Source organism: Nocardioides sp. GY 10113 (genome assembly GCF_004919105.1).
Taxonomy (GTDB): Bacteria; Actinomycetota; Actinomycetes; order Propionibacteriales; family Nocardioidaceae; genus Nocardioides.
Map to the genome: position 1 here is coordinate 336795 of NZ_STGK01000002.1, position 56085 is coordinate 392879.

53 protein-coding genes (1 of these 53 cut by a window edge) are annotated in these 56085 nt (G+C 73.5%); 22 read left to right on the top strand and 31 right to left on the bottom strand.

From position 1 onward, the window contains the following. From E8D34_RS03935 to egtD, 3 genes are all read left to right on the top strand, one after another. Positions 1-1527, top strand: partial view of an MXAN_6640 family putative metalloprotease gene (locus E8D34_RS03935; protein ID WP_136593268.1) — the 3' portion only. 33 nt of this gene lie to the left of the window's left edge; the window shows 1527 of its 1560 coding nt (coding positions 34-1560); its start codon lies off the left edge, out of view; the stop codon is at positions 1525-1527. Between the two features lie 98 nt (positions 1528-1625). Next, the gene (gene egtB, locus E8D34_RS03940) at positions 1626-2921 is read left to right on the top strand and encodes an ergothioneine biosynthesis protein EgtB (protein ID WP_136593269.1); all 1296 of its coding nucleotides are present in this window, start codon (positions 1626-1628) and stop codon (positions 2919-2921) included. Then, complete coding sequence (gene egtD / locus E8D34_RS03945) at positions 2918-3913, top strand: L-histidine N(alpha)-methyltransferase (protein ID WP_136593270.1); 996 nt, start codon at positions 2918-2920, stop codon at positions 3911-3913. Before egtB ends, egtD begins: the two co-directional genes overlap by 4 nt. On the opposite strand, the gene E8D34_RS03950 is transcribed toward egtD, so the two are convergent. Next, the gene (locus E8D34_RS03950) at positions 3891-4787 is read right to left on the bottom strand and encodes an alpha/beta hydrolase (protein WP_206056539.1); all 897 of its coding nucleotides are present in this window, start codon (positions 4785-4787) and stop codon (positions 3891-3893) included. The two genes, egtD and E8D34_RS03950, sit on opposite strands and share 23 nt — an antisense overlap. 161 nt (positions 4788-4948) lie before the next feature. Here E8D34_RS03950 and E8D34_RS03955 point away from each other — a divergent pair, with 161 nt between their 5' ends. Beyond that, entirely contained in the window at positions 4949-5581 is a 633-nt protein-coding gene (locus tag E8D34_RS03955) for a LysE family translocator (protein ID WP_136593271.1), read from the top strand. 33 nt (positions 5582-5614) lie between these two features. Here the strand turns inward: E8D34_RS03955 and E8D34_RS03960 are convergent, their stop codons facing one another. The 5 genes from E8D34_RS03960 to E8D34_RS03980 all read right to left on the bottom strand — a co-directional run bounded on the left by E8D34_RS03960 (position 5615) and on the right by E8D34_RS03980 (position 12619). Continuing rightward, a complete protein-coding gene (locus E8D34_RS03960) occupies positions 5615-6376 on the bottom strand; it encodes an NAD(P)H-binding protein (RefSeq protein WP_206056540.1) in 762 nt (253 codons plus the stop codon). A gap of 43 nt (positions 6377-6419) precedes the next feature. Then, positions 6420-8441, bottom strand: coding sequence for a DEAD/DEAH box helicase (locus E8D34_RS03965; protein ID WP_240771078.1), 2022 nt, complete (start codon positions 8439-8441; stop codon positions 6420-6422). A gap of 377 nt (positions 8442-8818) precedes the next feature. Further along, complete coding sequence (locus E8D34_RS03970) at positions 8819-9394, bottom strand: DUF4334 domain-containing protein (protein WP_136593274.1); 576 nt, start codon at positions 9392-9394, stop codon at positions 8819-8821. 19 nt (positions 9395-9413) lie between these two features. Next, positions 9414-11132 (bottom strand): GMC family oxidoreductase, encoded by a 1719-nt coding sequence (locus E8D34_RS03975; RefSeq protein ID WP_136593275.1) that lies wholly within the window; start codon positions 11130-11132, stop codon positions 9414-9416. Beyond that, on the bottom strand, positions 11129-12619 hold the full coding sequence (locus E8D34_RS03980) for an NAD(P)/FAD-dependent oxidoreductase (RefSeq protein ID WP_136593276.1): 1491 nt from the start codon (positions 12617-12619) through the stop codon (positions 11129-11131). The genes E8D34_RS03975 and E8D34_RS03980 overlap by 4 nt, the downstream gene beginning before the upstream one ends. Before the next feature lie 157 nt (positions 12620-12776). Between E8D34_RS03980 and E8D34_RS03985 the strand changes: the two genes are divergently transcribed. Genes E8D34_RS03985 through E8D34_RS03995 form a run of 3 tightly spaced genes read left to right on the top strand, consistent with a single transcriptional unit; the run spans position 12777 to position 14206 of the window. Further along, positions 12777-13442, top strand: a complete 666-nt coding sequence (locus tag E8D34_RS03985; RefSeq protein ID WP_206056541.1) for a TetR/AcrR family transcriptional regulator — start codon at positions 12777-12779, stop codon at positions 13440-13442. Between the two features lie 52 nt (positions 13443-13494). Beyond that, complete coding sequence (locus E8D34_RS03990; RefSeq protein ID WP_206056542.1) at positions 13495-13854, top strand: DUF202 domain-containing protein; 360 nt, start codon at positions 13495-13497, stop codon at positions 13852-13854. A 1-nt stretch (position 13855) separates the two neighbouring features. Next, positions 13856-14206, top strand: a complete 351-nt coding sequence (locus E8D34_RS03995; protein ID WP_136593279.1) for a DUF202 domain-containing protein — start codon at positions 13856-13858, stop codon at positions 14204-14206. A 21-nt stretch (positions 14207-14227) separates the two neighbouring features. Here E8D34_RS03995 and E8D34_RS04000 read toward each other — a convergent pair whose 3' ends face one another. Beyond that, the gene (locus tag E8D34_RS04000) at positions 14228-14488 is read right to left on the bottom strand and encodes a metal-sensitive transcriptional regulator (RefSeq protein ID WP_136593280.1); all 261 of its coding nucleotides are present in this window, start codon (positions 14486-14488) and stop codon (positions 14228-14230) included. A gap of 160 nt (positions 14489-14648) precedes the next feature. Between E8D34_RS04000 and E8D34_RS04005 the strand changes: the two genes are divergently transcribed. Together E8D34_RS04005 and E8D34_RS04010 are read left to right on the top strand one after the other, a co-directional pair. Beyond that, positions 14649-15062 (top strand): carboxymuconolactone decarboxylase family protein, encoded by a 414-nt coding sequence (locus tag E8D34_RS04005; protein WP_136593281.1) that lies wholly within the window; start codon positions 14649-14651, stop codon positions 15060-15062. Between the two features lie 59 nt (positions 15063-15121). Then, complete coding sequence (locus E8D34_RS04010) at positions 15122-15316, top strand: hypothetical protein (protein ID WP_136593282.1); 195 nt, start codon at positions 15122-15124, stop codon at positions 15314-15316. Positions 15317-15340: 24 nt separating this feature from the next. Here E8D34_RS04010 and E8D34_RS04015 read toward each other — a convergent pair whose 3' ends face one another. Further along, on the bottom strand, positions 15341-16270 hold the full coding sequence (locus E8D34_RS04015) for a LysR family transcriptional regulator (protein ID WP_136593283.1): 930 nt from the start codon (positions 16268-16270) through the stop codon (positions 15341-15343). A gap of 75 nt (positions 16271-16345) precedes the next feature. Here E8D34_RS04015 and E8D34_RS04020 point away from each other — a divergent pair, with 75 nt between their 5' ends. From E8D34_RS04020 to E8D34_RS04030, 3 genes are all read left to right on the top strand, one after another. Beyond that, on the top strand, positions 16346-17701 hold the full coding sequence (locus tag E8D34_RS04020; RefSeq protein WP_136593284.1) for an FAD-dependent oxidoreductase: 1356 nt from the start codon (positions 16346-16348) through the stop codon (positions 17699-17701). 63 nt (positions 17702-17764) lie between these two features. Further along, positions 17765-18388 (top strand): SatD family protein, encoded by a 624-nt coding sequence (locus tag E8D34_RS04025; RefSeq protein ID WP_206056543.1) that lies wholly within the window; start codon positions 17765-17767, stop codon positions 18386-18388. A gap of 46 nt (positions 18389-18434) precedes the next feature. Next, complete coding sequence (locus E8D34_RS04030) at positions 18435-19397, top strand: 2-hydroxyacid dehydrogenase (RefSeq protein ID WP_136593285.1); 963 nt, start codon at positions 18435-18437, stop codon at positions 19395-19397. 47 nt (positions 19398-19444) lie between these two features. On the opposite strand, the gene E8D34_RS04035 is transcribed toward E8D34_RS04030, so the two are convergent. Then, positions 19445-20488, bottom strand: coding sequence for a carbohydrate kinase (locus tag E8D34_RS04035; protein ID WP_240771079.1), 1044 nt, complete (start codon positions 20486-20488; stop codon positions 19445-19447). On the opposite strand from E8D34_RS04035, the gene E8D34_RS04040 reads away from it, so the two are divergent. Next, positions 20483-21703, top strand: a complete 1221-nt coding sequence (locus E8D34_RS04040) for an AGE family epimerase/isomerase (RefSeq protein ID WP_240771080.1) — start codon at positions 20483-20485, stop codon at positions 21701-21703. The two genes, E8D34_RS04035 and E8D34_RS04040, sit on opposite strands and share 6 nt — an antisense overlap. 27 nt (positions 21704-21730) lie before the next feature. Here the strand turns inward: E8D34_RS04040 and E8D34_RS04045 are convergent, their stop codons facing one another. Next, complete coding sequence (locus E8D34_RS04045; protein ID WP_136593286.1) at positions 21731-22255, bottom strand: RDD family protein; 525 nt, start codon at positions 22253-22255, stop codon at positions 21731-21733. Continuing rightward, positions 22252-22716 (bottom strand): hypothetical protein, encoded by a 465-nt coding sequence (locus E8D34_RS04050; RefSeq protein ID WP_136593287.1) that lies wholly within the window; start codon positions 22714-22716, stop codon positions 22252-22254. The genes E8D34_RS04045 and E8D34_RS04050 overlap by 4 nt, the downstream gene beginning before the upstream one ends. 70 nt (positions 22717-22786) lie before the next feature. Between E8D34_RS04050 and cls the strand changes: the two genes are divergently transcribed. From cls to E8D34_RS04065, 3 genes are all read left to right on the top strand, one after another. After that, positions 22787-24268: a cardiolipin synthase gene (gene cls / locus E8D34_RS04055; RefSeq protein WP_136593288.1), complete on the top strand. Its 1482-nt coding sequence runs from the start codon at positions 22787-22789 to the stop codon at positions 24266-24268. Positions 24269-24361: 93 nt separating this feature from the next. Then, entirely contained in the window at positions 24362-25348 is a 987-nt protein-coding gene (locus E8D34_RS04060) for a glycoside hydrolase family 68 protein (protein ID WP_206056544.1), read from the top strand. Between the two features lie 94 nt (positions 25349-25442). Further along, on the top strand, positions 25443-27071 hold the full coding sequence (locus E8D34_RS04065; protein ID WP_136593398.1) for a glycoside hydrolase family 13 protein: 1629 nt from the start codon (positions 25443-25445) through the stop codon (positions 27069-27071). A gap of 46 nt (positions 27072-27117) precedes the next feature. Here E8D34_RS04065 and E8D34_RS04070 read toward each other — a convergent pair whose 3' ends face one another. The 14 genes from E8D34_RS04070 to E8D34_RS04135 form a co-directional block, all read right to left on the bottom strand. Continuing rightward, positions 27118-27933 (bottom strand): A24 family peptidase, encoded by an 816-nt coding sequence (locus tag E8D34_RS04070; protein WP_206056545.1) that lies wholly within the window; start codon positions 27931-27933, stop codon positions 27118-27120. Between the two features lie 34 nt (positions 27934-27967). Beyond that, positions 27968-30184, bottom strand: coding sequence for a hypothetical protein (locus E8D34_RS04075; protein WP_136593290.1), 2217 nt, complete (start codon positions 30182-30184; stop codon positions 27968-27970). Further along, the gene (locus tag E8D34_RS04080) at positions 30181-30852 is read right to left on the bottom strand and encodes a prepilin-type N-terminal cleavage/methylation domain-containing protein (protein ID WP_136593291.1); all 672 of its coding nucleotides are present in this window, start codon (positions 30850-30852) and stop codon (positions 30181-30183) included. Before E8D34_RS04080 ends, E8D34_RS04075 begins: the two co-directional genes overlap by 4 nt. Further along, a complete protein-coding gene (locus E8D34_RS04085; protein WP_136593292.1) occupies positions 30843-31352 on the bottom strand; it encodes a type II secretion system protein in 510 nt (169 codons plus the stop codon). The genes E8D34_RS04080 and E8D34_RS04085 overlap by 10 nt, the downstream gene beginning before the upstream one ends. Further along, complete coding sequence (locus tag E8D34_RS04090; protein WP_136593293.1) at positions 31352-32557, bottom strand: type II secretion system F family protein; 1206 nt, start codon at positions 32555-32557, stop codon at positions 31352-31354. The genes E8D34_RS04085 and E8D34_RS04090 overlap by 1 nt, the downstream gene beginning before the upstream one ends. A 1-nt stretch (position 32558) precedes the next feature. Next, a complete protein-coding gene (locus E8D34_RS04095) occupies positions 32559-34364 on the bottom strand; it encodes an ATPase, T2SS/T4P/T4SS family (protein WP_240771081.1) in 1806 nt (601 codons plus the stop codon). Between the two features lie 10 nt (positions 34365-34374). Next, positions 34375-35472, bottom strand: coding sequence for a type IV pilus twitching motility protein PilT (locus E8D34_RS04100; protein ID WP_136593294.1), 1098 nt, complete (start codon positions 35470-35472; stop codon positions 34375-34377). An 82-nt stretch (positions 35473-35554) separates the two neighbouring features. Then, positions 35555-35914: a prepilin-type N-terminal cleavage/methylation domain-containing protein gene (locus E8D34_RS21490; protein ID WP_136593295.1), complete on the bottom strand. Its 360-nt coding sequence runs from the start codon at positions 35912-35914 to the stop codon at positions 35555-35557. 217 nt (positions 35915-36131) lie between these two features. Continuing rightward, on the bottom strand, positions 36132-37259 hold the full coding sequence (locus E8D34_RS04110; protein ID WP_136593296.1) for an AI-2E family transporter: 1128 nt from the start codon (positions 37257-37259) through the stop codon (positions 36132-36134). Continuing rightward, positions 37256-37870, bottom strand: a complete 615-nt coding sequence (locus E8D34_RS04115; protein ID WP_136593297.1) for a potassium channel family protein — start codon at positions 37868-37870, stop codon at positions 37256-37258. Before E8D34_RS04115 ends, E8D34_RS04110 begins: the two co-directional genes overlap by 4 nt. Further along, the gene (locus E8D34_RS04120) at positions 37867-40020 is read right to left on the bottom strand and encodes a phage holin family protein (RefSeq protein WP_136593298.1); all 2154 of its coding nucleotides are present in this window, start codon (positions 40018-40020) and stop codon (positions 37867-37869) included. Before E8D34_RS04120 ends, E8D34_RS04115 begins: the two co-directional genes overlap by 4 nt. Before the next feature lie 90 nt (positions 40021-40110). Further along, the gene (locus E8D34_RS04125) at positions 40111-41124 is read right to left on the bottom strand and encodes a DUF389 domain-containing protein (RefSeq protein ID WP_136593299.1); all 1014 of its coding nucleotides are present in this window, start codon (positions 41122-41124) and stop codon (positions 40111-40113) included. Between the two features lie 122 nt (positions 41125-41246). Then, positions 41247-41630 (bottom strand): SHOCT domain-containing protein, encoded by a 384-nt coding sequence (locus E8D34_RS04130; protein WP_136593300.1) that lies wholly within the window; start codon positions 41628-41630, stop codon positions 41247-41249. A 49-nt stretch (positions 41631-41679) separates the two neighbouring features. Continuing rightward, positions 41680-42354, bottom strand: a complete 675-nt coding sequence (locus E8D34_RS04135) for a TetR family transcriptional regulator (RefSeq protein ID WP_240771082.1) — start codon at positions 42352-42354, stop codon at positions 41680-41682. An 89-nt stretch (positions 42355-42443) separates the two neighbouring features. Here E8D34_RS04135 and E8D34_RS04140 point away from each other — a divergent pair, with 89 nt between their 5' ends. Next, positions 42444-43451: an oxygenase MpaB family protein gene (locus E8D34_RS04140; RefSeq protein WP_206056546.1), complete on the top strand. Its 1008-nt coding sequence runs from the start codon at positions 42444-42446 to the stop codon at positions 43449-43451. Here E8D34_RS04140 and E8D34_RS04145 read toward each other — a convergent pair. Continuing rightward, positions 43388-45610, bottom strand: a complete 2223-nt coding sequence (locus tag E8D34_RS04145; protein ID WP_136593301.1) for a molybdopterin-dependent oxidoreductase — start codon at positions 45608-45610, stop codon at positions 43388-43390. The two genes, E8D34_RS04140 and E8D34_RS04145, sit on opposite strands and share 64 nt — an antisense overlap. Before the next feature lie 79 nt (positions 45611-45689). Between E8D34_RS04145 and E8D34_RS04150 the strand changes: the two genes are divergently transcribed. Together E8D34_RS04150 and E8D34_RS04155 are read left to right on the top strand one after the other, a co-directional pair. Continuing rightward, on the top strand, positions 45690-46361 hold the full coding sequence (locus E8D34_RS04150) for a nitroreductase (protein ID WP_240771083.1): 672 nt from the start codon (positions 45690-45692) through the stop codon (positions 46359-46361). After that, positions 46358-47110 (top strand): enoyl-CoA hydratase-related protein, encoded by a 753-nt coding sequence (locus E8D34_RS04155; protein WP_136593302.1) that lies wholly within the window; start codon positions 46358-46360, stop codon positions 47108-47110. Before E8D34_RS04150 ends, E8D34_RS04155 begins: the two co-directional genes overlap by 4 nt. A 180-nt stretch (positions 47111-47290) precedes the next feature. Here E8D34_RS04155 and E8D34_RS04160 read toward each other — a convergent pair whose 3' ends face one another. Together E8D34_RS04160 and E8D34_RS04165 are read right to left on the bottom strand one after the other, a co-directional pair. Next, a complete protein-coding gene (locus tag E8D34_RS04160) occupies positions 47291-47611 on the bottom strand; it encodes an AzlD domain-containing protein (RefSeq protein ID WP_136593303.1) in 321 nt (106 codons plus the stop codon). Beyond that, positions 47604-48359, bottom strand: a complete 756-nt coding sequence (locus E8D34_RS04165) for an AzlC family ABC transporter permease (RefSeq protein WP_136593304.1) — start codon at positions 48357-48359, stop codon at positions 47604-47606. Before E8D34_RS04165 ends, E8D34_RS04160 begins: the two co-directional genes overlap by 8 nt. A gap of 80 nt (positions 48360-48439) precedes the next feature. Between E8D34_RS04165 and E8D34_RS04170 the strand changes: the two genes are divergently transcribed. After that, positions 48440-48880 (top strand): Lrp/AsnC family transcriptional regulator, encoded by a 441-nt coding sequence (locus tag E8D34_RS04170; RefSeq protein WP_136593305.1) that lies wholly within the window; start codon positions 48440-48442, stop codon positions 48878-48880. Between the two features lie 69 nt (positions 48881-48949). After that, the gene (locus E8D34_RS04175; protein ID WP_136593306.1) at positions 48950-50443 is read left to right on the top strand and encodes a wax ester/triacylglycerol synthase family O-acyltransferase; all 1494 of its coding nucleotides are present in this window, start codon (positions 48950-48952) and stop codon (positions 50441-50443) included. Between the two features lie 51 nt (positions 50444-50494). Here E8D34_RS04175 and E8D34_RS04180 read toward each other — a convergent pair whose 3' ends face one another. Further along, positions 50495-52066, bottom strand: a complete 1572-nt coding sequence (locus E8D34_RS04180) for a cation:proton antiporter family protein (RefSeq protein WP_136593307.1) — start codon at positions 52064-52066, stop codon at positions 50495-50497. A gap of 133 nt (positions 52067-52199) precedes the next feature. Between E8D34_RS04180 and E8D34_RS04185 the strand changes: the two genes are divergently transcribed. Then, positions 52200-53297 (top strand): NAD(P)H-binding protein, encoded by a 1098-nt coding sequence (locus E8D34_RS04185; protein WP_136593308.1) that lies wholly within the window; start codon positions 52200-52202, stop codon positions 53295-53297. A 21-nt stretch (positions 53298-53318) separates the two neighbouring features. On the opposite strand, the gene E8D34_RS04190 is transcribed toward E8D34_RS04185, so the two are convergent. Both E8D34_RS04190 and E8D34_RS04195 read right to left on the bottom strand, forming a co-directional pair. Further along, on the bottom strand, positions 53319-55475 hold the full coding sequence (locus E8D34_RS04190; RefSeq protein ID WP_136593309.1) for a DUF4185 domain-containing protein: 2157 nt from the start codon (positions 55473-55475) through the stop codon (positions 53319-53321). Next, the gene (locus E8D34_RS04195; RefSeq protein ID WP_136593310.1) at positions 55465-56028 is read right to left on the bottom strand and encodes a sugar O-acetyltransferase; all 564 of its coding nucleotides are present in this window, start codon (positions 56026-56028) and stop codon (positions 55465-55467) included. The genes E8D34_RS04190 and E8D34_RS04195 overlap by 11 nt, the downstream gene beginning before the upstream one ends. Positions 56029-56085: the final 57 nt, after the last annotated feature.

A 56085-nucleotide genomic window follows, 5' to 3' on the forward strand; every position in this document is an offset into this window, starting at 1 on the left:
CTGTGCCTGACGGCGGTCGTCGTCGCGCCGGCAGCGGCGGGACCGCTGGCCGCACCCGCCCGCGCCGCGAGCGACGGCGCCAGGACCGGCGCCAGCACCGGCGCCACCCCCACGGCCGCCACCGCGACCGAGGAGGTCGACGAGGCCGGCGCCACGCTCGGCCACGACCGCGAGTTCACCCTGATGCTGCGCGACCTCTTCGTCGCCCGCCGCGACCTGGGCTTCTTCGCCCGGCTCCACGCCGACCTGCTGCTGGCCCGCCCCACGCAGGGCAACGCCGACCCGGACGGCCAGGGCTACCGCCGTCCGTCCACCCGCCGGTGCACCGACGTCGTCTGCGTCCACTATGTGACCCAGGGGTCCGACGCGCCGCCGAGCGAGCGCTGGGCCCGACGGACGCTGCGCGTGGTGGACCGGGTCTGGGACCTCGAGGTCGACACCCTGGGCTTCCGGGCACCGCCGACGGACCGCAGGCGCGGCGGCGACGGGCGCTTCGACGTCTACCTCGCCGACATCGGCAGCCGCGGGCTCTTCGGCTACTGCACGCCCGAGCGCCGGGTGAGGGGCGAGCGCGAGGCCGCGTCGGGCTACTGCGTGCTCGACAACGACTTCGCCCGTAGCCAGTACGGCACCCGACCGATGGTGTCGCTCCGGGTCACCGCGGCCCACGAGTTCTTCCACGCGATCCAGTTCGGCTACGACTTCCGCGAGGACCCGTGGCTGCTGGAGACCACCGCGTCGTGGGTCGAGGAGGTCTTCGCCGACGACGCGAACGACAACCGCCGCTACCTCCCCTACGGCGACGTCCGGCGCCCCCACGTGCCCCTGGACACCTACTCCAACACCGGCTGGGCGCAGTACGGCAGCTGGCCGTTCTGGGAGTTCGCCACCGCGCGGTACGGCGCGAACCTGGTGCGCGCCGTGTGGCGGCAGGCCGATGCCACCCGCGGAGCCCCGGGGCTCTCCTCGATCGAGGCGCTGCGCGCCGTGCTCGAGCGGCGCGTGGACGGCGACAACGGGCTGCGCACCGTGCTCACGTCGTACGCGCTGGCCAACCTGGACCCGGCCCGGGCCTACCCCGAGGGCGACCAGTGGCCGGCCGCACGGATCACCAAGCGGGTGCTGGTGGACCGCGCGGGCGAGCAGGGCACCCGCACCCTGACGGTCGACCACCTGGCCGCGCGGCACCTCGCGCTGCGTCCGCCGGGCGGAGACCAGCGGGCCGCGCGCCGACGTGCCCAGCCCCAGCGCCTCGAGCTGACCGTCCGGGCGCCCCGGCGCTCGGCGGTGGCCGTGACCGTACGGCGGGTCGACGGCACCCAGCGGCGCCGGGTGCTCGAGGGACGCTCCGCCCAGGTCGTGGTGGGCTTCGACCCGGGACGGGTGACGGCGGTGGTGGTCACCGCGGTGAACGCCTCGGCGCGCTACCGCTGCGACCGGGACACCCTGTGGGCCTGCGGCGGGCGCCCGCTGGACGAGGGAGCCACCTTCGAGATCGGGTTCCGGGCGCTGCCCGCGGACGGCTGAGGGGCCGGCGACCGCGGCCTCGGGGAGGCCGGTCCGCGCGGACTGTCGGCACGCCGTTCTACGTTGGTGCCAACGACCCCCGATCCCGAGGTGCACCGATGCCCGTCGAGTCGCAGCTGAACGAGCCCACCCGCCTGCTGGACCGCTACGACGCGGTCCGCGCCCACACCGAGACGCTGGCCAGGCCGCTCTCGCCCGAGGACCAGACCGTGCAGTCGATGCCGGACGTCTCCCCCACGAAGTGGCACCGGGCCCACGTCACGTGGTTCTTCGAGACCTTCGTGCTCGCCGAGCACGAGCGCGACTTCGCGCCCTACCAGGACCAGTACTGGTTCCTCTTCAACAGCTACTACGAGGCCGTCGGCCCGCGCTACGCCCGACCCGAGCGGGGCGTGATCAGCCGGCCGGGGGCGCACGACGTCGGCCTCTACCGGGGCAACGTCGACGACCGGATGCGGGAGCTGATCGCGGGCCTCGACGAGGGCACGCTGACCAAGCTCGCCGGCACCATCGAGCTCGGCTTCCACCACGAGCAGCAGCACCAGGAGCTGCTGCTGATGGACATCAAGCACGTGCTCTCCCGCAACCCGCTGCAGCCGGTGTACGCCGGGCGGCCCACCGCCGTCTCCGAGCCGGACCGGCTCGGCTGGGTCGGGTTCGACGGCGGCCTGGTGGAGATCGGCAGCGAGGGCGGCGGGTTCTGCTTCGACAACGAGCTGCCGGTGCACCAGCAGTGGCTGGCGCCGTACCGGTTGGCGGACCGGCTGGTCACCAACGGCGAGTGGCTGGAGTTCATGGCCGACGGCGGCTACCGGCGCCACGAGCTGTGGCTCTCCGACGGCTGGGCGAAGGTCACCACCGAGGGCTGGGCGGCGCCGTTCTACTGGACCGAGGTGGACGGGGTCTGGTTCGAGCACACGCTGCACGGCACGTTCCCGGTCGACCCGGGGCTGCCGGTCAGCCACGTGAGCCACTACGAGGCCGACGCCTACGCCACCTGGGCGGGCAAGCGGCTGCCGACCGAGGCGGAGTGGGAGCACGCGGCGCGCACCGTCGACGGACCGGAGACCCCGTCGGGGGCGGCGGCCAACCTCGCCAACGAGACCAGCTTCCACCCCGAGGCGGCGCCGGCCGCCTCCGGCGGACTGCGGCAGATGTTCGGCGACTGCTGGGAGTGGACCGGGTCGGCCTACCTGCCCTACCCGGGGTTCCGGCCCGCCGCCGGCGCGATCGGCGAGTACAACGGGAAGTTCATGTCCGGCCAGATGGTGCTCCGCGGCGGGTGCGCGCTGACCCCGGCCGGTCACGCCCGGGCGTCGTACCGGAACTTCTTCCCGCCCGGTGCCCGGTGGGCGCTGAGCGGGGTGCGACTGGCGGACGGGCCGGGAGCATGAACGCGCCGCACGTCTCGGTGCTGCTCGAGCCCGACTGGGCCGCCGCCGCGCTGGTCGCGGACGTGCGCCGCGGACTCGGCTCGGTGCCGCGGTCGCTGCCCCCGAAGTGGCTCTACGACGACGCCGGTTCGCTCCTGTTCGACCGGATCACCCGCCTCCCGGAGTACTACCCGACCGAGGCCGAACGATCGATCCTGGCGACCTTCGCGCCCTCGATCGCGCACTCGTGCGACGCGACCACGGTGGTCGAGCTCGGCAGCGGGACCAGTGACAAGACCCGCCTGCTGCTCGAGGCGTTCGAGGGGGCCGGGCACCTGGAGCGGTTCGTGCCCGTCGATGTCTCCGAGGGCGTGATGCGGGAGGCCGCGGCGCAGATCGCCCGGCGGCACCCGGCGATCGAGGTGGAGGCGGTGGTCGGCGACTTCACGCTGCACCTCGGCCACCTGACGCGCTACGAGCACAAGCTGGTGGCCTTCCTCGGCGGCACGATCGGCAACCTGTACGTCGAGGAGCGCGCCGCCTTCCTCGGGGCGCTGAGCGACTCGATGGGCGAGGGCGACTGGCTGCTGCTCGGCACCGACCTGGTCAAGGAGGCCGACCGCCTGATCGCCGCGTACGACGACGCCGAGGGCGTCACCGAGGCGTTCGTGAAGAACAGCCTGGCGGTGCTGAACCGCGAGCTCGAGGCCGACTTCGACCCCGACGCGTTCGGCTACGTGCCGTTCTGGGACCCACGGCTGCAGCGGATGGACCTGCGGCTGCGCTCCGAGGTGCCGCAGCGGGTCCGCATCCCGGGCGCCGGCCTCGACCTCGACCTGGCCGCCGGGGAGGAGATCCGGATCGAGATCTCGACCAAGTTCACCCGGGAGCGGATCGCCTCCGAGCTCGGCGCGGTCGGCCTCGAGGTGGCCGAGCAGTGGACCGACGGGGCGGGCGACTTCGCGGTCACGCTGGCCAGGAAGGGCGTCCTCACCCCGCGACCGGAGGGGTGAGCGCGCGCCGCAGCGCCGCCCGCTCGGCGGCGAGGAAGGACACCACCGACGGCGCGGCGGGGCGCACCCCGTCGGCACCGTGGTACATGCCCGGCACGACCTCTAGGTCGACCGGGACGCCGGCGTCCGCCAGTCGCTCGGCATAGGCGCGCGACTCCTCGAGGAAGAGGTCGGCGTCGCCGATCCCGATCCAGGCGGGCGGCAGGCCGGTCAGGTCCGCGGTGCGCGCCGGCACGGCGTACGGCGGCGGGCTGCCGCCGCGCTCGCGCGACCCGCCGAGGTAGTAGTCCCAGGCGGTGCGGTTGGACCGCGGCGTCCACACGAAGTGGCGCCGGGTCGCGGGCTCCGTGCGGTCGTCGAGCATCGGGTAGCGCAGCGCCTGGAAGCAGATCCGGTACTCGCCGCGGTCGCGCACCAGCTGGCACAGCGCCGCGGCGAGGCCGCCGCCCGCACTGGCTCCGGCGACGGCGATCCGATCGGGGTCGATGCCCAGCTCCTCGGACCGGCGAACGAGGTCGGCGAGGACGGCGTACCCGTCCTCCAGGGCCGCGGGGAACGGGTGCTCGGGTGCCAGCCGGTAGTCCACCGCGACGGCGACGACGCCCAGGTCGTGGGCCAGGTCGGTGACCAGGTCGGTGTTGGCGTAGCCGCTGCCGACCACGTAGCCGCCGCCGTGGAACCACAGCACCGCTCCCGACGGCACGGCGCGTCCCTCGGGCACCACCTCGACGTGCGCGCCCTCGCCGCCACCGCCGACCTGGCGGCGCAGCGTCCGCAGGCTCGCCTCGTCGCGCAGCTCGAAGGGCTTGAGCAGCCAGACCGACCGCAGCTCGCGAGGGGTCCGCAGGTAGGCGGCGAGGGCCGGCAGGCGCACGCCGCCAGCCTAGGAGACGACCCCGCCCGCCGAGGCAGAAGTGCCCACCGCACCGGGGCGCGGCCACCGTCCGGCAACAGCGTCGGGAAGGCGCCGAGGAGTCCCCCGCGCAGCCGGAGTCGGTGGCGCGGTCGGACGGCGCGGTTGGCTAGCGTGGGGCCGTGCCGGACCAGTACCTCGCGTTCCTCCTCGTCACCGGGCTGCTCACGCTCACGCCCGGTCCCGACATGGCACTGGTCCTGCGCAACGGGGTGCGCGGCGGCACCTCGGTCGCCTGGTGGACAGGCCTCGGCTGCTGCACCGGCATCGCCGGGTACGCCGCCGCATCGGCGCTCGGGCTGGCCGCGGTGCTCGCGGCGTCGGCGACGGCCTTCACGATCGTCAAGCTCGCCGGCGCCGCGTACCTCGTCTACCTGGGCGCGCGGGCGCTCTGGCACGCGCGCCCCGGGCAGAGCGAGCCGCCCTTGGCGACCGACGTCGCCCCCGTGGCGCTCCTCGACCGCCGAGCGGCGTTCCGGCAGGGGCTGCTGAGCAACCTGCTGAACCCGAAGATCGCGCTGATCTTCCTCACGCTGATCCCGCAGTTCGTCTCCCCCGGCGAGCCGCCGCTCGTGACCACCGCGGTCCTAGCAGGCTCGTTCCTGGCGATGGCGGTGCTCTGGTGGCGCTCGTTCTCCTTGGCCGTCGGCGCGCTGGGCCGCCTGCTCGCCCGGGACGGCGTCCGGTCGGGCATCGAGCGGCTCACGGGCGTGGTGCTGATCGGGCTCGGACTCCGGGTGGCGTTCAGCCACTGACCGGTCGGCGGGGCCTGACTCGCGGGTCGGCGGTCAGGTCTGGGGGTAGACCCGGGCCAGCCAGTCCTCGAACGGCTCCGTGCCGAGCACCGGGTCGCCCGCGTCCGCGGTGGGCAGGAGTCCGCCCTCACGCACCTGGCGACCGAGGCTGCCGGGCAGCGGCATCGACACGACGGCGCGACGCAGGCCGCGGGCGACCACGATCTGGCGGACCAGCTGGTCCAGCTGGTGCTCGCGGGGCCCGGCGAGGTCGGGCAGCCGGCCCGCCGGCGGCCCCTCGACCGCGTCCACCAGCGCCTCGGCGACCTCGGCCGCGGCGATCGGCTGGCAGCGCATCCGCTGGGCGACCACCAGACCGGGCGGGCCGTGGTCGATGGCCAGGTTGGCGAACTCGTAGAACTGCGTCGCGCGCAGCAGCGTCCACGGCACCGGGCCGGCGGCCAGCGCCGACTCCTGCGCCCGCTTGCCGAGGTAGTAGCCGAGGTCGACCCGGTCGCAGCCGACGACCGACAGCGCCACCACGTGCTCGACCCCGGCCCGCTCGGCGGCGCCGAGCAGCCGCTGCGTGACGCCGTCGAAGAACGCGACCGCGCGCCGGGCGCGCAGCGTGGTCAGGTTGGTCACGTCGACCACCCGCTCGACGCCGGCCATCGCCTCGTCCACCCCTGCTCCCGAGGTGAGGTCGACACCGGTCGAGCGCGCGAGCACGGTCACCTCGTGCCCGCGCCGGCGCGCCGCGTCCACGACGAGCCGGCCGACCACGCCGGTGCCTCCGGCCACCGCCAGCGAGACCATCGGCACTACCTCCTGAGGAGCCCGGCACGGGCTCGGCCGGAGATCAGCGGGTACGACGCTCCAAGGCCTCCGTGAGCAGCGCGATCAGCGCCTCGGTCTGGACGTCGATCGAAGTCTCCACGGTCTCGCCGGCGCCGTCCAGCGCACGGGCAGCGAGTCCGGCCTTCCGGTCGATCAGCTCGGCGATCCGGGTGTCCAGCGTCTGCGTCGCGATCACCCGCCAGGCGGTCACCGGCTCGGTCTGGCCGATCCGGTGGACCCGGTCGATCGCCTGGGTCTGCTCGGCGTCGGTCCAGGAGAGCTCGGCGAGCACCAGGTTGGAGGCGACCTGCAGGTTGAGGCCGACCCCGGCGGCGGTCAGCGAGCAGACCGCGACCGCGACGTCCGGGTCGTTGACGAACGCGTCGATCTGCTTCTGGCGCACGGTCGAGGACTGGTCGCCGCGGATCGAGGAGTACTTGATCCCGCGCTGGGCGAAGACCTCCTCGGCGCCGTCCATGACGTCGATGTGCTTGGCGAAGAAGACGACCTTGCCGACATTGCGGGCCAGCTGCGCGGTGTAGTCCGCGGCCAGTCCCGCCTTGGCCTGGCCGATCCGGCGGAGCATGCCGAAGACGTTCTCGCCGGTCTTGGCGGCGTTGTCCTCGCGCTCCCAGGTCGCCACCTGGCGGACCAGGTCGTGGTCGATGCCCTCGACCACCGCGCCGGAGCGACGGGTGGCCAGCGCGGTCTCGTAGCGCTCGACCATACGGCGGGCCAGCTCGGCCTCGGCCTTGCGGATGGAGCGCCCGGCCTCGCCCTCGAGCTCGACCGGGAGGTCGGCGACGCGGCGCGCGGGGATGTCGGAGGCGACGTCGATCTTGCGACGCCGGACGATGCCCTGGTTGACGACGCTCTGACGGGCGGCCGGGTAGAAGCCCGGGTCGGCCGGGGTCAGCCCGGTCTCCTCCAGGGCCGCCATCAGGCTGCCGAGCGGCACCTTCTCGTCGATCCAGCCCAGGAACTGCCAGATCGCTCGGAAGTCCTCGATGTCGTTGATCAGCGGTGTTCCGGTCAGCGCCATCATCAGCGGCCGCGCGGTGCGGCTGCGGATCCGGTCGGCGATCTGGAGCACGTGCTGGGAACGCTGGGAGGCCTTGTTCTTGATGTAGTGGGCCTCGTCCACGATCATCCCGCGGAAGCCGTGCTTGCCGAGCCAGCCGATGTGGCGGTCGAGGATCTCGTAGTTGACCACGAAGACGTCGGCGAAGCCGTCCACGTCCTCGCCGTCACCGTGCACCACGGTCGCGGTGCGGCCCGGGAGCCACAGGTCGACCTCGCGGGCCCAGTTGGTCTTGACCACGTTCGGCACCGCGACCAGCAGCGGGAAGGCGCCGGCGGCCTCCGCGGCGAGCAGCGCCTGCGCCGTCTTGCCCAGGCCGGGCTCGTCGGCGAGCAGGAAGGTGCGGTGGCCCTCCGCCGCGGCCGCGACGACCTCGGCCTGGTGGTGCATCAGCTCGCGGCCGCCCACGGTGCGCAGGCTGGTCGGCTCGGGCAGCGGCATCACGGCCGCGGCACCCTCGGGCGCGCGCTCGAAGGAGCGGAACAGGGGCTCCAGCAGCTCCCACCCGGCGAGGCGCTGCGGGCGGACCGGCGCCTGGGCGCCGGCGAAGTCGGGCACCAGGAACGGGTTGGAGAGCTGCCGGGCGGCGACCGACCGGGGCAGCACGCGGCGCTCGGCGGCGGCCAGCGCGGCCTCGTCGGGAACCTGCTCGGTCTCCTCCTCCTCGACCTCGATCCCCGCCTTGGCGAGGAGCTCGCGGCGCAGCTCGCGCGCGTCGTCGGAGATCTCCGCCTCCGGGTCGAGCAGCGTGAAGAGCGTCGAGTCGCGGGCCGCGGTCTGGGCGAGGATCGTGGCGATGCCGTCGAGCCGCTTGAGCTCCTCGTTGCGGCGGGCGTCGGTGAGGCTCTCGTCGGCCTTGACCCGCGCGCGCTCCTCACGGACCAGGAGGGCGATCACCTGGAACTTGGTACGCACGGAGATCACGGTCGAGCGCCGCTGCACGGCGGACTCGACCTCGCGCACGACGCGAGCGAGGACGGGGATGATCCCCTCCTCGTTGCGGTGCTTCTGCTTCTGCCCCGCACTACCTCGGCCGCGTCGCTGCTGCGACGAGCCTCGTTGGCTTCCTCGAGCCACAGATGTCCTTCCTGAGGCGCCCGGACGCGTCGACGACAGGTGCCGTCGGCACGCCCCTGCACGCTGGATCATCGATCCTGATCGGTGCCGCTCCCGCTCCCTCTCGCGGTGCCGGCTGTTTCAGTCACGCTGTTGTCAGTCAACTGGGGAACAGCCCGCGGCGTGCTGTCGATGTTACCAGCGCCACCCCGCCCGGGGCGCAATCCGGCAGAGAAAGCGCAGGTGGCGCGTCGGTTCGCCCGTTCGCCTGCGCCGGTCGGACGTCAGTCCCGCGCCAGCACGAAGAAGTACGGCGCCGGGTGGGTGCGCAGGTCCATCACGCCCAGCAGCGTGTCGGCGTCGACCCGGCGGAAGGTGTCGATGATCGGCAGGTGGTCGTAGACCATCGCGGTGGTGACCACGCCGCGGTGCCGGACCTCCCGCAGCCGGGCGCGCGGCTTGCGGGTGCGGAGCACGGGCGCGAGTAGGTCGATCGTGAACCGGGCGCGGGCCACGGCGCCGGTCGGCACGCGGCCGGCGACGCCCATCGGCGCCCACCGCGGGTCGACCGAGACGATCCGGCCGCCGGCGCGGAAGAGCAGCGGATGCACCGACTCCTCGTCGTCGAACTGCTTGCCGTACCAGCCGGTGGCCTCCAGCAGCCCGTCCAGCGGGTGCCCGGTGGCGAGCTCGCGGCCGTGCCACCGGCCGCGCAGCTCGCCGGCCCCCACCCCCGGCAGTGCGTCGAAGAGCGCGAATGCCTCCTCCACCGTGCAGGCGGGCTCCAGCGCGGCGAGCGCCGCGGCATGCCCGGCGTGCTCCGCGGGCTCGGCGCTGTCGGGGATGGGGTCGACGGTCATCTCAGGTCCCTCTCGTTCCTCAGACGGGCGTGATCGGCAGCCGCAGGGCGCCCGGGGCAGCCCCGGGGACGGCCGGCGAGCGGGGGGCCACCGGGGAGATCCGCTGATAGGCCTCCCCCAGCGGCGGGCGCGGGTCCTCCTCGCCCTTGTTCGGCCAGAAGGCCATCGCCCGCTCGGCCTGCGCGGTGATCGTCAGCGACGGGTTCACCCCGAGGTTGGCGGTGATCGCGCTGCCGTCGGCGATGTGCAGACCCGGGTAGCCGTAGATCCGCTGGTAGCCGTCGACGACGCCGGTCCGCGGCGAGTCGCCGATGGTGCAGCCGCCGATGTAGTGGGCGGTCGCGGGGATGTTGAACGCGTCCGTGACCACGGCAGCGGCGACGCCGTCGACCTTCTTCTCCCAGCGTCGCGCGACGTCGTGCGCGAGCGGGATCCAGTCCGGGTTGGGCTCGCCGTCACCGGGCTTGGTGAGCAGCCGCCGTCCCTTGCGGAAGGAGGTCAGCGAGTTGTCCAGCGACTGCATCACCAGCAGGATCACCCCGCGCTCGGAGGCCCGGCGCAGGTTGTAGGTCCGGATCGTCCGGACCGGGTGCAGCAGCATGAAGAGGAGCAGTCGCAGGAAGCGGAAGGCGCCGCCGTCGATCATCGGGGCGAGCTGGGCGAACATCGCGTTCTGCCCCTTGCCGTAGCCGACCACCTCGATGTGCGTCTGGGGCTCGGGGTGAATCGAGGAGGAGATCGCCACGCCCTGGGCGAAGTCGTCGCGGTCCTTGGCAGCGACACCGAGGATCGCCTCGGAGTTGCTGCGCGTCAGGTGGCCCAGGTGCGGGCTGAGGTCGCCGAGGGTGCCGTCCTCGCGCAGCTGGTGCAGCAGCCTCTGGGTGCCGAGCGCCGCGGCGGCGAAGACCACCTGCCGCGCGGTGAAGGTGCGCTCGTTCTTCCGGATGACCGCGCCGGGCCGCTGGGTCTGCACCCGGTAGCCGCCGTGCCCGTCGGGGGCCACCGAGGTGACCTTGGTCAGCTCGTGCACCTGCGCGCCGTTCTTCTCGGCCAGGTAGAGGTAGTTGGTGGTGGTCGTGTTCTTGGCGTTGTGCCGGCACTGCGTCATGCACTCGGCGCAGTGGATGCAGCCGCGGCGGCGCGGGCCGGCGCCGCCGAAGTACGGGTCGTCGACCTCCTCGCCCTCGTGCCCCTCGTTGAAGAAGACGCCGACCTCGGTGCGGTGGAAGGTGTCGGCCACCCCGAGGTCCCCGGCGATGTCCAGCAGCACCTCGTCCCTCGGGCCGATGCGCGGGTTGGTCTCCACGCCGAGCATGCGCTTGGCCTGGTCGTAGTACGGCGCGAGCTCGGACCTCCAGTCGGTGATGTGGGCCCACGCCTTGTCGGTGTAGAACTCCGGCAGCGGCTCGTAGAGCGTGTTGCCGTAGATCAACGACCCGCCACCGACGCCGGCGCCGCTGAAGACCAGGCACTTGCCGAGCACGCTGATCTGCTGCGGGCCGGTCAGGCCGAGGCGAGGCATCCAGATCGACTTGCGCACGTTCCAGTTGGTCGTCGGGATGTCCTCGGGCAGCCAACGGCGGCCGGCTTCGAGGACGCCGACGGAGTAGCCCTTCTCGGTCAGCCGCAGCGCGGTGACGCTGCCGCCGAACCCGGAGCCGATCACGAGCACGTCGTAGTCGTACGCGTCCGCGGCCTGGCCCTGTGACGCTGACGGCGTGGGGGTCGTCGTCTTCATGCAACCTCTTCGTAGTCGCCCGGCCGGAACCGGGCCTGGTGGTGATACTGGCTGCCGAGCAGCGGCCAGTTGGTGGTGATCCGCCCGGAGCCGCCGACGCGGTACCAGGACGTGCAACGACTCCACACGCTCCGCGTGAGCCGGTCCTGGACCCAGCCGTCGTACGCGCTCTCGACGTCCTCACGGACCGCGAGCGGGCAGCCACGGCGGGCGACCTCGTCGACCAGGTCGCCGAGGAAGCGGGCCTGGGCCTCGAGGAAGTAGACGACCGAGCCGGCGCCGGTGTTGGTGTTCGGTCCGTACATCAGGTGCAGGTTCGGGAAGTGCGGCACCGAGACGCCGTAGTAGGCGCGGGCGCCGCCGGCCCACTCTGCGTCGAGCACCCGGCCGCCGGCACCGGTGACCTTCATCGGGGCCAGGAACTCGGTCGCCTTGAACCCGGTGCCCCAGATCAGCACGTCGGCGGGGTGCTCGGTCTCACGGCCGCCCGGGTCGGCGGTGACCACGCCGGTCGGCGTGATCCGGGTGATCGGATCGGTGACCAGGTCCACGTTGGGCCGGGCCAGCGCCGGCACGTAGTCGCCGGAGAACAGCACCCGCTTGCAGCCGATCGGGTAGTCGGGCCAGACCTGCGCGAACAGCCCCGGCTTGGCCTTCGCGCCGTGGCGCATGTGCAACCACGAGCAGCCCTTCAGGACGCCCGCCACGAGCCGGGAGTAGATCCAGGCGACGCCGAGCAGCTCCAGCATCCCGAACCAGAAGCCGCGCTCGGCGAGCTGGACGACCGGGAGCAGCCGGAAGAGCCGGTGGTGGGCCTGCGAGAAGCGGCGGTCCGGGCGGAGCAGCAGGTACGGCGCGGAGCGCTGGAAGACGGTCATCGCGCCGACCTCGGGGGCGATCGCCGGCACGAACTGGACCGCGCTGGCGCCGGTGCCGATCACCGCGACGCGCTTCCCGGCGAGGTCGACGTCGTGACGCCACTGCGCGGAGTGGAAGGACGGTCCGGCGAACTCCGCACGGCCCGGGATGTCGGCGAAGGCCGGACGCGAGAGCTGGCCGACCGCGGAGACCAGGACGTCCACGTCGAGCGTCTCGCCGGCGCCGTCCGCCCCCTGCAGGTCGACCCGCCAGCGGCGCTCGTCCTCGTCGTACGTCGCGGCGACGACCTCGACACCGAACCGGATGTGGCGTCGCACGTCGAAGGTGTCGGCGACGGAGCGCAGGTAGTCGAGGATCGCGGGCTGGGTGGAGAACCGGTGCGGCCAGCGCGGGTTGGGCGCGTAGGAGAACGAGTAGATCGGCGAGGGGACGTCGCACGCCGCACCCGGATAGGTGTTGTCGCGCCAGACACCGCCGACCTCGTCGGCCTTCTCCAGGAGCACCACGTCCTGGTAGCCGCGCCGCTTCAGCTCGATCGCCGCGGCCAGACCACCGAAGCCGCTGCCGATGATCGCGATCGACGGGGCTCGCCCCTGCACACGCCTCATCACAGCCCCATCACTCGACACCAGCCCCATGGACAACAAACAGTTACGGCGTACGGTTTCTAGAGTGGCGCAGGCCACACCCGCCGTCAAGCGGCACGCGCGATTCACCCCGTCCGGTCGCGTTGACCGGCATACCGTCACGCCGTACGGTCGAGCCGTGCCCGACCCGCTCGCCACCAGCGCTCGACCGCGCCGCACGCAGGCCGAACGTCGCGCCACCACCCGGGCGCTGATCCTGGACTCCACGGCCGCCTGCCTGCTCGAGGTCGGACTGGCCGCCACCACGGTCTCCGAGGTCCAGGACCGCACCGGCCTGGCCCGGGGCACCATCCAGCACCACTTCCCCACGCGTGCGGAGCTGCTGGTCGGCGCCGTCTCCCACCTCGTCGACGCGCGGATCGAGCGGTTCCGCGCCGACGCGGCGCTGATCGATCCCGACGCCGACCGGATGGAGGCCGTGGTCGACCTGATCTGGCGCGACCTGTCCAGCCCGATCTTCTTCGCCGCGCTCGAGCTCTGGGTCGCCGCGCGCACCGACCCCGACCTGCGGGCCGCCCTGCTGCCCGAGGAGGCCCGCCTGCTGGCCACGATGCGCACGATGTACGCCGAGAACCTCGGAGACCCGCTGGCCACCGACCCGCGCACCGCGTCGCTCGTCGAGCTCACCGTCGACCTGCTCACGGGACTCTCGATGCTCACCATGCTGGGCGCGCGAGCCAGCACCCGGGAGAGCGTGGTGCGCAACTGGAAGCAGGCACTGCGAACCCTCTGGGCCGGCCAGCCCGCCGAGGACCCGGCACCGGACCTTCACCAGACCGAGTGATCGGGATCCCCCGGAGCGACCGGAGTCGCGAGGATCGGGCAGGATCGGCCGCGTGACCGATCGATCCCGCTGGCCCGGTTGGGTCTACTCAGAGGGCGAGGAGCCGGACTACCGGTTCAGCTTCGCCAACGAGCGCACCTTCCTGGCCTGGATCCGCACGTCGCTGGCCCTCCTGGCGGCCGCGGTCGCGGTCGACGTCGTCAACCTCGACCTGGACGAGCCCCTTCGAGTGGGCCTGGTGATCGTGCTGGCGACCCTCGGCCTGATCTCCGCGGTGGCGGCGTGGGTGCGCTGGGCGCTGGCGGAGCGAGCCATCCGACGCAAGGCGCCGCTGCCAGCGCTCGGCTTCGCGGTGATCCTGGTGGTCGGCCTGGTGCTGATCTCGGCGGTCATCCTGGTCTCCGGCCGCTGACATGAGCGACCAGCGCCGGCCCGCCGACTACCAGGGGGCCGAAGGGCTCTCCAACGAGCGGACCGCGCTGGCCTGGCAACGCACCGCGCTCTCGCTGACCGTGGCCGCGATCGCGATGGGCAGGGTCACGTTCGAGCGCCTCGGCGGGATCGCGGCCGCTGCCCTGACGGTCGCCGCACTGCTGTCGGCCTGGGTCTTCGTCGAGTCCAGGCTGCGCTACTCCACCCACCACGCCGCGGCCCGCCGCGGGCGACCCCGCGGGGGCCGGGCCGCCCTGGCGCTGACCACGGCCACCACGCTGATCGCGCTCACCGAGATCGCGGCACTGGTCCGCGGCATCGGCGCCGACTGAACCACCCGGCTCCGGCGACCGTCAGGCCAACGACAGGAAGAGCTTCTCGAGCTTCTTGGCGTCCACGCTGTCCGGCCCACCCTCAGCCATGCAGTGCTGCAGGCCGGTCGCCACCAGGGCGTAGCCGCTGCGGCTGATCGCCTTGTTCACGGCGGCCAGCTGGGTCAGCGCGTCCTCGCACTCGGCCCCCTCCTCCAGCATCCGGATCACACTGCCCAGATGGCCGTGGGCGCGCTTCATGCGGGTGATGATCGCCTTGGTGTCCTCGGCACCCAGCTGCATCGGGCTCCTCCTCGCGTCATTGCTGCGTCGTATCGCTGCGTCATGGTGGGTGTGGCACCGCGGTCCGCTACCACACCAGGATTCTACATCCCCCTAGGGGGTTGTGTTAGCCTCACTGTATCCCCCCGGGGGGTTAATCGCCAGCGAGAGAGGATCGTCGATGACCATCACCGCCACTGCGCCCGAGGCTGCCACCCAGGATCGCGCCGACCAGCACGGCCGGGAGCTGCTGCGCGAGCTGATGCCGATGCACCGCGAGCTGCGCCACGCCATCCCGGACGTCTACCGCGGCTTCGGCGAGCTCTCGAAGGCAGCCTTCGCCGACGGCGCCCTGCCCAAGAAGACGAAGGAGCTGATGGCCCTGGCGATCGGCGTGGTCGAGGGCTGCGACGGATGCATCGCCTCCCACGCGCAGGCCGCCGTCCGCGCCGGCGCCACCCGCCAGGAGGCGGCCGAGGCGATCGGCGTCACCTTCCTGATGCACGGCGGACCGGCGACGATCCACGGCGCCCGCGCCTACCGCGACTTCTGCGAGTTCGCCGACGCCCTCGAGGCCGGCGACTCCCCCGCCTGACCACCCGCTCGAACCGCCCGACCAGCTGACACTCGTCACACCACCCGAGGAGAACCCGTATGTGCCGTCCCGCCCGCTGCAAGACCTGCAACAAGACCACCTGGGCCGGTTGCGGCTCCCACGTCGCACAGGTGAAGGCCATGGTCCCCGCGAGCGAGTGGTGCGGCGGCAAGCACACCCCGCAGCAGGTGGCCGCGGCCAAGGAGCAGTCCGGCTCCGGCTCCGGCTTCTGGGGACGCCTGCTCGGACGCTGACGACCTGACCCGGCCGGGCGGGCGTCACGCCCGGCCGCCACCCGCCGCCCAGGCGACCAGCTCCCTGGCCGGCCCCTGGGGCGGGTGGGCGCCGCCGCGCCAGACCGCGTGCAGCCGCCGGGTCAGCTCGAGGCCACCGACGGCGACCTCGACCAGCCTCCCCGTCGCCAGGTCGTCGCGGACGGCGTGCGCGCCGAGCGCGGCCGGCCCCGCGCCGGCCGCCACGGCGGCACGCACCGCGGCCGTGCTCGAGAGCTCGAGCGCGGGGGCGGCCTGCACGTGGCCCGCGAGCGCCCGCTCCAGCACCATCCGGGTCCCCGAGCCGGGCTCGCGGACGACCAGCGGCGTGGCGGCCAGCGTCGCGGCCAGCACCCGGCGCCGACCGCGCCCCGCCCAGGGGTGCCCGGGACCGACCACCACCACGAGCTCGTCGGTGCCGACCAGGCGGCACTGCAGCCCGACGGGCGCATCGGGACCCTCGACGAAGCCGAGTGCCACCTCCCCGGACTCGACCAGCGCGGCCACGCGCTCCGAGTTGGTCGCGGTCATGGTCACCTCGGTCGGAGCCAGCCCCCGGCGTACCTGGTGGGCCCGGAGGCCGACGAGCCAGCCGGGCAGCATGTGCTCGGCGATGGTCAGCGAGGCGGCGACCGCGAGGTGGCCCCGACGGTCCGCGCGCAGCGCGGTGATGCCGGCATCCAGCTCCTCGGCCGCCTCGAGCACCCGCGCCGCCCACTGCACGACCAGCTCCCCGGTCCCGGTCAGGCCCGAGCCGCGCCGGGACCGCACCACGAGCGGCTCCCCGACGAGCGCCTCGACCGTCCGCAGCCGCGACGACGCCGCCTGCTGCGAGATCCCGAGCTCGGCCGCCGCGGCACCGAGGCTGCCCAGCCGGGCGACCGCGGAGAGCAGCTCGAGCGCGCGGAGCTCCGGAACGTGCGACCCGAGGACCATGTCACAAACCTACCTTGTGACGACCCAAGCGTGACCTCGTTCCGCCGCGGCGCGCCGATCCGCAGACTCCTCGGCATGACTCTTCGTGTTGCGATCGTCGGCGGCGGACCGGCCGGCATCTACGCCGCCGACCAGCTGATCAAGTCCGAGGCCGCGGTCTCGCTCGACCTGATCGAGCGCCTGCCCGCGCCGTTCGGCCTGGTCCGCTACGGCGTCGCCCCGGACCACCCGCGGATCAAGGAGATCATCAAGGCGCTGCAGCGGGTGATCGCCCACCCGGACGTGCGCTTCCTCGGCAACGTCGACTTCGGCGTCGACGTGAAGCTGGAGGAGCTGCGCGAGTTCTACGACGCGGTGATCGTGGCCACCGGCGCGATGGCCGACCGCGACCTGGGCATCCCCGGCGAGGACCTCGACGGCTCGCACGGCGCGGCCGACTTCGTCTCCTGGTACGACGCGCACCCCGACGTCCCGCGCACCTGGCCGCTCCAGGCCACCTCCGTCGCCGTCCTGGGCGTCGGCAACGTCGCCCTCGACGTGGCCCGGGTCCTGGCCAAGACCGGTGAGGAGATGCTCAGCACCGACATCCCCGCCCACGTGTACGAGGGCCTGCGGGACAAGACGATCACGGACGTGCACGTCTTCGCGCGGCGCGGTCCGGCGTACGCCAAGTTCTCGCCGCTGGAGCTGCGCGAGCTGGCGCACTCCCCCAACGTGGACGTGATCGTGCACCCCGAGGGCTTCGAGGTCGACGACCACTCGATGCAGCACATCCAGAGGAACAAGCAGTCCAAGATGGTGCTCGACACACTGGCGAACTGGGTCGGCCGCGAGCCCGAGGGCAAGCCGCACCGGATCCACCTGCACTTCCTCGAGCAGCCGGTGGAGATCGTCGAGGACCCCGCCCGGCCCGGAACCGTGGGTGCCCTGCGCACCGAGCGCACCCGCCTGACCGGCGACGGCGGCGTCATCGGCACCGGAGAGGTCACCACCTGGGACGTGCAGTCGGTCTACCGGGCGGTCGGCTACCGCAGCACGCCGCTGCCCGGCATCCCCTTCGACCACGCGGCCGCGGTGGTCCCGAACGACGGCGGCCGGGTGCTGGACCTCGCCGGCGAGCCGATCCCCGGGCTGTTCGTCACCGGCTGGATCAAGCGCGGCCCGGTGGGCCTGATCGGGCACACCAAGAGCGACGCCGCGGAGACCGTCGCCCACCTGCTGGCCGCCACCAGCGCGGTGGCACCGTCGCGGCGCCCCGAGGACGTCGACGCCCACCTCGCGCACCGCGGGGTCGCGGTCGCGACCCACGAGTCCTGGGAGCTCCTCGACCGGCACGAGATCGCCCTCGGCGAGGCCGAGGGACGCCTCCGGATCAAGGTCGGCGACCGCGGGGAGATGCTCCGGATCGGGGGCGTCGCCGGCGCAGAGTGAGCGCAGCGCTTCCGCGAAGCCATCAGTTAGACATATGCTTCACTTCATGACCGGTGAAGCGCGATGCTGACGGCGACGCTGATCGGCGACGTGATCGACTCGCGCTCGGCCGTCGACCGCACCGCGCTGCACCGTCGGGTCGCCGCGGCCCTCGAGACCGCCAACGGCCGCTACGCTCCGCTCGCCCCGCTGCGGATCACGGTCGGCGACGAGTACCAGGGGCGCTTCGCCTCGGTGGGCGACGCCCTCCGCGCCTCCCTCGACCTGCGCCTGGCACTGCTTCCCGACCACGACGTGCGCCACGGGGTCGGGTGGGGCGAGGTCGAGGTGCTCGCCGCGAACCCGCCGGTCGAGGACGGCCCCGGCTGGTGGGCAGCCCGCGAGGCGATCCACGAGGTGCAGGTCGCGGAGGACCAGCCGACCAGCCGCACCCGGCGCACGGCCTACGTCGACGCCGGCGGCGGCCCCGCCGCCGGCCCGGTCAACGCCGCACTGCTGCTGCGCGACCACCTCGTCGGTGCCCTCGACGCCCGCGGCGCGACCATCCTGCAGGGGATGCTCGACGGCACCAGTCAGCGCGAGCTCGCCGAGACCCTCGGGATCACCCCGTCCGCGGTGTCCCAGCGGATCCGCGCCGACGGGCTGGCCGCGCTCGCCGCCGCCGAGCGCGAGCTGGGCACGGCGTGAGCGCGGCCGTTCCCCGGCGTCCGCGCCCGGTCACTAGGTTGGCGCCATGACTCCCGACGGCGAGCCCGGCACCGTGCTCCGCGTACCCCCGCTGCACCCGGGCACCCACGACGCCGTCGCGGCGTCGTACCCGACCCTCGACCTGCCGGCCGAGGGCCGCGAGGAGTTCCTGGCGCGGCACGGCGCGGAGGTCGTGGCGATCGTCTGCTCCAACTTCTCCCCCGTCGGCGCGGACCTGATCGAGGCCCTCCCCCGGCTCGGCATGATCGCCAACTTCGGCGTCGGCTACGACAACATCGACCTCGCCGCCGCACTGTCCCGCGGGATCGCCGTCAGCAACACCCCCGGCGTGCTCGACCCCGCCGTCGCCGAGCACGCGATCGCCCTGCTGCTCGCGGTACGCCGCCAGGTGGTCGCCGCCGATCGCTACGTCCAGGAGGGTCGCTGGCCGCGCGGCCCGTTCCCCCTCACCGGCCAGGTGGCGGGCAGCCACGTCGGCATCCTCGGGCTGGGCCGGATCGGGCAGGCGGTCGCCACCCGGGTCGAGGCCCTCGGCGCGACGGTCAGCTACCACAACCGCCGGCCGGTCCCGGGCGTCCCCTACGCCTACCTGCCCTCGCCGGTCGCGCTCGCCGCGGCCGTGGACTCGCTCATCGTGGTGGTCCCCGGCGGCGCCGCGACCGACGGCCTGGTCGACGCCGAGGTGCTCGACGCCCTCGGCCCCGACGGCGTGCTGGTCAACGTCGCCCGCGGGTCGGTGGTCGACGAGCAGGCGCTGGTCGCCGCCCTCGACTCCGGCCGGCTCGGCGGGGCCGGGCTAGACGTCTTCCGCGACGAGCCGCGGGTGCCTGCCGCGCTGCTGGGCCGCGACGACGTCGTACTGCAGCCGCACACCGCCTCGGGCACCGTCACCACGCGGGCCGCCATGGGCGCCCTCACCCTCGACAACCTCGCGGCATGGATGCGCGGCGAGCCGCTGCTCACCCCGATCCCCGAGACCACCGGCTGACCGGCTGCCCGGCTGCCCGGCTGACCGGCTGACCGCTCGGTGACGCGTCACGCCCAGCGGTCGGTCGCGTCGAGCTCGCGCTCCCAGGGCGGGTCCGCGCCCGGCCGGGAGACGGTGATCGCCGCGACGGCCGCGCACCGCTCCAGCACCGCGGTCAGCGCCCCCTCCGCGACCCCGCGCAGCGCGCCCCGGTGCTCGGCACCGAGCAGGTCGCGCACGAGCAGGCCGTCGATCAGCGCCGCCATGAACGAGTCCCCCGCACCGACGGTGTCGACCACGTCCACGGTGGGCGAGGGCAGCTCCACGACGACGCCGGCGGCGGTCACCGCCCGGACCCCGTGCGCGCCCCTGGTCAGCACCACCAGCGACGGGCCCTGCCCCGCCCACTCCTCCAGCACCGCCTCCGGCGCGGCGTCGGGCCGCAGCCAGGCCAGGTCCTCGTCGCTGACCTTGACCAGGTCGGAGAGGCTGACCAGCTCCTCGACCCGGTGCCGCACCGCGCCGGGCGTGCCCATCACCGCCGGCCGCAGGTTGGGGTCGTAGGAGATCGTCTCCGCGAGCCCGTGCCGGCGCAGCAGCGCCAGCACCTCGTCCGCGCCCGGCGCCACCGTCGTGGCGATCGACCCGGTGTGCACGTGCACCGCGCCGGGCACCACCGCACCCGGCTCCGCGGCCCCCGGCGGGAGCCGCCAGCTCAGGTCGAAGGTGTACGACGCCGCGCCGGCGTGGTCGAGCGTCGCGATCGCCCGGGTGGTCCGCTCCGCCAGACCCCCGCCGTCGGCGACCCGGACCCGGTTCTCCCTCAGGTGCCGGCGGACCAGCGCACCCTCCTCGTCGTCACCCAGCCAGGTCACCAGCGTCGCCGAGCGACCGAGCCGGCCCAGGCCGAGCGCCACGTTGGCCGGGCTGCCACCGGGGTGCGTCGCCCGCGTGCCGTCAACGGCGTGCACGACGTCGACCAGCGCCTCACCGACCACCAGGACCGGCTGATCCCGATCGACCACCACGACCTCCTCGTCGGGTCTCGAGGCCCGCTGCGCCCGCACCTCGACCACCGCATCGTCCGGAGAGGCCAGGATGGCACGGTGCACCCCGCGATGCTGCCCCTCCTCGCCGCCGAGACCGACCGACTGCTCGCCTTCGGGCACCGGTCCCGGGTCCCCGGCGGGTTCGCCCGGCAGGCCGACGACGGCACCGCGCTGGAGGGACCCCGCGAGCTGTGGATCGCCTGCCGGATGACGCACGTCTACGCGCTCGGCCACCTGCTGGGCCACGCGGGCAGCGAGGATCTCGTCGACCACGGCGTGCGGTCGCTGCGGGCCGCCTTCCGCGACGCCGAGCACGGCGGCTGGTTCCCGGCGGTCGCCGCCGACGGCGTACCCGTGGACACCACGAAGGCGGCGTACCCGCACGCCTTCGTGGTGCTCGCGGCCACCAGCGCCGCCACGGCCGGGCACCCGGACGCGCCGGGACTGCTCGCCGAGGCGCTGGACGTCAGCGAGCGCAGGTTCTGGGACGAGGCGGCGGGGATGGTGGTCGAGGAGTGGGACCGCGCCTTCACCACGCTCGACCCCTACCGCGGCGTCAACGCCGCGATGCACACCGTCGAGGCCTACCTCGCCGCGGCCGACGTCACCGGCGAGGACCGCTGGCTCGACCGGGCGCTGCGGATGGTCGACCGGGTCGCGCACCACCTCGCGCCCGCGCACGACGGCCGGATCCCCGAGCACTTCGACGCCGACTGGTCGCCGCAGCCGGACTACAACGCGGACCGCCCGGCGGACCCCTTCCGGCCGTTCGGCTCGACGGTCGGCCACGGCCTGGAGTGGGCGCGGCTGACCCTGCACACCCGAGCCGCGCTCGCGGCCCGCGGCCAGCAGCCGCCGGGGTGGATGGCGTCGGCCGCGACCGCGCTCTACGACCGCGCGGTCGCCGACGGGTGGTCGGTCGACGGCGCCCCGGGGTTCGTCTACACCGTGGACTGGTCGGGGCGACCGGTGGTTCGGCAGCGGTTCCACTGGGTGGCCGCGGAGGCCGTGGCCGCCGCGGCGGCCCTGCACCGCGCGACCGGCGAGGAACGGTTCGCCCACGATCTCGACCGCTGGTGGGGCTACGCAGCGGACCACCTGGTCGACCGGCGCGGCGGCTCCTGGTGGCACGAGCTCGACCCGGCCAACGCGGTCGCGCGCACGGTGTGGAAGGAGAAGGCCGACCTCTACCACGCCGTGCAGGCGACGCTGATTCCGCGGCTGCCGCTGGCGCCCGCGCTCGCGCCGGCGCTGGCGGCCGGCCTCCTCGACGGGTGACCGCGGGGACCTACTCGGTCGGGGGACCTACTCGCGCTCCGGGGTGCCGGCGCGCGCGCTCAGGTACGCCGACAGCGGGGCCGGCAGCTCGGCGGGCCGGTCGCCCCAGTCGTAGACGACCGCGGTGCGGGCGACCAGGTCGTGCAGGGCGCGGTGGTCGCGGCGGAGCACGATCAGCACCAGGCCGGCGCCGAAGAACGAGGTGCTGATCGGCAGCATCAGCACCCGCACCACCGCCTGCCCGCTGTGCAGCGGCCCGCCGTCGCGGCGGACCACCTTCAGCCCGACCAGCGCCTTGCCGACGGTCTTGCCCGCCACCGCGGTGGTGAGGATCAGGTAGAGCCCCGCCCAGCCGAGCAGCGCCAGCGTGGCCACCAGGCCCGAGGCCCCCGAGGAGCCGATCCCGAACAGCACGTCGAGCAGGAAGCGGCCCACCCAGACGCCGACGGTGTAGGAGCCGATCACCACGCCGAGGTCGATCGCCGCGGAGACGGCGCGGCTCACGCCGCCGGCGTACCGGCCCGAGACCGAGCCCTCGGTGCGCCCGCTCATCGCGGACCCACCAGGCCCGCCGGTCCGGGCTGCTCCAACGGCGGGCGCCGCAGGATCCGGTCCACCAGGTTCGCGAAGACCGCGTCCAGGCCCACCAGCTGCCGGCGGGCGACGTCGAGGCTGCGGCCGGCCAGCGTGCCGGTGGTCTCCGCGATCACGTCGGGGATCCCCGCGCGGCGGACCACGTCCTCGAGATCGACGTCGGCGAGCAGCGCCTGGATGTCGACCCGGGCCAGGAGCCGGTCCACGTCGATCCGGTCCATGAGGCGGTCGACGTCGATCCGGTCCAGCAGCCGGTTCGCGTCGACCCGGTCGAGCAGGTGGTTGATGTCGACGTGGTCGAGCAGCGCGTCGACGTCGATGTGGTCGAGCACCACCTCGGGCGGCACCGCGTCGACCATCCGGCCGGTGACGGCCCCGACGGCACGGCCCAGGAACCCCGGCTGGCTCTCGTCGCTCACGGAAGCAGACTCCCACGTCTCTCGCCCGCTTGCCGGGACCCCCGAACGATCCACCCCCTAGGGTTTCGCCATGGAACAGGACCTCCTGGCCGTGCTGGCGCTGACGCTCGCCGCGCTCCTCATCTTCCTGGCCGTCGGGCTGCGGGTGTTCGCGCTCGGCGTCATCCCGGGCAACCGGAAGCCCTCGACGGGGATGGCCTGGCTGCTGCTGATCCTGATCGACCCCTTCCTGGGCTTCTTCTTCTTCCTGCTCTTCGGCCGGACCCGGGTCGAGGGGCGACGGCTGCGTCGCGAGCGCGAGGCCCAGGACGCCGTCGCCCGGCGGGCCGCGGAGCTGCCGCTCACCTACGACGCCAGCGGCCAGCGGCCGGCGTACCGGACCGTCTTCGCGCTCAACGAGCGGCTGGGCGCGCTGCCGGTGACCGGCGGCAACGAGGTCCAGCTCTGGCCGGACTACTACGGCGTGATCAACGAGATGGCCGCCGAGGTGGACCGGGCCCAGAGCCACGTGCACGCGGAGTTCTACATCACCGCCTGGGACGAGGTCACCGACCCGCTGTTCCAGGCGATGATCCGGGCCACCGAGCGGGGGGTGAAGGTGCGCTACCTCTTCGACCACCTGGGCTCGCGCGGCATCCCCGGCTACAAGGACATGCTCAAGCGGCTGGACGAGACGGCGATCGAGTACCACCCGATGCTGCCGATCAAGCCGCTGAAGGGGTCCTGGCGCCGACCCGACCTGCGCAACCACCGCAAGCTGCTGGTCGTCGACGGCAGCGTCGGCTTCACCGGCTCCCTCAACATGACCGAGCGCGGCTACAACAAGCCGAAGAACCACAAGCTGGGTCGCGAGTGGGTCGAGCTGATGGTGCGGCTGGAGGGGCCCGTGGTCGGGGCGCTCAACGCGGTCTTCGCCTCCGACTGGTACGTCGAGACCGGCGAGGTGGTGGAGCTGGTCACGGTGCACGGCGAGCCCGACGCCCGCGAGACCGAGGTCTTCGACGTGCCGTGCCAGATCATCCCGAGTGGCCCCGGCATCGTCGCCGAGAACAACCTGCGGATGTTCACCACCCTCATCTACGCCGCCACCGAGCGGATCTCGCTCACCTCGCCGTACTTCGTGCCCGACGAGTCGCTGCTCTACGCCGTCACCACGGCCGCCCAGCGCGGTGTCGACGTGGAGCTGTTCGTCAGCGAGGTCTCCGACCAGTTCATGGTCGGCCACGCCCAGGCCTCGTACTACCGCGCGCTCCTCGAGGCGGGGGTCCGCATCTACCAGTACCCGGCGCCCCTGATCCTGCACAGCAAGCACTTCACCGTCGACAACGACGTCGCGGTGGTCGGCTCGAGCAACATGGACCTGCGCTCCTTCGCGCTCAACTTCGAGATCTCGCTGCTGATGCCCGACCCCGCGGTGGTGGTGAAGATGCGCGAGGTCGAGGACACCTACCGGGCGCTGTCGAAGGAGCTGACACTCGAGGAGTGGACGCAGCGACCGGCCCGGAAGAAGTACGTCGACAACGTCATGCGCCTGACCGCCGCCCTGCAGTGACGGCCCCGCTGCAAACCACCGAACGACGCCCTCGACCCGCCTCGCCCCGATCGGACACGATGAACGACGCGAGATCCTGCGAGGATGTCGAGCATGCTTCGCTCTGACGACGCCTGGATCTGGGACTCCTGGTGCGTCGACGACGGCACCCGGTACCACCTGTACTACCTCCAGTCGCCGCGACTGCCGCGCGCCGACATGCGCCACGACAAGGCGCGGATCGGGCACGCCGTCTCCGACGACCTCCGCTCCTGGGAGGTGCTCGGCGAGACCTTCGGACCCGCCGCCGAGGGCGCCTTCGACGACCTCGCCATCTGGACCGGGTCCGTCGCCCGCGCCGACGACGACTCGTACCTGTTCTTCTACACCGCCATCGCGACCGCCGGGCACGGCCTGCGCGACCAGCGCCTCGGCGTCGCGACCTCGACCGACCTGCACCACTGGACCGGACGGTCGGCGGCGCCGCTCGTCGGCCCCGACCGCCGCTGGTACAAGACCCTCGCCGACTACCCCGACGTGCGGACCACGGGCCCCGCCGTCGAGACGGTCAGCGAGACGTGGCGGGACCCCTTCGCGGTCAGGGACCCCGAGGGCGATGGTTGGCACCTGCTCGTCACCGCCCGGGCCGTCGGCGCCGCCCGCAACGACGACGGCGTCGTCGGCCACCTGCACTCCCCCGACCTCCAGACCTGGACGGTCCTCCCGCCACTGTCCTCGCCCGGGACCGGCTTCGGTCAGCTCGAGGTGATCCAGACCCGACGCGTCGACGGCCGGTGGGTGCTCGTCTTCACGTGCCACCCCCAGGAGATGACGCCGGAGCGGGTCGCGCGCAGCGGCGAGTTCTGCACCTGGTCCGTGCCGTGCACGGGACCCCTCGGACCGTTCGACATCGACGCGGCCCGTCCCTTCACGGCCGACCCGACCCTGTTCGCGGCGCCGCTCGTGCAGCAGCGCGACGGCACATGGGTCGTCCTCGGCTTCCACAACCTCGAGGACCGCGGAGGCGAGAGCTTCGAGATCTGCGACCCGATCCCCGTCACCCTCGACGAGGAGGGTTACCTGGTCGCCGCGCCGGAATAGCCGCGGCCCTGGGCTGTACGGGCGTCGCCGAACACCCTAGGTTCGGCGTGTGAGCGGCAGCGACGGCGGCTCGCCCTGGTGGCGCACCGCGGTGATGTACCAGGTGTACCCGCGCAGCTTCGCCGACGGCAACGGCGACGGCGACGGCGACCTGCCGGGTCTGCGCGCCCACCTGCCGTACCTGGCCGACCTCGGCGTGGACGGCCTCTGGATCTCGCCCTGGTTCCCCTCGCCCCTGGCCGACGGCGGCTACGACGTCAGCGACTTCTGCGACATCCATCCGATGTTCGGCACCCTGGCGGACGCGGATGCCGTGCTGAGCGAGGCGCACGCGCTCGGGCTGCGGGTGATCATCGACCTCGTCCCGAACCACACCTCCGACCAGCACCCGTGGTTCCTCGCCGCCCTCGCGGCCGGCCCGGGCTCGCCGGAACGGCAACGCTACTTCTTCCGGGACGGCCGCGGCCGGGACGGCGCCGAGCCGCCGAACAACTGGATCAGCGCGTTCGGCGGGTCGGCCTGGTCCCGGGTGACCGAGCCCGACGGCCGCCCGGGCCAGTGGTACCTGCACCTGTTCGCCCCCGAGCAGCCCGACCTCGACTGGAGTCACCCGCCGGTGCTCGACGCCTTCGACGACGTGCTCCGGTTCTGGTTCGACCGGGGCGTCGACGGCCTGCGGATCGACGCCGCGCCGGCGATGGCGAAGAAGCTGGGCCTGCCCGACGCCGACTACGGCGGCGTCCCGGAGTTCCGCACCGTCGACTGGGACGACAACCCGCACTGGGACGTCGAGGAGGTGCACGACATCTTCCGGCGCTGGCGCGCGATCGCGGACACCTACGACGGCGATCGCGCCTTCGTCGCCGAGGCGGTCGTCAGCACCCCCGAACGGCTGGCCAAGTACCTCCGTCCGGACGAGATGCACACGGCGTTCAACTTCCCGTACCTGAAGAGTCCGTGGGACGCGCGCGCCCTGCGCGAGGTCATCGACGCGACGCTGGCGTCCTTCGAACCGATCGGCGTGCCATCGACGTGGGTCCTGACCAGCCACGACGAGATCCGGCCGGTCACGCGGTACGGCCGAGCGACGACCAGCTCCTTCTTCATCACCGACGGCGAGGGCGAGGAGTCCGACCTGGCGCTGGGCACCCGGCGGGCGCGGGCGGCGGCGCTGCTGATGCTCGCCCTGCCCGGTGGCGCCTACATCTACCAGGGCGAGGAGCTCGGCCTGCCGAACGTCGACGACCTGCCCGACGACGTGCTCCAGGACCCCATGTTCCACCGCAGCGGCGGCGCGCTCCGTGGCCGCGACGGCTGCCGGGTGCCGATCCCGTGGAGCGGCACGTCGCCCCCCTTCGGCTTCTCCCCTCCCGGCGTGCACCCGTGGCTTCCGCAACCCGAGTCGTGGGCGCCCCTGACCGTCGAGGCCGAGTCCTCCGACCCGGAGTCGACGCTGTCCCTCTACCGGGCCGCGCTCCGGCTCCGCCGGAGCGTGGACGGCCTGGCGGGGGCGCCGCTGGGGTGGCGGGAGTCCCCCGAGGGCGTCCTCGACTTCGAGCGGGCGAACGCCCTGCGCTGCGTCGTCAACCTCGGCGCCCCGCCGGTCGACCTCGGCGGCAGCGACGTGCTCCTGAGCAGCCTCCCCCTGGTCGACGGCCGGCTCCCCGTCGACGGCGCCGCGTGGATCCGTCCCACGGGGCCGGATCCGGCGACCGCCGGGTGAGGACCGGGCGAGGCGCACCGGGGCGGGAGGACGGCTCCCGACAGGCTCAGCCGCCGGGGTGCAGGTACCAGTCGCCCAGCTGGCCGGCGCCGAGGATCGCCGCCCAGGCGGCGAGCAGCATGAACGGACCGAAGGGCAGCGCGCTGCGCCGCCCGGCCCGGTCGGTGACGATCAGCAGGATCCCGGCGATGGCGCCGAGCACGAACGCCCCGAAGGCCCCGACCAGGAAGGTGCCCCAGGACAGGTACGCCGTCATCGCGCCGACGATCCCGGAGAGCTTCACGTCCCCGAACCCCATGCCGCCGGGCGCCGCGAACCAGATCGCGAAGTAGAGCAGCGCCAGGCCGGCGCCGCCCACCAGCGCCCGCAGCAGCGCGTTCGCCTCGCCACCGCCGAGCAGCAGCAGCCCGGCGAGCAGCGGATAGGCGGGCAGCACGAGCGCGTCGGGGAGCCGGCGGGTCTCCAGGTCGATCACGGAGAGCGCGATCGCGAGCGCGCAGAACACGAGGTAGGCGGGCAGCACGCCGATCTGGTCGATCGCCCCGTCGGCCGCGTCCAGGGCGAGCACACGGTGCGTGACCAGGACGAACGCGAGCCCGGTGCCGGCCTCGACCAGCGGGTAGCGCGCGCTGATCGGCGCGGCGCAGTCGTAGCAGCGCCCGCGCAGCATCAGCCAGCCGAGCACGGGGACGTTGTGCCGGGCGCGGATCGGCGTCGTGCAGCCCGGGCAGGCCGAGCCGGGGGTGACCACCGAGGCGCCGACCGGGACGCGATGCACGACGACGTTGAGGAAGGACCCGACGACCAGCCCGAGGGCGCCGGCGACCAGCGGGATCACCACCCGCGCGAGCTCCACCGTCACTGCCGCCCCCTGACTGTCCCGACACCACCCGGGCTCACTGCTCGGCCCAGCTCAGGACCTGGATCCGTCGGTTCCCCGCCTCCGGCAGCTCGTCGTCGCCGTAGGCGGGATCGGTGATCTTCACCCGCACGGTCAGCGCGTGCCGCCCGCCGGAGGCGCAGCTGGCCGCCTCGGCGCAAACGTAGACCTTCAGGTCCACCACGGTACTGAGATTGCCGACGCCGACGCCCAGGTCCGGGATGCTGGCCAGCGGGTAGCCGTAGCGCCCCCACTGGCCGCCGATCAGGTCGATCGACCGGGCGGCGACCCCGCCGCGCATCGAGACCATCGGCCCGAAGTAGGCGGTGCCGAGCGTCAGCCCGAACTCGAGCGACACGTCCCCGTTGCGGGCGTAGATCGCGCCGTTGACCACGAACCTCGGCCAGTTGCCCGGATAGCCCGAGATCCACGGGTAGTAGACCTTGAGCAACGGGTCCCCGCCGACGGGGAGGCTCCCGGCGTGGACGTTCGGCGCGTAGTAGTCGAGCCGCAGCGAGGCCGAGTCCACCGTCACCTTCTGGCCGACCGCGGTCGCGGTGAACGCCAGCGCAGCGCTCGGCCCGGCGGCGGCGAGCGTGCCGTCGTGGACCGCCGCGGCGAGGAGGGACGTGACGTCGACGTCGCCGGAGCCGGTCAGGGTGGCGGTGGTGCCGGTGGTGCCGCCGGCGCTCGGGGTGACCTTCACGCCCGTCGACGGGGCCGTCAGCGCGAGGCTGAGCGTCGCCTTCCTGAGCACCGAGCCCGCCGGGGGCGCGGTCGACGGGCCGAAGCCGGAGAGGGCGAGCGCCGCCTTCTGGCCGACGGCGGTGCTCGTCCAGGTCGCGGCGCCCGCGGCCGTGTTTCCCGGGTCCAGCGCCGCCTGCGTCGCGTTGGCGAACGCCGGGGTGGAGCCGGTGCCGCTGACGGTCGTGGGGGGCGCCGTGACCGACGTCGGGGTGGTCGCCGTGGTGGGCGCGGCGGCGCCGTTGGTCTGCTGCTGGACCACCACCGGCGGCTCGGTGGCGCTGTAGCTGCCACAGAGCTCGACCTTGGGGGTCTCGTTGTAGCGGATCCAGGTCGAGGCCGAGACGGGGACGTCCGCCTGCATCCGGCTGTTGCCGCCGAAGACGAACCGGACACCGGCCGCGGTGTGGTCGCTGAGCGGGCTGACGCATGCCCCCGGGATCGCGGTCGGATTCCCCGGGGGGCGGGTGCCGCCGATGACGGTGCGGTTGCCCGTGATCCTCCAGACGTTGTCGCCACCCATCAGGCCGTTGCCGAGCGCCTCGGAGAGCTCGTTCTGGAAGTCGAAGTAGTAGAGGCCGGGCTTGAACCACGACGTCGAGCACGAGTTGACCTTGTTGCTGAGCGTCGTGGCGTTGTCGTAGTAGCCGGGCTCGAACGCGCACACCCCGCCGCTGGCGGTCACCGAGGACGGATCCCGAAGCGGTCGCGCGGTGAGGTCGGTGAGTGCGTCCGCGACGACCGGAGCGCCGGCTCCCCCGCCGTCGGACAGCGGGCAGGTCACCGGTGTGGTGAAGCTGTCACCCGTGCAGCGCCTCACCGGTTCGCCGGCTCGGGACGTGGCCAGCGTGGCCGGGCTGAACGATTGGAGGATCCACGGCCAGTACAGGACGGTCTGGCGGTACTTCTTCACCGTGATGGCGCTGCTGGCCTTCATGCCGCCGCGGATCTGGAGCAGTCCGCCCCCGTCGTAGCTGATGTCGCCGCCGAACGCCGTGAGCGCGCGCGGGAACGTGTTCTGGGCGTTCTGCTCGACGCCGCCGCCGCTGCCGTACAGACCGGTGCCGGCGACCTTCGTGCACTCCACCCGGGCGGCGCTGCCGGCGTCCGACGCCACGCCGTCCAACCGGAGCACGTCGCGGGCGGCCGACCCGTCCAGGCCGAAGCACCCGGCACCGTCCCCGGCGTCGGTGTAGACCCAGTCGCTCCGCTCGGCCGGCCCGTCGCCGTCGGGGTCCGGCGCGGTGATCCCCGGTGCCTTCCCGCCCAGGCGCAGGTCGTTGATCGCGACCTGGGCCGCGGCGTCCGCCGCATACGAACGGTCGGCCACCCCTTGCAGGGCGACGGTGGCCGACATGGCCGCGCCGCTGTGGGAGAGCAGGGCGCCGGTCACCAGCGCCACGGTGGTGACCACGATCAGCGCGATGATCAGCACCGTGCCGCTGTCGTCGCGGCGCCGGCGGCGGAGCCGGATCGCGGGCCGGATCATGCCTGCCTCCGCTGCGCGGTCAGGGTGGCGGTGTAGCCGCCGGTGCCGGTGCCGTCGGCGTCCCGGACGTCGAGGGTGATCGCCAGCGTCCTCGGGGGTGTCGCGGCGGCGCAGCCGACGGGGCTCCCGGCCGCGTCGGCGCAGGCGACCGTGGGCGCCGCGCGCAGGTGCCGCGCGACGACGTGACGCTCGGTGCTCGCGCCGTGGCACCGCACCCGGCTCAGCAGGTACTGGCCGCCGACCTGCTCGGTGACGTAGACGGCGGCCTCGAGGGACGCGTCCCAGGCGTCGAGGGGATCCGCGGCGCCGACCGGGTAGACGTTCCAGGCGAAGCCGATCACGAGGTCGCCGACGAGCCCGCTGCCGCAGTCCGGCGGCACGCTCCCCGGCCCGGTGCCGCCGGTCCACACGCTCTGCCGGGGGCTGAGCGGGTCGGTGGCATCGACCGGCGTGCGCACGCCGAGGCTGCTCACGTCGCCCTGCCAGTACGCCGAGACCAGCTGCTGGTCGGAGGACTCGTTCAGCCGGGCCTCGGTGGCGGCGGTGACCTTCAGGTGCTGCAGGACCACCCCGGTCAGCGCCACCATCACCACGCCGAGGATGGCGACCGCCATCACCAGCTCGACCAGCGTGAAGCCGTCGTCACCGGCTGCCTGGTTCACGCGCATGCGTCGCTCCCCGATCCGTCGCACGGCCGGCGCAGCACCAGCGTCATCGACTCCTCGGCACGACCGTCGACGCTGGTCACGGTCAGCTCGACCTGCTGCAGGCCGAGGTCGTTCCCCGCGGTGCAGTCATCGGTCCAGGCGCTGCCGTTCCAGCGTCGCGCCCTGGTCTGGCTGGCCTCGTAGCTGACGTCGTCGAGCCCGTAGGCCGAGGCCGGCACCCGGGTCGGGTCGGTGTAGTGGTCCGCCGCGGCGCAGGCGCGGTAGTTGGCCGGGTTCCGCGCGACGTACTCCTGGATCGCCTCGGCCAGGCTGCGCACGGTGGCACCGCCGGCGGCCGCCTTGCTGTGCACGTCGGAGACCTTCACGCTGGTCTGCAGCCCGGCCAGGATCGCCACCGCCGCGATGCCCAGGATCGCCACGGCGACCAGCGTCTCGATCAGGGTGACGCCGTCGTCGGCGCCGCGCGCCGCGCGCAGCCGGGAGCGCAGGGGCGCGAGCATCACTGCCCGACCTGGCCGTAGACGCCGTACATCGCCGAGACCAGCGCGATCGCCACGAAGCCGACCAGGCCGCCCATCACCACGATCACCAGCGGCTCGAACAGCGAGGTCAGCCTGGCGATCTTGTAGCCGAGCTCGGTCTCGTAGTACTCGGCTGTCACCTCCAGCTGGGTGTCCAGCGAGCCGGTGTCCTCGCCCACCCGGAGCATCGCGCTCGCGGTGCCCGGGAACAGGCCGGTGCGCGAGAGCGGGCCGGCCATCCCCTGCCCCTCCAGCATCAGCTCGGTGACCTCGTCCAGCCGCTTGACGAAGACCCGGTTGTGCAGGGAGTCGGTGGCGGTGCGCAGGGCCTCCTGCAGGCTCACCCCCGCGCTGACCATCGACGCCATGGTCCGGCAGAACCGCTCGACCAGCGCGTACTGGATGGTCTCGCCGAGGACCGGCGTGCGCAGCAGGAGCGCGTCGCGCAGGTAGCGCCCGCGCTCGAAGCGCAGCACCAGCGAGAGCAGCACCGCGACCACCGCGACCGAGCCGAGGAGCAGCCACCAGTAGCCGCCGAGGAAGTCGGTCACCGCCAGCAGCATCCGGGTCGGCAGCGGCAGCTCGGAGTCGAGGTCGGTGAAGAAGTCCTTGAACTTCGGCAGCACGTAGACGGCCAGCACCAGCACGGTCACCACCGACATCGCGGCCACCGCGATCGGGTAGACCATCGCCGAGGTGATCTTGCGGCGGGCCTCCAGGTCCCGCTCGATGTACGCCGCGAGCCGGGCCAGCGCGCTGTCCAGCTCGCCGGTGAGCTCGGCGGAGCGGACGATGCCGCGGTAGTGCTCGCCGAAGACCTTGGGATAGCGCTCCAGGGTGTCGGAGAACCGCTCGCCGGTGCGCAGCCCGTCCTCGATGGAGTGCATCATCCGGCGCACCGAGGAGCTCTCGGCCTCCACGCCGATGCTGTGCACGGCGTCGAGGATCGGCAGACCGGCCCGCAGGAACGCCGCGATCTGGCGGGAGAGGTGCATGACCTCCTGCTTCTTGATCCGCGGGCCCGCGATCTCGTACTGCAGCAGGCTCCGCTTCTCCGAGACCCGCAGGTCGCGGTAGCCGCGCTCGTAGAGCGCGAGCTCGGCGGCGGCCCGGCTGATCGCCTTGTCGCTGCCCTTGACGCGCTGTCCCCGGAGGTCGATGCCGACGTAGGCGTAGCGCGGCATCTCAGAGCCCCGCCACGTAGATCGAGCGCATCACCTCGGCGGCCGTGGTGGTGCCGGCGGACACCAGCCGCAGGGCCTCCTCCTGCAGCGTCCGCATCCCCTGGCGACGTGCCAGCCGGCGCATCTCGTCGTGGGGCGCGTGGTCCACGATCATCGCGCGCACCTCGTCGCTGATCACCAACATCTCGTAGACGCCGATCCGGTCCAGGAAGCCGGTGTGCGCGCAGAAGTGGCAGCCCGCCCCGCGGCGGTAGCCGCCGACCGGCTCCTCCCCGCCGTGGGCGCGGACGAAGAGCTGCTCCTCGGCGCTCGGCTCGTACGGCTCCAGGCACGAGGTGCAGCTGCGCCGGACCAGCCGCTGCGCCATCACCGCGGTCACCGAGGAGGCGATCAGGAACGCCTCGATGCCCATGTCGAGCAGTCGGTAGAGCGCGGAGACGGCGTCGGTGGCATGCAGCGAGGAGAGCACCAGGTGACCGGTGAGCGCGGACTGGACCGCGATCCGCGCGGTGTCGACGTCGCGGATCTCTCCGACCAGGATCACGTCCGGGTCCTGGCGCAGGATCGACTTCAGCCCGCCGGCGAAGGTGATGCCGGCCTGCTCGTTGATCTGGATCTGGTTGATCGAGTCGAAGGTGTACTCCACCGGGTCCTCGATCGTCATCAGGTTCTTGTCCACGCTGTTCAGCTCGCCCAGCGAGGCGTAGAGCGTGGTCGTCTTCCCACCACCGGTCGGCCCCGCGCAGATCACCATCCCGAACGGCGCGTGGATCAGCCGCGAGTAGCGCTCCGCGGTGGCGGCGGGCATCCCGAGGTCGGCCAGGCTGTAGAGCGGTCGGCTCTTGTCGAGGACCCGGAGCACCACCTTCTCCCCGCCCACCACCGCGGTGGTGGAGACCCTGATGTCGACCTCGCGGCCGTCGATCTCCATGCTGATCTGGCCGTCCTGCGGCCGGCGCCGCTCCACGATGTTCATGCCGCCGAGGACCTTGACCCGGCTGACGACGGCCGGCCCGATCGAGCCGGGCAGGTCGAGCACCTCGACCAGCGCGCCGTCGATCCGGTAGCGGACGCGGACCCGCTCCCCGGTCGGCTCGACGTGGATGTCCGAGGCGCGGTCGCGCAGTGCCTGGGTGATGATCATCTGCACCACCCGGACCACCGGCGCGTCCTCGTTGACGGTCACGGTCTCCAGTCGCGCGGCCTCCCGGCGCAGCGCGTCCCGGGCCTCGTAGACCTCGACCTGGCTGCCCACCTCGCGGGTCGCCCGGTAGGCCAGGTCGATCGCCCGGTCCAGGTCGCCCGCGGTGGCGACCAGGGGGCGCACGGTCCGTCCGAGGGCGGCCGCGAGAGCCGCGGTCGCCTCCGGGGCCGGATCGAGCACGGCCACGACGACGGGCCCCCGCACCGAGTCGGCGGCCGGGTCGGCGCCGGGGTCGGCGTCCCCGGGGCTGGCGCCGTCGGCGCTCGCGAACCCGACCGGCAGCGCGCGCAGCCCGCGCGCCTGCTCGCGGGTGAGCAGCCCCGTCGCCTGCGGGTCGACGACCAGCTCGCGGAAGTCCGCCACCTCGACGCCGTGGTGCTCGGCCACCGCCCGGGCGAGCGCCGCCGCGGTGACGGTCCCGGCGGCGGTCAACCGCTCGGCCAGCGTGCCGGCGCCGTCCGGGTCGGCGTGGCGGGCCGCGTCGAGCTGGTACGGCTGGACCAGTCCGGCACCGACCAGGATCTGTCCGAGCCGCTCGTCGGCCTCCTCCGGCCGGGGCGCGACCAGGGTCTCCTCGTGGCTCCCCCGCCTCATCCTGCGCATCGCCGCCCCCTCACTGCCCCAGGCCGGCGGCGATCCGCGGCCGGGTCACGATGTCCTTCGGGTAGAGGCTGCGCGCGAGGGCGTCCTCCTCGCTCACCAGGCCCTCGGCGAGCAACGCCGAGAGCGAGGCCTCCAGGGTGACCATCCCCTCGCGGGTTCCGGTGACCAGGGAGTTGCGCAGCTGGTGGGTCTTGCCCTCCTTGATCAGGTTGCGCACCGCGGGGGTGGCGACCAGCACCTCGTACGCCGCCACCAGCCCGCCGCCGACCCGGGGCAGCAGCCGCTGGTAGACCACGCAGGAGAGCGCCGAGGCGAGCTGGACGCGGACCTGTGCCTGCTGCTCGGCCGGGAAGACGTCGATCATCCGGCCCAGCGACTGCGCGGTGTCGTTGGTGTGCAGCGTGGCGAAGACCTGGTGGCCGGTCTCGGCGACGGTGAGCGCGAACGCGATCGACTCCAGGTCGCGCATCTCGCCGACCAGCAGCACGTCGGGGTCCTCCCGCAGCACCGAGCGCAGCGCGTCGTTGAAGGTCCAGGTGTCCGTGCCGACCTCGCGCTGGCTGACCGCCGAGCGCTTGTGCTCGTGCAGGTACTCGATCGGGTCCTCGACGGTGACGATGTGGCAGGCCCGCTCGGTGTTGATCCGGTCGATCATCGAGGCCAGGGTGGTCGACTTGCCCGACCCGGTCGGCCCGGTGACCAGCACCAGCCCCTGACGCTGGTGCACCACCTCTTGCAGCACCGGCGGCAGGCCGAGCTCGGCGGGCGTGGGCACGACCCGCGGGATCAGCCGCAGCGCGATCGCCGTCAGCCCGCGCTGGGTGTAGGCGTTGCCGCGGATCCGGGCCTGATCACGCCAGGAGAAGGAGAAGTCGAACTCGTGCTGGGTCGCCCACACGCCCCGCTGCTCGGGGGTGAGCACCTCCTCCAGCAGCTCCTCGGTGTCGGCCCCGTTGAGCACCGGGGCGTCGTCCATCGGCTGGAGCTCGCCGTCGACGCGGAGCATCGGCGGCAGGCCCGCGGTCAGCAGCAGGTCGGTGCCGCCGGACTGCCAGACGATCGAGAGCAGCAGGTCGATGCGCTCGCCGATGAGTCGCACGTGGTTCATGGGGGTACCTCCGGGACCGGGAACTGCGGTGGAGGGCCGCCGCGGGCGCGGCGACCCTCCGTGACGCGGGAGCGGCGAAGCCTCAGCAGCCGTCGCCGTTGGCGCCGACCACAGATCCGTCGGCGACCGCGTAGACGACCCGGACCGCCTCATCGACGTCGGTGTCGCTCGGGTCAGACTTCAAGAAACCTTCGGTCACGGCCTCGCCCAGGTCGTCGGGGTATCGGGATTTCTGCGCGTAGAACGCCTCGACGGCAGTCTCCGCCGTTGACACGTTCGCCTTGCAGGCCGCCTCCGTGCTGTTGTTGTTGATACCGCGAACGGAGAAGACCACGACCGCGGCGAGCACGCCGAGGATCACGATCACGATCAGGAGCTCGATCAGGGTGAAGCCGGACTGGTCGCGGCGGGCAGCCTGGAGGCGGTCGAGAGTGGCACGCATGGGAATTCCTCGCATCGTTGACATCGGGGGGAGCACGCACCGGTCAACGAGACACGGTGTCGCAGAGAACCAATCAACGACCCCCAACGGCCACCGGCCGGCGAAGTGCCGGTTCCTTTACCTTCGGGCGCGGATGATCCCCAGAATGAGGTAGGCCCGCCTCCCCGTCGAGGGAGGCGGGCCCATCGCGCGCGGCGCGCCCGTGGTCAGGCCGAGGTCAGGCCCCGGAGGCCTCAGCGGCCGGATCGCCGGGCCCGGAGGGCGGGTCCCCCGCCGCCGGCGCGGGCTCGTCCAGCGGCGACCCGATCAGGCCCGAGATCCACCGCGCGTTGGGGTCCGCGTCCACGAACACCGACTTCACCAGCAGCGTCATCGGCACCGCGAGGACGGCGCCGAGCGGACCCAGGATCCAGGCCCAGACCACCAGCGACAGGAACGTGATGCTCGCCGAGATCCCGACCGCGTCGCCCACGATCTTCGGCTGGATCACCGACTGGATCACCACGTTGATCACGCAGTAGGCGATGATCACCCACAGCATCAGGCTCCACCCGCCCTCGAGCAGCGCCAGCACCGCCGGCGGGATCAGGCCCAGCACGAAGCCGATGTTCGGCACGTAGTTGGTGATGAACGCCAGCAGGCCCCAGAGCACGGCCCCGGGGACGCCGAGCGCCCACAGCACGCCGGTGTCGATCACCGCGACGATCAGGCCGAAGACCGTGGAGACCACCAGGTAGCGCCGGGTGCCGCGGGCGAAGGAGCTGAGCGCGCCCGTGAACGCCGCGCGGTCCGCGCTGACCGCCCCCAGGTTCCGGACGAACGGGTCGGCGTCCACCGCCATGAACAGGATCAGCGCGGCGATGAAGGCGATGTTCGTGCCCAGCGACAGGATCGATCCGAGCAGCCCGCCGAGCAGGCTGGTCACCTTGCCGAGGTCGAGCGACTGGAGCATGGTGTCGATCTGGCCCGGGTGGACGCCGAGGGAGTCGAGCAGGTCGCGGACGTTGTCGAGCAGGCCGTTGAGCTCGTCCTTGTAGTCGGGCACCAGCGCCGCGAACCGCGCCAGGGCGACGATCATCGCGCCGATGAACGCCAGCAGGCCGACGTAGACGACCAGGAGGGTGACCAGGGTGCCGAGCGTGCGGGGCCACCCGCGGCCGACCAGCCAGGTCCGGATCGGGTCCGCGGCGATCGCCAGCATCAGCGCCAGCGCCGCCGGCGCGAGGATCCCGGCCACCGCCTTCATCCCCGCCACGGCGACCACCGCGGAAGCCAGGCCGAGCAGGATCAGGACGCCCCGGGGCAAGCCCGACCGCGCCGCTTCCCGCTGAGGTTCCGTCGTCATGAGTCCTCCTGCTCCGCGGCCGTGGTGGCCTGCTTACCCGTCATTCTGGCCCCGCCACCGTCTCCGTGGTCGGCACTTGCCCCGGTGCGCCGCGCTCCGGTCATCTGCTCCCGCACCGCGCCGACCAGCACCGAGCCGCCCGCGGCGACGAAGACGATGTCGAAGGCCATCTGCATCGAGACCAGCGCACGGGCGGTCTGTCCCGCGGCGTGCACGTCGCCGAGGCCGACGGTGGTCATCACCTGGAGCGTGAAGTAGAGCGCGTCGGTCCGGGTCTCGAGCTGCACCATCTCGCCGGGCCGGACCGTCTCCAGCGCGTAGTAGCCGAACGCGAAGACGGCCACCACGAGCATCACCATCGTGACCAGGAACGGCAGCCGCACCTCCTGCTCGAGCAGCGACCGGCGGACCTGGCCCACCAGCACCCACGCGATCACCGCCACGCCGAGCACGGTGACGGCCGCGGGTCCGATCGCCCGGCCGCCGGAGAGCTCGACCGGCACGGCGTAGTAGGCCACCAGCACGCCGACCACGCTGACGCCGACGCGGATCCAGGGGTGCCGCGGGGGCCGCCGGGCCCAGGCCCGGAACCGCTGCCACGGGCCGCTCATCCGCTCGCCCCCACCCGCTCCGCGTCGTCGCCCGGGGACCTCCGCGGCAGGTCGGTGCGGTGGCCGAGCTGCTCGAGCATGTCGACCAGCACCCGGTGCAGCTGCGCCGCGCCGACGATCTGCCCGCGGGCCTCAGCGGACGCGGCGGCGCCCAGCAGCCGGGTCGGCGCGACCAGCACGCCGCGGTCCTGCCAGCCGCCGAGGCCGCCGTGGGAGCCGACCATCTCCTCGAACGCGGTCACCTCGCCGGTGGACCGGTCCACCGCGCCGAGGACGTAGAGGTCCGGCGCCAGGTCGTGGCCGAGCGCCTCGGCGAGCATCCGCGGGCCGTGCTCGGGCAGCGCGGCCATCGGGTCCGTGCCGTCCACCTCACCGGTGGCCAGGTTGCGGGCGCCCGCGCCGCCGATCGCCCACGGCACGCCCGCCGCGTCGACACCGGCCACCGCCTCGACGCCCGGGTGCGCGGCCAGCCCGGGGACCAGCTCGGGCCACTGGGCGTCCAGCTCCGCCAGGGTCATCCGGCGCCGGAAGCCGACGTTCTGGCCGGCGTAGACCAGCCCGAGGCTGCCGGACCCGATCACCACCGGGTCCACCGAGCCCGACTCCCCCGGCGCCGACCCGCCCCCCGGCCCGGTCTGCTGGCCGCCGGACGACGCCGGTGCCCCCGCGTCGGCGCGCCGGGAGAGCCGGCGGGACACCGAGCCGGCGGCCCGCTCGCCCAGCGAGTCGGCGCCGGCGGCGTCGTCGACGATGCTCGCCACCCGTCCCCACGACTCCACCGGGCGGCCCTCCCAGGTCACGTCCTCGTGCATCAGCCGGCGGCAGACCTCGGCCAGGTCCTCGCCGTGCGCCTGCTCGAAGGGCTGTCCCAGCACCTGGCCGTGGTCGGAGAGCAGCACGATCTCGTACGGGCGCGGCGCGCGCGCCGCGATCTGCTCCAGCATCGCCACCAGCTGGTCCAGCTCGGCGAGCACGTCCAGCGCCTCCAGCCGCATCGGTCCGGCGTGGTGCGCGACCTCGTCGTAGTCGACGAAGTCGACGTAGATCGAGCGCCGCCCGGCCATCAGCTCGCGCGCGACGACGGCCAGCGCCACGTCGCGGACCAGCCCGTTGGTCGCGGCGCGCAGCCCGGTGAAGGACCAGGGCCGCTCGACCCGCGGCACCACCTGCCGGTAGCGCTGACGCCGGGCCTGGAACCGCTCCCGGTTGATCTCGACGAGCGCACGCCCCAGGCTGCGCGCGAAGCCGTCGGGCCGGACGAAGAACCAGCCCAGCGCCCGCCGCGTCTCGAACTGGCCGCGGGAGACCTCGATCCTGCTCCAGACCATCGAGCTGCGGGCCGCGTCGCCGGAGAAGAGGTTGGCCACGGAGATGCCGTCGTCGGCCAGCAGTCCGCGGCCGTCGGAGACCCGCTCCTCGATCAGGCGCGCGTCCCCGGCCCGGTTGGCGACCACCACCCGGCCCACCTCGCGGTCGTACCAGCGGAACGCCGGGACGCCGTCGTAGGAGCCGTGCAGGATCCCCAGCTGGCTGGCCGGCGTGGTGCAGGGCAGCTGCACCAGCCACTCCCGGACCTGGTGGCTGCCCTCGCCCACCCAGCGGCGGACGGTCGGCATCAGCCCGGACTCCATCGCCCACTGCAGCGTCGGCGCCGGCACCCCGTCCAGCTGCACGAACAGCATCCCGGTCAGCCCGTCGTCGGCCGGCGGCGCGCCGCGGCCGGTGCCGACCAGCGCGGCGACCAGCGACTCCGGCGTGCCGGCGGTGACCAGCCAGCCGAGGAAGGTGCCGACCAGCGCCGACATCCAGGCCGCGGCCAGCGAGGTCCAGAAGGACGCCCCGCCGATCCCGGGCACCAACCACAGCGAGATCTGGATGACCACTCCCTGACCGACCAGGGCGACCAGCAGCACGCCGATCCAGCCGATCAGCGCCGCGAAGTAGACCAGTGCCGGGCGCAGCAGCGCCCCGACCGCGCCGGCGGCGGCCGCCGCCCACGCCCAGTCCCACGGGGAGTCCGCGTGCAGCCCCGGCAGCAGCGTGCCCGCGACCGCCAGGGCCACCGCGCTCGTCGCCCAGGTGACGATCAGCCGACCGAGGTCGCCCAGGCGCCAGCGCCACGGGGTCATCGGGGAGAACGCGGGGCGCACGCCCTTACCCTGCCGTACCCGCGACGGCCGCGCACCCAACTCCGCCGCCGGCCGGTGACCTCGGTCCCAGCAGCGGGCCGCCGGCCCGGCTCAGGCCGTCGCCGAGGCGGTCCGCGAGCCGCCGAGCACCAGCGTCACCTCGACGTCACCCACCCCGGAGACGCCCGCGGCGTCCAGGTCGTCGCGGAGCTCGTTGACGCCGAGCTCGTTGGTGGGCTTCAGCCCGAGGGCGACCACGTGCAGCGTCGTGCCGCGGACGAAGACGTCGCTGAGCTCCCAGCCGCGCTCGTCGGCCCAGTCCCTGGCGACCGTCTTGGACTGGGCGAGCAGGGTCTGCTGGCGCAGCACGGTCGCCGAGCCGGCCGAGAGCGGGCCGACCAGCAGCAGCAGCGACGCCGCCACCACCACCAGCGTCCGGCCGCGCAGAGTCCCGACGTCCACCCCTGCCGAGGGCGCCGCGCCGCGGATGCCGACCGCGAGCAGCACCGCCGTGCCGGTGGCGATGATCGCCGCCACGTTGGTGCCGAAGAGCAGCAGCGCACCGATCGCCTCGTCGCCCGCGCCCGCCTCCAACGTCAGCCCGACGACCGCCAGCGGCGGCACCAGCGAGATCGCGATCGCGACGCCCGGCAGCGTGTCGGAGACGTCGGACCGGGCCACCGCGAACGCGCCCACGAGGCCCGTCGCGATCGCGGCCAGCAGGTCGATCAGGCCGGGGCTCACCCGGCCGGCGACCTCGCTGTTGGTCGCCGCGGTCACCGGCAGCTGCACCAGCAGCCCGATCAGGTAGCCGATCACCACGACCGCGATCGAGGCCAGCGTCACCACCAGGACGTTGCGCAGGACCTGGCGGTGGTCGGCGAGCACGATCGCGAGGGCGGTGCCCAGGATCGGGGTCATCAGCGGCGCCACGATCATCGCGCCGATCACCGTGGCGGTGGACGTGACGACGACTCCCGCGGTGGCGATCACCCCCGAGAGCGCGAGCAGGATGGCGAACGAGGAGTAGTTGCGGCGGCGGTCTCCCCGGTCCAGGAAGAGCCGCTCGACGATGCGCGTGACGTCGCTGGCGTTCGCCCGGAACACGTCGGCCCAGGTGGTCATGGGCACAGTGTGCACCGCGGATCGGGTGGTACGGCGCGGACCTGCCGGAGACGTGACGGGCCGCCCGCGCGCGGCGCGGGCGGCCCGATGGATGGTCTCCCGACGTCGCCGTCAGGAGAGCGTCACTGCAGCGCCTTGGCCTTGAGCGCCGCGAACTCGGCGTCGTCGATCACGCCGGCGTCGTGCAGGCTCTTGGCCCGGGCGATCTCCTCGGCCGGCGAACCGGCCCCCGCGGAGACGGAGCGGATGTAGGTCTCCGCGTCGGCCTGCGCGGCCCGCGCGGCGGCCATGTTGCGCTCCGCCATCCCCCGGCCGCGGGCGATCAGGTAGACGAGCGCGGTGAGGAAGGGAACGAAGAGCAGGAAGAAGATCCAGACGGCCTTCAGCCAGCCGCTGAGCTCGTGGTCCCGGAACAGATCACCGATGATCTGGAAGAGGACCAAGAGGTAGGCGACGAAGAAGAAGATCTCGACGGAGAGCCAGAAGAAGTCCCAGAAACTGTCCACGACGCAACTAAACCGCAGTCTGCGACGTTCGCATAGGGCAGATTCCCCCTCATTCCAGGGGTCGTTCGGCCCGGTCGACGCTCACGAACAGGGCCGTCAGCGCCTCGACCATCGCGTCCCGCTCCACCTCGAGGTCGCCCTGGAGCACCGCGCCGAGCGCGTGGGCCACCCCGCCGATCAGGAATCGCGCTGCGATCCGCAGTCGGAGGGGGACCTCCCCCGCCTGTCCTGCGGCTCCGGACACCGCGGCCGGGTCCCCGCCCGACGCCGTCGCGGCGAGCATGCCGGCGAATCGCCGGGTCTCGGCGAGCACCCGCGGACCGAGCACCGGCGAGGAGATGGACTCGATCAGCGCGACCCGCCCCTTCCGGGGATCCTCGAGCATCAGGTCGACGACCTCGGCGAGGACGGCGCGGGTTCGAGCCGCCCTGGCCGACGGTCCACCGTCGCCGGTCGGAACACGGTCCAGCGCGGCGAGCGACCGCTCGGCGGCCTCCCGCGCCACCTCGTCGAAGACCGCGAGCTGCAGCGCGTCGAGGCTCCCGAAGCTCTCGTAGAAGTACCGGGCGGCCAGCCCCGACGCCTCGACCACCGCCCGGACGGTGGTGCCGGCGAGTCCGCGGGTGCCCATCACCTCCAGCCCCGCCTGGAGGAAGCGGGCGCGGCGCTCCGCGATCCGGTCGGCCGCGGCCACTCCGCCGTACTGTCGCGCTGCGCTGCTCACGACGCGAATGTTGACACAGCTGTGCGCAGAATCCTACGTTCTGCACACAGGCGTTGACTGTTGTCGTGCGCCGGACCCGAGGAGTCACCGTGACGCTCGCCGCTCCCCCGAGCACCCCCGACCACGGCCCCGCCGGCACCCCACCGGACGGCGCGATCCCCCCGTGGCACCCCGGGCAGCCGCACCACGAGCTGGCCGCCGACGTCCGCTGGTGGATGGGGATGCCGCTGGCCTTCGGCCTCTTCGGACGGCTCGCCCTCGACCAGGTCGCCTACCGCGAGGTGGCGGCAGCCGTCGACGCCACCGGACGGTTCGCGGAGAACTTCACCGACCGCGGCCTCCGCAGCTACCTCTGGGGGCCGCTGATGCTGTTCGGGGACGACGCCGACCGCCGCGCCACCGCAGCCCGGCTCAAGGACCTCCACGGCGCGGTCCGCGGCCGGGGCCGCGGGGAGTTCGCCGGCGAGCGGTACAGCGCCCTCGACCCGGCCCTGTGGAAGTGGGTCGGCACCAGCAGCCTGCTGGTCTTCTACAAGGGCTACGTGACCACCTACGCCGCCCGGCTCGACGCCGAGCAGCGCGAGGTCGTCTATCGCACGATCCTGTTCCTGAGCGACGTCGAGCTCCCCAGCGACCGGGCCGCGATCCCGGCCACCGTCGCGGAGATGGAGGCCTACTACGACCGGGTCGCCACGACCGAGCTCGCCGACAACGAGTTCCTGCAGTGGGCCAACCGGACCTTCTCCGCCCTGCCTGTCCCCACGCTGGTCGGACCCCGGTGGCTGCACCTGGCGATCACGCCGGCCTGGCGCCTGCTCACCCCCGTGCTCACCCGCCCTGCCCGGATCTGCGGAGAGGCGGCCGCACACCCGCGGATGCGCGAGCTGCTCGGCGTGCGGTGGAGCCGCGCCCGGCAGCGCGAGCTCGCGCTGTACGCCGCACTGATCCGTGCCGGCCGGCGCTGGCTGCCGCCCTGGCTCCTGCTGGAGCCGCTGGCCCACAACCGCTACCGGTACGAGCGGCTCCGCGCCGCCTACGCCGGGCCGGCGCTGACCTCGTTCGCCGCGCCGACCGCCTCCACGGACCCCGCCGGCTGAGCAGCCAGCGGCTCCACCGCGATCGGCACCCCGGACAGGTGCGCCATCCCGGCCAGCCGCTCCACCTCGCCGACCTCGGCGGCCACCAGCCGGTTCACGTTCGGCCCCCCGGCGGCGTTCGCACGCCGCCAGCCGCCGGCGTGGCCCCAGCCGTGCGGGACCGCGACCGTGCCCGGCCCCACCTCGTCGGTGACCCGCGCGACCGTCTCGATCTCGCCGTGGCGCGAGCGGATCCGCACGCCGGCGCCCTCCTCGACGCCGAGCGCCGCCGCGTCCACCGGGTTGATCCGCGCCCGGTGCCGGCGCGCCTCGCCCCGCATCAGGGTCGGGCTGTTGTGCAGCCACGAGTTGAGCGAACGCATCTCCCGCAGCGGGATCAGCCGCAACGGGTACGCCGGGTCGCTCTCGTGCCGGTCCCCCAACCGCGCCAGCTCCGCCACGATCTCCGGGGCGTCGAGCCGCACCCGGTGCCCCGGCAGCCGCACCACCTCCGTGCGCAGCCCGGTCGGCGGCGCGTCGGCCAGCACGATGCCGTGCGGCGCCGAGCGCACCCGTCGCGCCGACAGCCCGCCGCGACGCAGCCCGAACCGATCGCCGTAGGGACCGATCCTGACCAGCGCGTCCAGCACCCGGCGCGGGGTCAGGCCCAGCCGCCCGACCAGGCGGCCCGCCCGTCCCGGCGCGAAGGGCCCGAGGCCGGCGGCGCGCAGCACGTCGTCCAGCACCCGCCACTCCGGTCGCGCCTCGCCGTACGGGGCGACCACCGCGGGCGTCGCCTGCACGAACGGCTGCCCGGCGTTCGCCAGCATCACCGTGATGTCCTCGCGCTCCAGGAACGTGGTCGCGGGCAGCACGTAGTCGGCGTACCGGCTGGTCTCGTTGAGGTAGAGGTCGACCGCGACGTGCAGGTCGAGCGCCGGCAGCGCCGCGGTCAGCCGGTCCGGGTCCGGGGTGGAGTGGGCGGGGTTGCCGGCGAGGGTGAACAGCGCCCGCAGCTGGCCGGTGCCCGGCGTGACGATCTCGTCGGCGATCACCGCCGCCGGGAACGTCCCGAGCACGTCGGGGAAGCCACCGACCCGCGATCGGGCGGCACCGTAGCTGGCCTGGCCGGAGCGCTCCGCGAGGTCCTCCATCGGCACCACACCGCGGACGAAGAGCGCGCCGCCGGCCCGGTCCAGGTTGCCGGTGACGAGGTTGAGCACGTCGATCAGGTAGTTGGCCAGGGTGCCGTGACGGCCCAGGCAGACCCCGAGCCGGCCGTAGGCGACCGCCGACGGTGCGGCGGCGAAGTCGCGGGCCAGTCGCCGTACCTGCTCGGCGTGGACGCCCGTCCGCTCCTCGGTCCGCTCCGGCGGGTGGTCGGCGACCGCGCGCCGCACGAACGCGATCCCGGAGCTCTGCTCGGCGATCGCCGCCTCGTCCGCGAGACCCTCGCCGAGCACCACGTGCAGCAGCGAGAGCAGCAGCCACACGTCGGCGTCGGGGCGCACCGCCACGTGCTCGAAGGCCCGCGCGGTCTCGGTGCGGCGCGGGTCCACCACCACCACCCGGCCGCCGCGGCCGGTGATGTCCTTGAGCACCTCGCGGACCCGCGGCACCCGGACCAGGCTCATGTGCGAGACCAGCGGGTTGGCGCCGAGCACCAGCAGGAAGTCGGTGCGCCACAGGTCCGGGAAGGGGGTCTGGGTCAGGGCGCCGTAGAGCAGCCTGTTGGCCACCATCCGGCTGTTGGAGTCCTGCGAGCCCGGGGTGTAGATCTGCGGCACGCCGAGCGCTCCCCGGAACGCGCCGAGCCACAGCGCCAGCTCGCTGTTGAAGCCGGCCGGGTTGCCGACGTACATGCCGACCGAGGAGCCGCCGTGTCCGGCCACGACGTCCGCCAGGCGGGAGCCGATGTCGGCCAGCGCCCGGTCCCAGGAGACCCGCTCGAACGCCCCGTCCGGGCGCCGGCGCAGCGGGTGCAGCACGCGATCCTCGTCGTTCTGCACCTCGGTGAAGGCCAGTCCCTTGGGGCAGACCTGGCCCCGCGAGAGCGGATGGTCCGGATCCGGGGCGAGGCCGAGCAGCCGCCCGTCCTGCACCGTGGCGATCAGGCCGCACAGCGGCTCGCAGAGGCGGCAGAACGTCGGGTGCTGGGTCGCCCGGCTCGAATCGGACATGCGCGTCACCTCGAATGAGAACAGGTTCTCGCTGAGACTAGGGTCCGCTGTGGCCGCCGTCACCCCTACGCTGCCAGGCGTGGACTTCAGCAACCTGATGGAGCGCCGGTGGAGCTGCCGCGCGTTCCGCGACGAGCCGTTGCCCGACGACCTGCTCACCGAGCTCCTGGCCACCGCCCAGCGCACCCCGTCGTGGTGCAACAGCCAGCCGTGGCAGGTGCACCTCCTCGGCGGCGACGCGCTCGCCTGGTTCCGCACGGAGCTGGCGGGCCGCGTGGCCGCCGACCCGCTGGGGGTGGCCAGCGACCTGCCGCTGCCCGGCGGCTACCACGGGGTCTACGACGAGCGCCGGCGCGCGGCCGGGTACGCGCTCTACCAGAGCCTCGGCATCGACCGCTCCGACAAGGCAGCGCGGGCCGCGGCGATGATGGAGAACTACGACTTCTTCGGCGCGCCGAACGCGCTGATCGTCACGACCGACAAGGCACAGGGACCCTACGGAGCCGTCGACTGCGGCGCCTACGTCACCAACCTGATGAACGCCGCCCTGGACCGGGGCGTCGCGACGATCGCCCAGGGCGCGATCGGGGTCTACGCGGGCGTCGTACGGGATCTGCTGGACCTGCCCGAGGACCGGCTCGTCGTCTGCGCGGTGGCGCTCGGCTGGCCGGCCGAGGAGCACCCGGTCAACGGCTTCCGCACCGATCGGGCCGACCTGACCGACGTGGTGCACGTGGTGGCGGCGCCGTGACCGATCCCCTCCTGGTCGAGCGCGACGGCGGCGTGCTGGTCATGACGCTGAACCGGCCGGCGAAGCGCAACGCGCTGGACCGCTCGCTGACCGACGCCCTCTCCGCCGCACTGGACACCCTCGACGACGACCCGTCGCTGCACGTCGGGATCGTCGGCGCGCAGGGCCCGGTCTTCAGCGCCGGGACCGACCTGACCGAGCCGGCCAGCCCGGCCACCGACCGCGGCGGGGAGTACGGCGCGGTCCGGCGCCGGCGGAGCACGCCGCTGATCGCGGCCGTCGACGGGCCGGCGCTGGGCGGCGGGTTCGAGCTGGTGCTGGCCTGCGACCTCGTCGTGGCAGGCCGGGATGCGCGGTTCGGACTGCCGGAGGTGGCCCGGGGGCTGGTGCCGACCTGCGCCGGGCTGTTCCGGGCGCCCGACCGGCTGCCGCCGACGATCGCGGCCGAGCTCGTGCTGACCGGCGACCCGATCGACGCCGACCGCGCCCACCAGGTCGGGCTGGTCAACGTGCTGGTGGCCGCCGGCGAGGCACTGGAGGCCGCCCGGGCCCTGGCCGCGCGGATCCAGCGCAACTCCCCCGACGCGGTCTCCGCGGCGCTCCGGGCGCTGCACGACGGACGGGCGCCGGCCGAGGCGACCGGCTGGACCGCCACCGACCTGGCGATCGAGCGGATGCTGCGCTCCCCCGACGTGACCGAGGGGGTCACCGCCTTCTTCGAGCGGCGCCGGCCGCGCTGGTCCCGCTGACCGCGCTCGTACGGGCGGACGGGCGGACGGGCGGACGGGCGGACGGGCGCCCACCCTCCCCGCGAGTGGGTGGAAAGCACCGCCCGAGTCGTGAGAAAGCGCCGCCCGAGATGGTGCCTTCTCACGACTCGGCCGGCGCTTTCCACCCACTCGGGCGGGGCTTTCGACCGACTCGCGGTGTCAGAGGTTGAGCAGGGCGATGCAGACCGTCGATCCCGCGAGGATGCTGAGCGCGCCGTTGCGCCGCCACAGGTGGGTGCCGATCGTGACCGCGGCGCCGAGCAGCCTTGCGGTCGTCCCGGAGGGGTCGGACAGGTCGAGGCCGGAGAGGCAGTAGACGACCAGGATCACCACGACGCCCAGCGGCATCCAGCGGGCCAGGTCGAGCAGCAGCGCGGAGCCGCGCAGCCGGTCGGCGATCGCGAACGGCAGCGCCCGGGTGGCCACGGTGACCGCGATCGCGACCGCGAGACCGGCGCCGAGGTAGAGCGGGTCAGGCACCGGCCACCGCCACCGGACGCAGGCGGCGCGCGTGGTGACGCACGGCCATCGCGGCACCGAAGCCGACCATCGCCACCAGCAGCATGGCGCCCGGGAAGAGCAGCATCGCGCCGGCCGCGGCCGCCACCGCGACCATCAGCCCCAGGCGGTCCGGGGCGGCCCGGAAGGCGTCGAGGGCCAGTACCAGGAAGAGGGCGGTGAGCACGAAGTCGAGACCCTCCAGGCCCTGCAGCAGCGAGGCGCCGAGCACGCTGCCCAGCAGCGACCCGCCCGCCCAGGAGAGATGGGTGCCGGCCTGGGTCCACAGGATCCGACCGGTGCTGAGCTCGGCGGGCGCCTTCGTGCTCAGCATCGCGAAGGCCTCGTCGGTGAGCGAGAAGACGCTGTAGGCCTTCCCCCACCGTCCCCGGACCCGGCCGAGCGGGAACGACAGCCCGTAGAACAGGTGCCGGGCGTTGACCATGAACGTCGTCGTGCCGACGGCGAGCAGCGGAGCGCCCACCGCCCACATCCCGATCAGCAGGAACTCCGCGGAGCCGGCGAAGAGCGTCAGCGAGACCAGCGGAGAGAACCACCACGGGAAGCCGGTGCCGACCGAGAGCACCCCGAGCCCGACCCCCAGGGCGCCGACGCCGATCCAGACCGGGCCGGCCTCGGCCACGGCCGGCGCCAGACCCGACCGCAGACCCGATCGCGGGCCCGACGCGGGACGCGCTGGCGTCGCCGTCGCGGCCTGGTCGAGAAGCATGGGCGCACGCTAGGGGGATTCGCACGCAATGTGCTGTCCCGTTGTTGCCGAACTCGCCCCGAGCGCGCACTCTGATGGGTATGGACGATCTCGACCGCGCAATTATCGACGAGTTGCGGCGCGACGGGCGGCTCACGAACCAGGAACTGGCCTCCCGCGTCGGCCTCACGCCCGCCCCGTGCCTGCGCCGGGTACGCCGCCTGGAGGCCGACGGCGTGATCCTCGGCTACACCGCGCGCGTGGACGAGGCGGCGCTCGGGCGCGGCTTGGAGGTGATCATCAACGCCGACCTGGTCGCCAAGGACCTGGCCACCGTCGAGGCGTTCGAGGCGCGCGTGGCGGCGCTCGACGAGGTCGCCGAGCTGCGCCGGATGTTCGGCCTGCCCGACTACATGATCCGGGCCCGTACGGCGGACTTCGCCTCCTACGAGAAGTGGCTGACCAGCAAGATCCTGGGCGACCCGGCCATCGCCCGGGTCGACTCCCGGCTCACGATGAAGATCGTCAAGTCAGCGGGCTGACCCCGCGCCCGGCGTGCCGCCTGGTGGACCCGACCCGCGGGTAGCATCCGTGGCCCTGAGACTCGATGCATGCGTCAGCTGAGCGCCTTCGACAGCCAGTTCCTGCAGATCGAGTCCGCCACCACCCTCGGCCATGTCGGCACGCTGATCACGCTCGACACCCGGGAGGCGCCCGCCTGGGGTCTCGGGGTGGTCCGTTCACTGCTCGCCGAGCGGGTCCACCTGGCACCGGTCTTCCGGCAGCGGCTGGTCCAGGTTCCGTTCCGGTTGACCCGGCCGTACTGGGTGCCCGACCCCGACTTCGACCTTGCCCACCACGTCCGCGAGGTCGGCCTCCCGGCGGGCGGCACCGAGGTGCAGCTGGGCGAGCTGGTCGCCTTCCTGCACAGCCTCCCGCTCGATCGCTCGCGTCCGCTGTGGGAGGCATGGGTGATCACCGGGCTGGCCGACGGCGCCGCCGCCATCTACACCAAGGTGCACCACTCCGCCATCGACGGGCTCTCCGGCGCGGAGGTGCTCGCGGCGGTGCTCGACCTGACCCGGGAGCCGCGGGCGGTCGAGCCCGAGCCCACGGGACTGATGGCGCTGCCCCTGCCGACGCCGACGACGGTCGTCCGGCAGGCGGCACGGACACTGGTGCGCGCACCGAGGGCGGTGGTCGGCGCGACATCCACGCTGGTGCGCCATCTCGACCAGGTGCCCGGCGCGGCCAGGATCCCCACCGCACGGGTGGTGAGCCAGGCCGCCGACCTGACGATGCGCGCCTTCGGCGCGCCCGCACGCCCGCGGGCGCCGAGGCTGCTCCGCGCACCGGACACTCCGCTCAACCGGCCGATCTCCTCGCGGCGCTGCTTCGCGTACGGCTCGATCGCGCTGGGCGACGTCCGGCGGGTCCGGCGCCATGCCGGCGGGACGACGAACGACGCGGTGATGGCGCTCTGCACCACCGCACTGCGGCGCTGGCTGCTGGATCACGACGGCCTCCCCGACACGCCGCTGGTCGCCGCGGTCCCGGTGTCGACACGGGTACGGGGACGGAAGGGCGAGGGCAACGAGATCGCGACGATGCTGGCCGCCCTGCCCACCCACATCGCCGATCCGCTGGAGCGCCTGCGCGCCACCCGTGACGAGATGGCCCGGGCCAAGGACGACTTCGACGCCTCTCCCATCGGCCTGCTGCACGACCTTGCCGTGCTGGTGCCGCCGGTGCTCAACGGAGCGGCGGTCAACGCGCTGATGCGGCTCGCGGCGATCCCCGGGGTCCCGTTCAACGTGATGGTGAGCAACGTCCCCGGGCCGCCGCGCGAGCTCTTCGTGGCCGGCGCCCGGGTGCAGGGGATGTACCCAGCGTCCGTGATCACCGACCTCACCGGAGCACTGAACATCACGCTGTTCTCGTACCGCGGCTCCCTGGACTTCGGGCTCATCGCCGACCCGGCCCTGGTCCCGGATGTGTGGAACCTGGTCCGCTACCTGCAGGAGGCGGTTGCGGAGCTGATCGATGCCATCGACGCCGACGACGACCGGCCCGGGTCGAGTCGTGTGCCTGACACCGCCCCCTAGCGGGTTCTCGGGCACACGACCGCCTGTGGACGACCGCTCCAGCGGCGCCGGTCAGTCCACGCCGGCAGCCGCCACGGCCCGGTCGGCCAGCTCGGTGCCGGCGCCGTCGTACAGCTGGAAGCCGGTGTCGGCGCCCCGGGCGGTGGCCTGGGCCAGGTCCTCGTCGAACTGGGCGACCACCGCGACCGTCCCCGGGTAGCCGCTCTCCCGGAGTCGGTTCAGCACCGCGAGGTTGCTGCCGTGGAACGGCATCGCGAGGAGCACCATCCGAGTGCCGTGGAAGGCGTCGGCGGTCCACATCTCCGGGTCGGTCGCGTCGCCCTCCACCACGTGGTAGCCGGCGCCGACCAGCCGCTGGCAGCGCTCCCGGTCGGTCTCGATCCCCATCACGCGCAGGCCGAAGCCGTCGCGGAGCCGCTCGTAGGCCGCGCGACCGACCCGCCCCATCCCCAGTACGACGGCCTGGGTGTCGCCCACGTCGAGCAGCCGGTCCTCGGGGTGGATCCGGTCCAGCGGCCGGTCCGGCAGCAGCCGGCGCAGCAGCCGGACCAGGCCGTCCCCGCGGAAGGGCAGCGCCGAGAGCACGAAGCTGGCGGCGACGGCCGTGCCGAGGATCTGGATCCAGTCCTCCGACAGCAGGCCCTCGGGGGCGGCGACGACGACGATCAGGCCGAACTCCGAGAAGTTCGCCAGCCCCAGGCCGGTCAGCACCGCGGTCCGGCGGCGGAACCGGAAGAGCCAGAAGAGCAGGGCGAACCCGAGCGCCTGCAGCGGGAGGAGCACCAGCAGGACCGCGACGACCAGCACCTCCGAGGGACTCGGCAGGCCGCCCAGGCCGATCGAGACGAAGAAGCCGACCAGCAGCAGGTCCTTGAGGGTGAACAGGCTCTTGGCGAGCTCGCCGGAGCGGGGCGCGGTGGCCAGCAGCATGCCCATCACCAGGGCCCCGAGGTCGCCCTTCACCCCGAGGGAGTCGAAGAGCCAGTAGCCCGGCACGAAGGCGAGGACCACGCCGTACAGCGGCAGCAGCTCGTCGTGGCCGAGCCGGGTCAGGAAGAGCCGGAGCAGCGGGGCGGCGGGGAGCACCAGGAGCAGGAGAACGGCCCAGGGGCTCGGCGGGTGGCCCTCGGCGAGCGCGATGAAGGCGACGGCGGCCAGGTCCTGGATCACCAGCACGCCGATCGCGGTGCGCCCGCTCAGCGATCGGGTCGCGTTGCGCTCCTCGAGGAGCTTGACCACCAGCACCGTGCTGGAGAAGGAGAGGGCGAAGCCGACGAAGAGCCACCCCTCCGCGCCCGCGTCGGCGGCGGCCGCGATGCCGACCAGCGCGAGGACGCCGACCAGCGCGGCGCCGATGATCGTGCTGGCCACCATGTGCAGCGTGGTGGTCGCCCAGACCTCACGCCGGATCAGCGCACGCAGGTCCACCTTGAGGCCGACGCCGAAGAGGAGCACGGTGACGCCGAGGTCGGCGACCGTCTCGATCGACGGGGTGGCCTCGACGCCGAGAGGACTGAGCACGAAACCCGCCGCCAGGAAGCCGGCCAGGGGCGGCAGGCGCAGGGCGGTGGCGACGGCGCCACCGATCAGGGCGGCGAGGACGATCACCTCGGTGTCGTGCACGGACCTCTCCTCGGCTCGGGTGCCCCGATCCTCCCAGCCCTGCGTTTCGGGCTCGGCACAACCTCAGAAACCGGCGAGCCGCGGCGGCGGGACCACCCCACCAACCGCCATAGATCATATATTCTGCGCCGTCATGGCCTTCAGCACGATCAGCGACCTCGACCCGGCCGCCTCCCAGGCGCGCAGCCACGACCTCCGCAAACGACTCCTCGCCTCGGAGTCGACGACCTACGCCACGGGCCCCACCGGCACCGGGAACGGCGAGCGGGTGCTGGTGCTCGGTGGCACCGGCTACATCGGGCGGGCGCTGGTGCCCGAGCTGGCCCGGCGGGGCTACGCGCCCGTGGTCCTCGCCCGCGGCGCCGAGGCCGCCGAGGACCCGGCCTTCGCCGAGGCCGAGGTGATCCTCGGCGACCCGACCCGGCCCGGCGACGTGGCGCGTGCGGTCGACGCCGGCGACACCGCGGTGGTGATCTCCCTGCTCAGCGGCCGCCGTCCCAACGACGCCGAGGAGTGCCGGCTGGTCGACCACGAGGCGGTGGTCAACGGCATCAGGGCCGCCGTCGAGCACCGGGTCCGGCAGTTCATCCACGTCAGCGACTTCGGTGCCTACCGGCCCGAGCTGATCCCGCAGGTCTACAAGCTCCAGGTCGAGGGCGAGCTGATGGGCCAGCACCACGGCCCGCTCCCCTGGACCATCATCCGGCCGACGGCGTACTTCCCGTACCTGTCGATGACCTTCGGCGACGTCAAGAACGGCCTGGCCTACCGGATCTTCGACCACGGCGAGTACAACGTGGTCAACCCGATCGCCCGCGAGGACCTCGCCGAGTTCATCACCAACCAGGTGCTGGCCACCGACGCCCTCGGCCGGGTGCTGCCGGTCGGCGGGCCGTGGGTGCCGGAGAACGTGGTCACCCTCCGGGACGCCGGCCAGATGATGTTCGACATCACCGGCCGCGACCCGCAGTGGGACGTGGTCCCGATGGCGACCTGGGACAAGAAGATCGCCCGGCTGGTCCGGATCGGCCGGATGAGCGCCAAGGTGCGGCCAGTCGCCTACTACCTCGAGGCCGCGAAGTACTGGTCGGTGGTCGACCACGTCGCCCCGGCGTACGGCGAGCGCACGCTGCACGGCTTCATGGAGAAGCTGAAGGACCGGGAGTTCCCCACCGGCAGCTTCCGCGAGCGGATGAGGAGCGGCACCAACGTGATGCCGACCGACATCTGACCGGTCCGGTCCAGCGCCGGCTCAGGGCTGGGGCAGCGGCACCCGCAGGAACCTCGGGCGGTAGAGCAGCGGGTCGCGCATCACCTCGCCGAGGTCGGTGCTGTTGCGGCTGTAGGAGACGAGCACCGACCCCGGCTCCGGGAGCAGCTCGGGGTGGGCCAACGGCATGTACCGCAGCTGTCCGGTCGCGGCGTCCGAGGGCAGCTCGGCCACCGCGGGCTGGGCGGTGAACGGGCCGGTCGGCGACGGCGAGGTCCAGAACACCAGGTCGGAACCGAAGACCTCGTCCCGCTTGCTGAAGGCGTACCACGTGCCGTCCCGCTCGAAGACGCTGAGCGTCTGGGAGACGCCGTCCTCGGAGCCGATCAGGGTGGCGGCATCGTCGGCCGCTCGCGTCCACCCCGCGCCGTCCCAGTAGCGCCAGCGCTGCAGGTCGCCGACATCCTCGGGGCGCACCCTCGCCACATGCAGCGAGAAGCCCGTGCCGAGCTCGGGGTCCGGCGGTCGCGCGGTGCCGTAGGCGTAGAGCCAGCCGCCGTCGACCACGCTGGCCGCACCCCACATCGGCCGGGTGGTGTCCGGGTCGTCGACGCCCAGGTCGCGGACCTCGAGGAGCTGCGGCGTCCCGCCGACCGGGACCAGGTACGTCGCCACCGCGGGGCCGACGTTCGCGAAGCCGAAGGGGCCGGTCCCGGTCGTCCGGACCCGCTGCGCGAAGACCGTGACCAGGTCGTAGCCGGGGTAGGAGGTCGCGGTCAGCGACATCGGCCAGTAGCCGACCTCGCCCCGGTCGGGGATCACCGCGCCACCGCCCTCGGGCAGCACGACCTGGAGGCAGTCCTCCCCCACCACCAGCATCGAGTTGCGCACGAGCATCGTGCCGGCTCCGGCCTGGCGCAGGGTGTCGCCGAACATCCACACGGTGCGCCCGTCCTGGAGCATGATCTCGGCGCCGACGTCGCCTCCCTGGAACTCCGGTGAGTCGCGGAGCGAGGTCAGCCGATTGAGATCCTCCGTGGTCTCCAGGCGCCCGGTCTCGGCACAGGTCGTGCTGGCGGCGAGGCTGGCCATGCCCATCGGCGTGGGGTCCGCGGTCGGCGTGAGCATCAGCACCGGGGTCGCCACCGCGAGCACGGCGACGAGGCCGACCAGCACCCGGAACCGCCACTGGGCGGGCGCGGTGCCGCGCGCGACCTCGGGCTCCCGCCCGGCCGCGGCGTCCCGGATCGCGGCGGCGCGGCACAGGACCAGCACCGCCAGCGCCAGCACGACGTTGCCGACCAGGATCACCAGCGGCACCAGCAGCGCGTGGTCCTCGGCCGAGGAGAGCCCGGCCAGGGCGGCGGTCGCCGCGCCGATGCCCGTCTGCCGCACCACGGCCGCGGCGACCGGACCGAGGAGCGCCTCGTGCCCGGCGATCAGCAGCGGGGCGGGGAGCACCATCAGCAGCAGCCCGGCCAGCGCGAGGCCGTGCAGTCGCAGCAGCGCCTCCCAGGCGAGCGTGGCGAGGCCGGCGCCGAACGCGAGCAACGCGAGCAGCGCCGCCGCCGCGACCGGCGCCCGGTCGGCGTCGGTCGGCGGTCGCAGGTCGGGCGCCACCAGCGCGACCGCCGCGACGAGGCCGGCCAGCACGCCCACCGCGGCGATCCGGACCAGACCGCGGAGCAGCGTGCGCGGGACCGGCCCCCAGAGCATCGACATCACCGCCACCAGCAGGTACGCCGCCGCGACGGCGGCCGCGGCGGCGGTCAGGGCGGCGCCGTCGGGCACCGCGCGGCCGGGCACCTCGCTCACCTCGATGCTGCGGCCGTAGCGCGCCTCGACGGCCCGCGCCCCGGCGACCGCCCGGGCCCGGACCTGCGGGTGCAGGCCGTCGCGCACCAGCACGTCGTCCTGGGTGGCGCGCAGGTCCAGCACCAGGGCACCGACGACGTCGCCGCCGGAGACCGCCGCCCGGGCGTCCGCCTCGGTGGCGGCGACCCCGACGTCCAGCGGCCGGCCGGGCAGGCTGCCGGCAGCCACCGCCAACGGCTGGGCGACCACGTCGGGACCGACCAGCAGCACCGGCGCCTCCCGCAGGTCCGCGCCGCGACCGTGCAGCACCGCCGGGATCAGCCAGGCCACGCCGAGCAGCGCCAGGACCGCCAACGCGGCGATCCGCGCCGTCCTAGATCTCACGGACCACCCGGGCCGGCGAGCCGACCGCGACGACCCGGGGCGGCAGGCTCCGGGTCACCACGGACCCGGCGCCGACCACGGTGTCGGCGCCGATCGTCACCCCGGGGCAGACGATCGTGCCGCCGCCGAGCCAGACGTTGTCGCCGATCGTGATCGGCAGCGCCGACTCCCATTTCTCGCGGCGCGGCTGCGGCTCGACCGGGTGCGTGGCCGTCAGCAGCTGGACGTTCGGGCCGATCTGGACGTCCTCGCCGATCACGACCCGCGCGACGTCGAGGACCACCAGCCCGAAGTTCGCGAAGGAGCGGGCCCCGAACCGGATCTGGTGCCCGTAGTCGCAGTGGAACGGCGGGCGGATCTCGGCGTCGGCGCCGTACTCCCCCAGCAGCTCGGCGAAGAGCGCACGCACCGTCGTCCGGTCGGTGGGGTCGGCGCCGTTGATCCGGTGCGTCAGACGCTGGGCGCGCGCCAGGTCGGCGACGATCTCCGGGCCCTCGGCGCGGTAGAGGTCGCCGGCGAGCATCCGTTCCCGCATGCTCCGCTGGTCCGCCATGGCATCAACCTAGGGTGTCGGCCCCAACGGTCGCCGCTCGCCTCCCCACTCGAGATC

What these genes read in the sequence shown, in the direction of transcription:
- egtB (WP_136593269.1), top strand. Translation starts at nt 1,626, where the DNA reads ATGCCCGTCGAGTCGCAGCTGAACGAGCCCACCCGCCTGCTGGACCGC.
- egtD (WP_136593270.1), top strand. Translation starts at nt 2,918, where the DNA reads ATGAACGCGCCGCACGTCTCGGTGCTGCTCGAGCCCGACTGGGCCGCC.
- E8D34_RS03960 (WP_206056540.1), bottom strand. Translation starts at nt 6,376, where the DNA reads ATGGTCTCGCTGGCGGTGGCCGGAGGCACCGGCGTGGTCGGCCGGCTC.
- E8D34_RS03970 (WP_136593274.1), bottom strand. Translation starts at nt 9,394, where the DNA reads ATGACCGTCGACCCCATCCCCGACAGCGCCGAGCCCGCGGAGCACGCC.
- E8D34_RS03975 (WP_136593275.1), bottom strand. Translation starts at nt 11,132, where the DNA reads ATGAAGACGACGACCCCCACGCCGTCAGCGTCACAGGGCCAGGCCGCG.
- E8D34_RS03980 (WP_136593276.1), bottom strand. Translation starts at nt 12,619, where the DNA reads ATGAGGCGTGTGCAGGGGCGAGCCCCGTCGATCGCGATCATCGGCAGC.
- E8D34_RS03995 (WP_136593279.1), top strand. Translation starts at nt 13,856, where the DNA reads ATGAGCGACCAGCGCCGGCCCGCCGACTACCAGGGGGCCGAAGGGCTC.
- E8D34_RS04000 (WP_136593280.1), bottom strand. Translation starts at nt 14,488, where the DNA reads ATGCAGCTGGGTGCCGAGGACACCAAGGCGATCATCACCCGCATGAAG.
- E8D34_RS04005 (WP_136593281.1), top strand. Translation starts at nt 14,649, where the DNA reads ATGACCATCACCGCCACTGCGCCCGAGGCTGCCACCCAGGATCGCGCC.
- E8D34_RS04010 (WP_136593282.1), top strand. Translation starts at nt 15,122, where the DNA reads ATGTGCCGTCCCGCCCGCTGCAAGACCTGCAACAAGACCACCTGGGCC.
- E8D34_RS04015 (WP_136593283.1), bottom strand. Translation starts at nt 16,270, where the DNA reads ATGGTCCTCGGGTCGCACGTTCCGGAGCTCCGCGCGCTCGAGCTGCTC.
- E8D34_RS04020 (WP_136593284.1), top strand. Translation starts at nt 16,346, where the DNA reads ATGACTCTTCGTGTTGCGATCGTCGGCGGCGGACCGGCCGGCATCTAC.
- E8D34_RS04025 (WP_206056543.1), top strand. Translation starts at nt 17,765, where the DNA reads ATGCTGACGGCGACGCTGATCGGCGACGTGATCGACTCGCGCTCGGCC.
- E8D34_RS04030 (WP_136593285.1), top strand. Translation starts at nt 18,435, where the DNA reads ATGACTCCCGACGGCGAGCCCGGCACCGTGCTCCGCGTACCCCCGCTG.
- E8D34_RS04045 (WP_136593286.1), bottom strand. Translation starts at nt 22,255, where the DNA reads ATGAGCGGGCGCACCGAGGGCTCGGTCTCGGGCCGGTACGCCGGCGGC.
- cls (WP_136593288.1), top strand. Translation starts at nt 22,787, where the DNA reads ATGGAACAGGACCTCCTGGCCGTGCTGGCGCTGACGCTCGCCGCGCTC.
- E8D34_RS04060 (WP_206056544.1), top strand. Translation starts at nt 24,362, where the DNA reads ATGCTTCGCTCTGACGACGCCTGGATCTGGGACTCCTGGTGCGTCGAC.
- E8D34_RS04065 (WP_136593398.1), top strand. Translation starts at nt 25,443, where the DNA reads ATGTACCAGGTGTACCCGCGCAGCTTCGCCGACGGCAACGGCGACGGC.
- E8D34_RS04075 (WP_136593290.1), bottom strand. Translation starts at nt 30,184, where the DNA reads ATGATCCGGCCCGCGATCCGGCTCCGCCGCCGGCGCCGCGACGACAGC.
- E8D34_RS04080 (WP_136593291.1), bottom strand. Translation starts at nt 30,852, where the DNA reads ATGCGCGTGAACCAGGCAGCCGGTGACGACGGCTTCACGCTGGTCGAG.
- E8D34_RS04085 (WP_136593292.1), bottom strand. Translation starts at nt 31,352, where the DNA reads ATGCTCGCGCCCCTGCGCTCCCGGCTGCGCGCGGCGCGCGGCGCCGAC.
- E8D34_RS04090 (WP_136593293.1), bottom strand. Translation starts at nt 32,557, where the DNA reads ATGCCGCGCTACGCCTACGTCGGCATCGACCTCCGGGGACAGCGCGTC.
- E8D34_RS04095 (WP_240771081.1), bottom strand. Translation starts at nt 34,364, where the DNA reads ATGCGCAGGATGAGGCGGGGGAGCCACGAGGAGACCCTGGTCGCGCCC.
- E8D34_RS04100 (WP_136593294.1), bottom strand. Translation starts at nt 35,472, where the DNA reads ATGAACCACGTGCGACTCATCGGCGAGCGCATCGACCTGCTGCTCTCG.
- E8D34_RS21490 (WP_136593295.1), bottom strand. Translation starts at nt 35,914, where the DNA reads ATGCGTGCCACTCTCGACCGCCTCCAGGCTGCCCGCCGCGACCAGTCC.
- E8D34_RS04110 (WP_136593296.1), bottom strand. Translation starts at nt 37,259, where the DNA reads ATGACGACGGAACCTCAGCGGGAAGCGGCGCGGTCGGGCTTGCCCCGG.
- E8D34_RS04115 (WP_136593297.1), bottom strand. Translation starts at nt 37,870, where the DNA reads ATGAGCGGCCCGTGGCAGCGGTTCCGGGCCTGGGCCCGGCGGCCCCCG.
- E8D34_RS04125 (WP_136593299.1), bottom strand. Translation starts at nt 41,124, where the DNA reads ATGACCACCTGGGCCGACGTGTTCCGGGCGAACGCCAGCGACGTCACG.
- E8D34_RS04145 (WP_136593301.1), bottom strand. Translation starts at nt 45,610, where the DNA reads ATGTCCGATTCGAGCCGGGCGACCCAGCACCCGACGTTCTGCCGCCTC.
- E8D34_RS04165 (WP_136593304.1), bottom strand. Translation starts at nt 48,359, where the DNA reads ATGCTTCTCGACCAGGCCGCGACGGCGACGCCAGCGCGTCCCGCGTCG.
- E8D34_RS04170 (WP_136593305.1), top strand. Translation starts at nt 48,440, where the DNA reads ATGGACGATCTCGACCGCGCAATTATCGACGAGTTGCGGCGCGACGGG.
- E8D34_RS04175 (WP_136593306.1), top strand. Translation starts at nt 48,950, where the DNA reads ATGCGTCAGCTGAGCGCCTTCGACAGCCAGTTCCTGCAGATCGAGTCC.
- E8D34_RS04185 (WP_136593308.1), top strand. Translation starts at nt 52,200, where the DNA reads ATGGCCTTCAGCACGATCAGCGACCTCGACCCGGCCGCCTCCCAGGCG.
- E8D34_RS04195 (WP_136593310.1), bottom strand. Translation starts at nt 56,028, where the DNA reads ATGGCGGACCAGCGGAGCATGCGGGAACGGATGCTCGCCGGCGACCTC.